Annotated in this window: 53 protein-coding genes (2 of these 53 only partly in view); 28 read left to right on the top strand and 25 right to left on the bottom strand. The window is 40.0% G+C overall.

What is annotated here, in order from left to right:
- The 3 genes in view from KZZ04_RS01360 to KZZ04_RS01370 are tightly spaced (at most 52 nt apart) and all read right to left on the bottom strand, a layout consistent with a single transcriptional unit that may run on beyond the window.
- Nucleotides 1-542, bottom strand: partial view of a VWA domain-containing protein gene (locus KZZ04_RS01360; protein ID WP_219421530.1) — the beginning only. 646 nt of this gene lie to the left of the window's left edge; only the first 542 of its 1188 coding nucleotides appear in the window; its start codon is at nt 540-542; the stop codon falls past the left edge of the window.
- A 1-nt stretch (nt 543) separates the two neighbouring features.
- Nucleotides 544-1392, bottom strand: a complete 849-nt coding sequence (locus tag KZZ04_RS01365; protein WP_219421532.1) for a MoxR family ATPase — start codon at nt 1390-1392, stop codon at nt 544-546.
- A 52-nt stretch (nt 1393-1444) separates the two neighbouring features.
- The gene (locus KZZ04_RS01370; RefSeq protein ID WP_138528875.1) at nt 1445-1684 is read right to left on the bottom strand and encodes a DUF1653 domain-containing protein; all 240 of its coding nucleotides are present in this window, start codon (nt 1682-1684) and stop codon (nt 1445-1447) included.
- 60 nt (nt 1685-1744) lie between these two features.
- Between KZZ04_RS01370 and KZZ04_RS01375 the strand changes: the two genes are divergently transcribed.
- From KZZ04_RS01375 to rpoS, 11 genes are all read left to right on the top strand, one after another.
- On the top strand, nt 1745-2224 hold the full coding sequence (locus tag KZZ04_RS01375; protein ID WP_219421534.1) for a DUF2947 domain-containing protein: 480 nt from the start codon (nt 1745-1747) through the stop codon (nt 2222-2224).
- 74 nt (nt 2225-2298) lie between these two features.
- Entirely contained in the window at nt 2299-2931 is a 633-nt protein-coding gene (locus KZZ04_RS01380; RefSeq protein ID WP_219421536.1) for a hypothetical protein, read from the top strand.
- Between the two features lie 40 nt (nt 2932-2971).
- Nucleotides 2972-3259: a cell division protein FtsB gene (gene ftsB, locus KZZ04_RS01385; RefSeq protein ID WP_006791955.1), complete on the top strand. Its 288-nt coding sequence runs from the start codon at nt 2972-2974 to the stop codon at nt 3257-3259.
- Nucleotides 3249-3950: a 2-C-methyl-D-erythritol 4-phosphate cytidylyltransferase gene (gene ispD, locus KZZ04_RS01390; protein ID WP_058403029.1), complete on the top strand. Its 702-nt coding sequence runs from the start codon at nt 3249-3251 to the stop codon at nt 3948-3950. Before ftsB ends, ispD begins: the two co-directional genes overlap by 11 nt.
- The gene (gene ispF, locus KZZ04_RS01395; protein ID WP_138528871.1) at nt 3947-4444 is read left to right on the top strand and encodes a 2-C-methyl-D-erythritol 2,4-cyclodiphosphate synthase; all 498 of its coding nucleotides are present in this window, start codon (nt 3947-3949) and stop codon (nt 4442-4444) included. The genes ispD and ispF overlap by 4 nt, the downstream gene beginning before the upstream one ends.
- Nucleotides 4441-5493, top strand: coding sequence for a tRNA pseudouridine(13) synthase TruD (gene truD / locus KZZ04_RS01400; RefSeq protein WP_058403027.1), 1053 nt, complete (start codon nt 4441-4443; stop codon nt 5491-5493). The genes ispF and truD overlap by 4 nt, the downstream gene beginning before the upstream one ends.
- The gene (surE, locus tag KZZ04_RS01405) at nt 5474-6238 is read left to right on the top strand and encodes a 5'/3'-nucleotidase SurE (protein WP_058403026.1); all 765 of its coding nucleotides are present in this window, start codon (nt 5474-5476) and stop codon (nt 6236-6238) included. Before truD ends, surE begins: the two co-directional genes overlap by 20 nt.
- On the top strand, nt 6228-6866 hold the full coding sequence (locus tag KZZ04_RS01410) for a protein-L-isoaspartate(D-aspartate) O-methyltransferase (protein WP_058403025.1): 639 nt from the start codon (nt 6228-6230) through the stop codon (nt 6864-6866). The genes surE and KZZ04_RS01410 overlap by 11 nt, the downstream gene beginning before the upstream one ends.
- 9 nt (nt 6867-6875) lie before the next feature.
- A complete protein-coding gene (locus tag KZZ04_RS01415; protein WP_058403024.1) occupies nt 6876-7454 on the top strand; it encodes a YqaA family protein in 579 nt (192 codons plus the stop codon).
- Between the two features lie 41 nt (nt 7455-7495).
- Entirely contained in the window at nt 7496-8320 is an 825-nt protein-coding gene (locus KZZ04_RS01420; protein ID WP_058403023.1) for a peptidoglycan DD-metalloendopeptidase family protein, read from the top strand.
- 35 nt (nt 8321-8355) lie between these two features.
- A complete protein-coding gene (gene rpoS / locus KZZ04_RS01425) occupies nt 8356-9330 on the top strand; it encodes an RNA polymerase sigma factor RpoS (protein ID WP_058403022.1) in 975 nt (324 codons plus the stop codon).
- Between the two features lie 85 nt (nt 9331-9415).
- On the opposite strand, the gene mutS is transcribed toward rpoS, so the two are convergent.
- Nucleotides 9416-11998, bottom strand: coding sequence for a DNA mismatch repair protein MutS (mutS, locus tag KZZ04_RS01430; protein ID WP_219421540.1), 2583 nt, complete (start codon nt 11996-11998; stop codon nt 9416-9418).
- Between the two features lie 21 nt (nt 11999-12019).
- Here mutS and KZZ04_RS01435 point away from each other — a divergent pair, with 21 nt between their 5' ends.
- Both KZZ04_RS01435 and recA read left to right on the top strand, forming a co-directional pair.
- Nucleotides 12020-12511 (top strand): CinA family protein, encoded by a 492-nt coding sequence (locus KZZ04_RS01435; RefSeq protein ID WP_219421545.1) that lies wholly within the window; start codon nt 12020-12022, stop codon nt 12509-12511.
- A 65-nt stretch (nt 12512-12576) separates the two neighbouring features.
- Nucleotides 12577-13620, top strand: a complete 1044-nt coding sequence (gene recA / locus KZZ04_RS01440) for a recombinase RecA (RefSeq protein ID WP_058403019.1) — start codon at nt 12577-12579, stop codon at nt 13618-13620.
- Nucleotides 13621-13885: 265 nt separating this feature from the next.
- Here the strand turns inward: recA and KZZ04_RS01445 are convergent, their stop codons facing one another.
- Nucleotides 13886-16009 carry a TonB-dependent siderophore receptor gene (locus KZZ04_RS01445; RefSeq protein WP_219421547.1) on the bottom strand — a complete coding sequence of 708 codons (2124 nt, stop codon included), beginning with the start codon at nt 16007-16009 and terminating at the stop codon, nt 13886-13888.
- Between the two features lie 529 nt (nt 16010-16538).
- The gene (locus KZZ04_RS01450; protein ID WP_219421549.1) at nt 16539-17708 is read right to left on the bottom strand and encodes a DcaP family trimeric outer membrane transporter; all 1170 of its coding nucleotides are present in this window, start codon (nt 17706-17708) and stop codon (nt 16539-16541) included.
- A gap of 435 nt (nt 17709-18143) precedes the next feature.
- On the opposite strand from KZZ04_RS01450, the gene acs reads away from it, so the two are divergent.
- The 3 genes from acs (at nt 18144) to KZZ04_RS01465 (ending at nt 22739) form a co-directional block, all read left to right on the top strand.
- Entirely contained in the window at nt 18144-20084 is a 1941-nt protein-coding gene (acs, locus tag KZZ04_RS01455; RefSeq protein ID WP_058403016.1) for an acetate--CoA ligase, read from the top strand.
- A gap of 95 nt (nt 20085-20179) precedes the next feature.
- Nucleotides 20180-20833 carry a response regulator transcription factor gene (locus KZZ04_RS01460; protein WP_219421551.1) on the top strand — a complete coding sequence of 218 codons (654 nt, stop codon included), beginning with the start codon at nt 20180-20182 and terminating at the stop codon, nt 20831-20833.
- 316 nt (nt 20834-21149) lie between these two features.
- Nucleotides 21150-22739 (top strand): AbgT family transporter, encoded by a 1590-nt coding sequence (locus KZZ04_RS01465; RefSeq protein WP_219421553.1) that lies wholly within the window; start codon nt 21150-21152, stop codon nt 22737-22739.
- Nucleotides 22740-22827: 88 nt separating this feature from the next.
- Here KZZ04_RS01465 and purU read toward each other — a convergent pair whose 3' ends face one another.
- Together purU and KZZ04_RS01475 are read right to left on the bottom strand one after the other, a co-directional pair.
- A complete protein-coding gene (gene purU / locus KZZ04_RS01470; RefSeq protein WP_058403013.1) occupies nt 22828-23658 on the bottom strand; it encodes a formyltetrahydrofolate deformylase in 831 nt (276 codons plus the stop codon).
- Between the two features lie 197 nt (nt 23659-23855).
- On the bottom strand, nt 23856-25742 hold the full coding sequence (locus KZZ04_RS01475) for a hypothetical protein (protein ID WP_219421555.1): 1887 nt from the start codon (nt 25740-25742) through the stop codon (nt 23856-23858).
- 187 nt (nt 25743-25929) lie between these two features.
- Here KZZ04_RS01475 and KZZ04_RS01480 point away from each other — a divergent pair, with 187 nt between their 5' ends.
- The 3 genes from KZZ04_RS01480 to KZZ04_RS01490 all read left to right on the top strand — a co-directional run bounded on the left by KZZ04_RS01480 (nt 25930) and on the right by KZZ04_RS01490 (nt 29451).
- Nucleotides 25930-26907: a DNA topoisomerase IB gene (locus KZZ04_RS01480; RefSeq protein ID WP_219421557.1), complete on the top strand. Its 978-nt coding sequence runs from the start codon at nt 25930-25932 to the stop codon at nt 26905-26907.
- A 277-nt stretch (nt 26908-27184) separates the two neighbouring features.
- Entirely contained in the window at nt 27185-28441 is a 1257-nt protein-coding gene (locus tag KZZ04_RS01485) for a murein L,D-transpeptidase (RefSeq protein WP_368735881.1), read from the top strand.
- An 11-nt stretch (nt 28442-28452) separates the two neighbouring features.
- Complete coding sequence (locus tag KZZ04_RS01490; RefSeq protein WP_219421559.1) at nt 28453-29451, top strand: D-Ala-D-Ala carboxypeptidase family metallohydrolase; 999 nt, start codon at nt 28453-28455, stop codon at nt 29449-29451.
- A 58-nt stretch (nt 29452-29509) separates the two neighbouring features.
- Here the strand turns inward: KZZ04_RS01490 and pelG are convergent, their stop codons facing one another.
- The 14 genes from pelG to KZZ04_RS01560 form a co-directional block, all read right to left on the bottom strand.
- Nucleotides 29510-30874 carry an exopolysaccharide Pel transporter PelG gene (pelG, locus tag KZZ04_RS01495; RefSeq protein ID WP_219421561.1) on the bottom strand — a complete coding sequence of 455 codons (1365 nt, stop codon included), beginning with the start codon at nt 30872-30874 and terminating at the stop codon, nt 29510-29512.
- Entirely contained in the window at nt 30862-32379 is a 1518-nt protein-coding gene (gene pelF / locus KZZ04_RS01500) for a GT4 family glycosyltransferase PelF (protein ID WP_058403008.1), read from the bottom strand. Before pelF ends, pelG begins: the two co-directional genes overlap by 13 nt.
- On the bottom strand, nt 32372-33355 hold the full coding sequence (locus tag KZZ04_RS01505; RefSeq protein ID WP_219421563.1) for a lipopolysaccharide assembly protein LapB: 984 nt from the start codon (nt 33353-33355) through the stop codon (nt 32372-32374). The genes pelF and KZZ04_RS01505 overlap by 8 nt, the downstream gene beginning before the upstream one ends.
- The gene (locus KZZ04_RS21360; RefSeq protein WP_138528844.1) at nt 33348-34649 is read right to left on the bottom strand and encodes a PelD GGDEF domain-containing protein; all 1302 of its coding nucleotides are present in this window, start codon (nt 34647-34649) and stop codon (nt 33348-33350) included. The genes KZZ04_RS01505 and KZZ04_RS21360 overlap by 8 nt, the downstream gene beginning before the upstream one ends.
- The gene (locus KZZ04_RS01515; protein ID WP_058403005.1) at nt 34646-35161 is read right to left on the bottom strand and encodes a hypothetical protein; all 516 of its coding nucleotides are present in this window, start codon (nt 35159-35161) and stop codon (nt 34646-34648) included. Before KZZ04_RS01515 ends, KZZ04_RS21360 begins: the two co-directional genes overlap by 4 nt.
- Before the next feature lie 14 nt (nt 35162-35175).
- Nucleotides 35176-38457, bottom strand: coding sequence for a tetratricopeptide repeat protein (locus tag KZZ04_RS01520; protein ID WP_219421565.1), 3282 nt, complete (start codon nt 38455-38457; stop codon nt 35176-35178).
- Nucleotides 38457-41168, bottom strand: coding sequence for an endo alpha-1,4 polygalactosaminidase (locus KZZ04_RS01525; protein WP_219421567.1), 2712 nt, complete (start codon nt 41166-41168; stop codon nt 38457-38459). The genes KZZ04_RS01520 and KZZ04_RS01525 overlap by 1 nt, the downstream gene beginning before the upstream one ends.
- Before the next feature lie 337 nt (nt 41169-41505).
- Entirely contained in the window at nt 41506-42495 is a 990-nt protein-coding gene (locus KZZ04_RS01530) for a sensor domain-containing diguanylate cyclase (protein ID WP_219421569.1), read from the bottom strand.
- Nucleotides 42496-42735: 240 nt separating this feature from the next.
- Nucleotides 42736-43119 carry a DP-EP family protein gene (locus tag KZZ04_RS01535; RefSeq protein WP_219421571.1) on the bottom strand — a complete coding sequence of 128 codons (384 nt, stop codon included), beginning with the start codon at nt 43117-43119 and terminating at the stop codon, nt 42736-42738.
- Between the two features lie 16 nt (nt 43120-43135).
- Nucleotides 43136-46387 carry a winged helix-turn-helix domain-containing protein gene (locus tag KZZ04_RS01540; protein ID WP_219421572.1) on the bottom strand — a complete coding sequence of 1084 codons (3252 nt, stop codon included), beginning with the start codon at nt 46385-46387 and terminating at the stop codon, nt 43136-43138.
- Between the two features lie 157 nt (nt 46388-46544).
- Nucleotides 46545-47375 (bottom strand): mechanosensitive ion channel family protein, encoded by an 831-nt coding sequence (locus KZZ04_RS01545; protein ID WP_058403000.1) that lies wholly within the window; start codon nt 47373-47375, stop codon nt 46545-46547.
- Nucleotides 47376-47412: 37 nt separating this feature from the next.
- Nucleotides 47413-48132, bottom strand: a complete 720-nt coding sequence (locus KZZ04_RS01550) for an LrgB family protein (protein WP_219421574.1) — start codon at nt 48130-48132, stop codon at nt 47413-47415.
- Nucleotides 48125-48478, bottom strand: a complete 354-nt coding sequence (locus KZZ04_RS01555; RefSeq protein WP_219421737.1) for a CidA/LrgA family protein — start codon at nt 48476-48478, stop codon at nt 48125-48127. The genes KZZ04_RS01550 and KZZ04_RS01555 overlap by 8 nt, the downstream gene beginning before the upstream one ends.
- Before the next feature lie 103 nt (nt 48479-48581).
- A complete protein-coding gene (locus KZZ04_RS01560; RefSeq protein ID WP_219421576.1) occupies nt 48582-49373 on the bottom strand; it encodes a crotonase/enoyl-CoA hydratase family protein in 792 nt (263 codons plus the stop codon).
- A gap of 243 nt (nt 49374-49616) precedes the next feature.
- Between KZZ04_RS01560 and KZZ04_RS01565 the strand changes: the two genes are divergently transcribed.
- From KZZ04_RS01565 to KZZ04_RS01575, 3 genes are read left to right on the top strand one after another with little or no spacing between them, the layout of a single operon-like run.
- On the top strand, nt 49617-49937 hold the full coding sequence (locus KZZ04_RS01565; RefSeq protein ID WP_006794135.1) for an HI1450 family dsDNA-mimic protein: 321 nt from the start codon (nt 49617-49619) through the stop codon (nt 49935-49937).
- A gap of 44 nt (nt 49938-49981) precedes the next feature.
- Nucleotides 49982-50794 (top strand): DUF481 domain-containing protein, encoded by an 813-nt coding sequence (locus KZZ04_RS01570; RefSeq protein WP_058403321.1) that lies wholly within the window; start codon nt 49982-49984, stop codon nt 50792-50794.
- 25 nt (nt 50795-50819) lie between these two features.
- On the top strand, nt 50820-51308 hold the full coding sequence (locus KZZ04_RS01575; protein ID WP_058550905.1) for a hypothetical protein: 489 nt from the start codon (nt 50820-50822) through the stop codon (nt 51306-51308).
- A gap of 38 nt (nt 51309-51346) precedes the next feature.
- Here the strand turns inward: KZZ04_RS01575 and KZZ04_RS01580 are convergent, their stop codons facing one another.
- A complete protein-coding gene (locus tag KZZ04_RS01580) occupies nt 51347-51832 on the bottom strand; it encodes a peptidylprolyl isomerase (protein ID WP_008132774.1) in 486 nt (161 codons plus the stop codon).
- Between the two features lie 12 nt (nt 51833-51844).
- The gene (gene ygfZ / locus KZZ04_RS01585) at nt 51845-52756 is read right to left on the bottom strand and encodes a tRNA-modifying protein YgfZ (RefSeq protein ID WP_219421578.1); all 912 of its coding nucleotides are present in this window, start codon (nt 52754-52756) and stop codon (nt 51845-51847) included.
- Between the two features lie 161 nt (nt 52757-52917).
- Here ygfZ and KZZ04_RS01590 point away from each other — a divergent pair, with 161 nt between their 5' ends.
- Both KZZ04_RS01590 and KZZ04_RS01595 read left to right on the top strand, forming a co-directional pair.
- Nucleotides 52918-53169: a succinate dehydrogenase assembly factor 2 gene (locus KZZ04_RS01590; protein WP_006794140.1), complete on the top strand. Its 252-nt coding sequence runs from the start codon at nt 52918-52920 to the stop codon at nt 53167-53169.
- 55 nt (nt 53170-53224) lie between these two features.
- The gene (locus tag KZZ04_RS01595) at nt 53225-53581 is read left to right on the top strand and encodes a hypothetical protein (protein ID WP_058403320.1); all 357 of its coding nucleotides are present in this window, start codon (nt 53225-53227) and stop codon (nt 53579-53581) included.
- Here KZZ04_RS01595 and nadB read toward each other — a convergent pair.
- Nucleotides 53556-55166: an L-aspartate oxidase gene (nadB, locus tag KZZ04_RS01600; protein WP_058402992.1), complete on the bottom strand. Its 1611-nt coding sequence runs from the start codon at nt 55164-55166 to the stop codon at nt 53556-53558. The genes KZZ04_RS01595 and nadB overlap by 26 nt on opposite strands.
- 246 nt (nt 55167-55412) lie before the next feature.
- Between nadB and rpoE the strand changes: the two genes are divergently transcribed.
- The 4 genes in view from rpoE to KZZ04_RS01620 are tightly spaced (at most 19 nt apart) and all read left to right on the top strand, a layout consistent with a single transcriptional unit that may run on beyond the window.
- Nucleotides 55413-55994 (top strand): RNA polymerase sigma factor RpoE, encoded by a 582-nt coding sequence (gene rpoE, locus KZZ04_RS01605; RefSeq protein WP_219421738.1) that lies wholly within the window; start codon nt 55413-55415, stop codon nt 55992-55994.
- 1 nt (nt 55995) lies between these two features.
- Nucleotides 55996-56607 (top strand): sigma-E factor negative regulatory protein, encoded by a 612-nt coding sequence (locus tag KZZ04_RS01610; RefSeq protein ID WP_219421580.1) that lies wholly within the window; start codon nt 55996-55998, stop codon nt 56605-56607.
- Between the two features lie 4 nt (nt 56608-56611).
- Complete coding sequence (locus KZZ04_RS01615; protein ID WP_058402990.1) at nt 56612-57562, top strand: MucB/RseB C-terminal domain-containing protein; 951 nt, start codon at nt 56612-56614, stop codon at nt 57560-57562.
- A gap of 19 nt (nt 57563-57581) precedes the next feature.
- Nucleotides 57582-57671, top strand: the beginning of a protein-coding gene (locus KZZ04_RS01620) for a SoxR reducing system RseC family protein (protein ID WP_138528820.1). It continues 360 nt past the right edge of the window; the window shows 90 of its 450 coding nt (coding positions 1-90); its start codon is at nt 57582-57584; the stop codon falls past the right edge of the window.

Here is a 57671-nt window from a genome sequence, read left to right on the forward strand (position 1 = left end):
TCGGTATCGAGGTTACGGTATTCGCGTTTATCCCACACTTTTACTGCTTGACGGTTGCGGTTACCGTCTTGCCCTATACGCACGCCTTCTGGGTTATAGCCGTAGGCACCAAAAGGCGATGTGCCGCCAGTGCCGACCCACTTATTGCCGCCAGCATGGCGTTTTTGTTGCTCTTGTAAACGCTCTTTTAGGGTTTTCATTAGCTCGTCGAGCCCGCCCATGGCTTTTAGCTGGGCTTTTTCTTCATCGCTTAGGTGTTTTTCAAATTCTTTGCGTAGCCAATCTTCAGGTAGGTTGTGCTTTTGCTTTAAGCTCTCGAGTAGGTCTAAGTCGGCAATGCCGCTAAAATAGTCGCTAAAGGCTTTATCGAACCTGTCAAAATGGGTTTCGTCTTTTACCATTATGGTACGGGCTAAATGGTAAAAGGCGTCTACGTCAGCAAATATAACGCCTTTTTTTAAGGCGTTAATTAAATCGAGTAGTTCGCGCAGGCTTACCGGTAAGCGGTATTCTCGTAGTTTGAAGAAAAACGCAATCAACATCTTAGCGACGACTCATAAACGCGAGTTTTTCGATTAGGCTTATGTCTTGCTCGTTTTTAAGTAGCGCGCCAAACATTGGCATTAAACCGCCTTTTTGGGTTTTGTCGTGCAGTGTTTTTGCATCTATGTCTTCTGCCAGTAAAAGCTTTAACCAATCGAGTAATTCGCTGGTGGAGGGCTTCTTTTTAAGGCCATTGGCTTCACGTAAGTTAAAAAATACCTCTAGCGCTTGACGTACTAAATCTTGCTTAACGTTGGGGTAGTGTACGTCAATAATTTGCTGCATTTCGTCACTACTTGGAAAATCAATATAATGAAAAAAGCAGCGGCGTAAAAAGGCATCTGGCAATTCTTTTTCATTGTTTGAAGTGATGATCACAATAGGGCGCTCTTTGGCTACAATGCGCTCGTTGGTTTCGTAAACATGAAACTCCATTTTATCGAGTTCGAGTAGTAAATCGTTTGGAAACTCAATATCGGCTTTATCTATTTCATCAATTAAAAGTACAGGGCGTTTACCGTTAAGCTCGGCATAGTTAAACGCTTGCCACAGTTTACCTTTAACAATGTAGTTGCCAATGTTATGTACGCGTTCGTCACCGAGTTGGCTGTCGCGTAGGCGCGATACGGCATCGTATTCGTACAAACCTTGCTGCGCTTTGGTGGTCGATTTAATGTGCCACTGGATAAGCTCGGTATCTAAACTTTTTGCAAGCTCTTCGGCCAGCATGGTTTTACCCGTGCCTGGTTCACCTTTAATAAGTAATGGTTTTTCGAGCATAATGGCGGCATTTACAGCCTGTTTTAGCGAGCTGCTTGCGATGTAATTGTCAGTAGAATTAAATTGCACGGTTTACCCTTGTCTGGTCTGAGCAGTATTGAATGGGCTTATAATGCCACAGTTAATCTGCAGGTCCAAGGTAGGCAAAACGAGGTATAGTTTTACCCTCTTTTTCAACGGTTTCTAAAAACATACTAAGTGGCCGTGCCCAAATACCAAATTCACCGTACAAGGCCTGGTAAATAACTAGCTGCTCGTCTGTTTCGCTATGGGTTGCTTGATATAAAACTTTGTACTGCGGGCCTTTGTAGTGTTGATATAAACCTGATTTGAGTGAAAGTGGTTTTATTGCTGTAGTCATGTTTTGATCTCTTGTATAATTTACGTTTGCACTTTGAATGCTAACTAATTTGCCAATATTATGAACTATATTTCGTTAGATGATTACAGAAAAGCGTGGGTTTTTCGCCATAAAGACATTCCGGTATCAAGCGATGACGCAGTTAAAATAAAACCAATGAGTGACGAGCGCGCAGCGGTGCTTTGGAGCACAATGGTAAGCCGTGAGTTTGACCACCCCGATTTTTTTGATGACAGTATGTGGTGCGGTCAAGATAAAAGCTTTAGTGGTGAAGTTAACTGGGAAGCTGCTTGGGAAAATGGCGATGCTTTACCACCTCAAGAAATTTTAGAGTTTTTAGGATGGGAAGCAAATACCACCGTTTATTTTTGTATGGCACGCGACAATATTATTGAGACGTCGTTTGATGTATTTAAACGTAATTGGCAAAATTTTATGTTTTTAGCCGATGGCAGTTTACTAATTGGTAAAAAACGCAACAGTGTTGTGCAATTTTTAGAGTCGGGTAAAGCTAAGTTAGGTGAAAAGCCAAGCGCTTAATTTATTATGCATGCTTAAAAACTATTCAGTACTGTGTTATAAAACAGTTATCTGAATGTTTTTGAGTAGAACAATTGGTCGCGAAAAATCAGTCACTTGGTGAACAGCAGCAAGTTGAAATTTGGCAAACTGATGCGCAAAAAGCGCTTTATGCGCAGTTGTGCAATGCATTTTATCAGCGAGAAGTTCAGCGGTTAGTTGCTGAGCCTAATGCCGATAAGCTGCGTAGGCAGTTAAAAAGTTTGCCTTATTACATTGAACGAGCTGCATCGCTTGTAGTAAACGGGCATTCACCTTTTACGCTTGATGCACAAAATGGCTCGTGGCTCGAAAAACAAAAAGCAACACCGCCCGATGTAAATGAACAAGCCAATGAACTTTTTTTTCATGCACATGCCAAAGTGGGGCTGATTGTTCCTGTTGTGGTAAACCAGTATGACAAGTTGCACCTTAGAATAGACAGCATTGATCAGGTGTCTGAAAATAAGTTGCATTGCAACGAACTAGGGTGGTTTGATTTTTTAGGCGAGAGCCTTGAAGAACAAAATGCGCAATTAATTAAACCGAGTAAAATAAGTTTAGCAGCAGCATGTTGTGGCCACCAATGGCAGTTTTCAAAGCGCAGTATTCCGCGTGTTTTATCATTACGTGAAATGCTACTGGCAGGGAATATTAATTGGCGCAATATAAAACGCCCATTAGCTTAGTTAAGCTAAAACTTTTAAATAATGAAATAAGGAGTGTTAAATGCGTGTTTTTCAAGTTTGCTTACTGTGCTTAGCACTGTTTGTTCAATACAGGTTATGGTTTGGTCAAAATGGTGTGCAAGACTACTCGCGCTTAAAAGGCGCGGTGGCAACCCACCAAGACACGAACGAAAAGCTAATAAAACGTAATAAAGTGCTTAAAGCCGATATAGAAGATTTAAAACTTGGCCTTGAAGGCATTGAAGAACGTGCTCGCAACGAATTAGGAATGATTAAACCGGACGAAACATTTATTCGTGTTTTACCGGGTAACCAATATGAGAAATAAACAAACCATAGTCGCGATTGTACCCGCAGCGGGTGTAGGCAGCAGAATGCAGCACAATGCACCTAAACAATATATACAATTAGCGGGTAAAACAATTTTAGAACACACCCTAACTAAACTATCTCAATTACCACAACTACAAGCTATTGTTGTTGCCCTCAGTGATACAGATCCATACTTTGACGACTTACCACTAACAGATGCTCGTATTGTCCGAGCTACTGGTGGAAAAGAGCGAGCTGACTCAGTGCTAAATAGTTTGTTATTTTTAGCACCTAACCCACCAGATTGGGTATTAGTGCACGATGCAGCGCGCCCGCTGGTAGATATAACAGATATAGAGCGCCTGATTAATGAGTGCCTTAGTGCAAATGAAGGCGGGATTTTAGCCAGTAAAGTAAAAGATACCATTAAACGTGGCGGTACACACTCAAAGCAAACCGTACCAAGAGATGACTTATGGCAAGCGCTCACGCCTCAATTTTTTAAGTACAATGATCTTAAAGATGCGCTACAAAATGCGTTACAAAATGGCGCAACTATTACTGACGAAGCCAGTGCTATTGAGTGGGTAAACAAACCAGTAAAACTGATAGCGGGTCGTAGCGATAATATTAAAATAACCACGCCAGAAGACTTAGCTTTGGCGGGGTTTTTATTAAATAAACAACAAAACGAGAGCGCAGTATGATACGAATTGGCCATGGTTTTGACGTTCATAAATTTGGCGGCGAAGGCCCGTTAACTATCTGTGGTGAAAAAATTGATTACCCGCAAGGCTTTTTAGCACACTCTGACGGCGATGTAGCTATTCATGCATTATGTGATGCTATTTTAGGTTCACTTGCTATGGGGGATATTGGTAAGCACTTTCCTGATACAGCGAGCGAATATGAAAATATAGACAGCCGTATTTTGCTTCGTCATGTTGTTAAATTAGCTAAAGACCAAGGTTATGTTTTAGGTAATGGCGATGTAACTATTGTGGCACAAGCACCAAAAATGCTACCGCACATACAGGCTATGCGCGTAAATTTAGCCAGCGATTTAAACTGCGATCTTAGCCAAATAAATGTTAAAGCTACCACAACCGAAAAGCTCGGTTTTGAAGGGCGCAAAGAGGGTATTTCTAGTCATGCAGTGGTTATTATGAGTAAAGAACCTACGAGTACAACAAACGCATGAGCGACTTAAATTATTTATACGGTGCGCCACTTTCTAAAGCTGATTTTAAAACCATTGCTGAAGACTTTATGGTGGATGAAGAGCTGGGTATTGAGTTTACTGGTAGTGGTGAGCATGTATGCTTACAGGTGGTTAAAAAGGGCGAAAATACACAATACGTGGCTAAAATTATCGCTCAAAAGGCCGGGGTATCGCCCCGTGAAGTAAGTTATGCAGGCATGAAAGATCGCCATGGTGTGTGTAGCCAATGGTTTAGTGTAAAAGTGCCAATTAAAAAGCACATAGATTTTACAGAGCTGAACAGCGAGAGTATTTTTGTAGTATCTCAGCAGCGCCATGAGCGAAAGCTACGAACGGGTTGCCACAAAGGCAATAAATTTACCATTACCCTTCGTAATGTAACCGAGCCGCTTGATATATTATGCCGCATAAACGCGGTTCGCGCAGGTGTACCTAATTATTTTGGCGAGCAGCGTTTTGGTCGCGATGGTCATAATTTAGTGATGGCCGAAAAAATGTTTGCTGGCGAGCGTATTCGCGATAAAAAGTTACGCGGTATTATTATTTCAGCTGCGCGTTCACATATTTTTAATCAGCTTGTAAGTTTACGTGTAAAAGAGCACGGTCTGGCTAAAACGATGCATCGCGAAGTGTTTATGCTCAGTGGTAGTAATGCGTTTTTTGAAGATGCGATTAATGACGAAAACATAGAACGTTTAGCTTCTGGCGATATAGTTATGTCGGCACCAATGGCTGGTAAAAGTGATAAAGGGTTAACTGAGCAAGAAAAAATATGGCTTAAACCGTATCAAGCATGGTGCGATGGCTTAGGTGAGTTAGGGCTTAAAAATGAGCGCAGAATGTTGCGTTTGATTCCTGATAGTTTAGCTGTAGAAACGCTAGATGACACGACTCTTAAGCTCAGTTTTGGTTTACCCAAAGGGTGTTTTGCCACCGCGTTATTACGTGAGCTGGTGGACTATAAAGATGCAAGTCCCAAAGAGCGAAAAGAAAAGGATGATGGCATAAATGAAAATACTGTTAAGTAACGATGATGGCGTTAATGCTAAAGGCATAGCGGTTTTATATAACGCACTTACGCAAATTGCAGACGTCACTTTGGTGGCACCAGACCGTAATTGCAGTGGTGCGAGTAACTCGCTAACATTAATGAACCCATTGCGGGCAACACCGCTAGAAAACGGATTCATATCGGTCAATGGCACACCTACCGATTGTGTGCATTTAGGTGTTAATCAATTGGTTTCAGAAAAACCAGATTTAGTAGTGGCAGGTATTAACCATGGTGCCAACTTAGGTGACGATACGCTTTACTCTGGCACCGTTGCCGCTGCTACTGAGGGGCGTCATTTAGGGTTGCCTGCAATTGCGGTTTCCCTTTGCTCACACCATGGCGAGCACTTCGAAACAGCTGCAGCGGTCACAGTCAATATTATTAAAGAGCTTGCATCGCACCCATTACCAAAAGATCAAATCATTAATATTAACGTGCCTGATGTTCCGCTAAGCGAGTTAAAAGGTGTGCAGGTTACGCGTTTAGGTGCTCGGCATAAAGCCGAAACCATGACCAAGCAAACCGATCCATGGGGACGAAGTATCTATTGGTATGGCTCGCTTGGCACAGAGAGTGATGCAGGCGAAGGAACAGACTTTTATGCCATTAATAATGGCTTTGCATCTGTAACACCTTTAAGCGTTGATATGACAGCGCACGACAGCATAAATGCCCTTGGAAACTGGTTATCTGATTTGGAAATAAACCGTGCTTGCTAATTACACACGCAGCGCGAAAGTATTATCAGATTTACTTAAACGTGAAGGCGTTGAGGATCAAGGTGTACTTGATGCTATTGCAAATATACCGCGTCATTTATTTATTGATGATGTGTTGCAACATAAAGCTTATGAAAATACTGCGCTACCTATAGGGCAAGGACAAACTATTTCACAGCCCTATATTGTTGCCCGTATGACTGAGCTACTAAGACTTGCGGGTGTGCGCGATAAAGTATTAGAAATTGGCACGGGCTCTGGCTATCAAACAGCGGTGCTTGCTAAAACGTTTACTAAGGTTTACTCGGTAGAGCGTATAAAAGCACTGCAATGGCAAGCAAAACGTCGCTTGCAGCAGCTTGATTTATACAATGTAACAATGAAACATGGAGATGGCTGGCAAGGTTGGCAATCTCAAGCACCATTTAACGGTATTATTGTTACGGCTGCGGCTGCTACCTTACCTCAGGACTTGTTAAGTCAATTAGCCGATGGCGGTGTATTATTAGCGCCGATTGGTGAAGTTGAGCAAAAGTTAACAATGGTTATTCGAAAGGGCGAAAGCTTTACAGAACATGTTATTGCACCAGTAAGATTTGTACCTTTGGTACCTGGTGATATTGAATAGGAATTCACTTTGAAGTTGTTTACTAAGTTGTACGATATGGCCCTAGTATGGGCAAAGCACCGTCATGCGGAGCGTTATTTAGCAGGAATGAGTTTTGCTGAGTCTGTTTTTTTTCCAATCCCACCAGATGTAATGTTAGCGCCAATGTCGCTGGCACAACCTAGCAAGGCGTGGCGTTTTGCAAGCTTTACCACCATTGCTTCTGTCTTGGGCGGTGTAATTGGTTATTTACTTGGGTTTTGGCTTTTTGAACCTGTTGTAGAGCCGCTAATTGCACAAATGCATTGGCAAGAAAAGTTTGATGTAGCGTTAAATTGGTTTAAAGAGTATGGCGTTTGGGTGGTATTTTTAGCTGGCTTTTCACCCATACCTTATAAAGTATTTACAATTGGTGCTGGCGTTTTACAGATGGCATTTTTCCCCTTTTTAATCGCTTCAGCAATTGGGCGCGGCGCCCGATTTTTTCTGGTTGCAGCGCTTATGAAATGGGGTGGAGCGCAAATGGAGAAAAAATTACGTCAATATATTGAAGTGCTTGGCTGGGCATTAGTGGTATTAATTGCTGTTGCGTACTTTTTATTGCGTTAAGCTACATAAAATAGCGTTATTTAAACATGGAGAAAAGTACGATGAATAAACAATTTATACTTTATGTTGCTTTGTTCATTAGTGTTTTTCTCTTTGGTTGTTCATCTCGCCACGTTCCGGCTCCTGTTAGTAGTTTAAATAATAATGTTAATGGCTCAAATCATTTAATTAACATTGCGGGTGGCAAATACACAGTACAAAAAGGCGATACGCTTTATTCTATCGCGTTTAGCGCAGGGAAGGATTTTAGAGAAATTGCTGAAAATAATTTAATTTCAAGCCCTTATGTTATATACCCCGGCCAGTCAATATCCCTGATATCCACGAGCAAAAAAATAAAAGGCTCAAAAAATTATACGAATTTGAGTAAAAAGTCTAGAAAAAACACACAAAATAATAACAAAAAATTAAAGAAAGGACTTGATCAGCCAAAAAAACGAGAGTATGTTCAAAAACAAGCCAGTAATAAAGTTAGTAACCAAAAGCAGTTATCGAGCGGTAAATTAGCGTGGTTTTGGCCAGCAAAGGGCAAAATTACCAAACGCTTTTCTAATAAGGAAAACGGCTATAAAGGCTTACAAATTACTAATAAAATGGGGGCTTCAGTTTTAGCCGCTGCACAAGGAACGGTGGTGTATGCGGGTAACGCGCTTCGAGGGTACGGTAATTTAATCATTTTGAAACATAATGATGATTATCTAAGTGCTTATGCACATAACTCGAAATTACTTGTAAAAGAAAAGCAAAAAGTTAAGGCAGGACAAAAAATAGCAGAAATTGGAAATTCAGAGTCTTCGGTTACCGCGCTTCGCTTTGAAATTCGTTACCGGGGGAAAGCTGTCAACCCTGCTAAATACCTTCCTTAGATTTTAGGTATTGATAATTGCTCTGGAGAAGGCTTATGGCTAATGCAGCAAAAATTGAAAAAAATATTAGCAATGACGACAAGTTTGATGAAAACACCGTTGAAGAAGCAACACCGTTACTTGAAAAAGTAGATGACGAAGACATATTTGCAAAAGAAGAAGTTACTAAAAACCTTGATGCCACACAACTTTACTTAGGTGAAATAGGTTTCTCTCCATTATTAAGCGCAGAAGAAGAAGTATTTTTTGCTCGCAAATCTTTAAAAGGCTGCGAAGCCTCTCGTAAACGCATGATTGAAAGCAATTTACGTTTAGTTGTTAAAATTGCCCGTAGATACAATAACCGTGGACTTGCACTACTCGATTTAATTGAAGAAGGTAACTTAGGGTTAATTCGCGCTGTTGAAAAGTTTGACCCTGAGCGCGGCTTTAGATTTTCAACTTATGCAACATGGTGGATACGTCAAACAATTGAACGTGCCATTATGAACCAAACACGCACCATTCGTTTGCCTATCCATGTAGTGAAAGAGCTTAATGTTTACTTACGTACAGCACGAGAGCTAACCCAAAAGCTCGACCATGAACCAACTGCTGAAGAAATAGCTGAGTGCTTAGATAAGCCAGTTGAAGACGTAACCAAAATGCTACGTTTAAACGAAAAAATAGCCTCGGTTGATATGCCTATTGGTGGCGAAAACGATAGCGTTCTGCTAGATATTTTACCTGACGAAAAAGGCAATGGTCCAGAAGGTGAAGTACAAGACAACGAAATTAATAAGCACATTGTTGATTGGTTAGGAGAGTTAAACCTCAAGCAACGTGAAGTGCTCGCTCGCAGGTTTGGGTTACTCGGCTACGAGCCATCTACACTTGAAGATGTAGGCCGGGAAATAGGCCTAACACGAGAGCGAGTAAGACAAATACAAGTCGAAGCACTACGTCGTTTAAAAGATATTTTGCAACAAGAAGGGTTAAGCACTGATAGCTTATTTAACCAATTTTCTTAATAGTAAATGTAAGGCCTTACTGGGCTGGAATAAAAAAGCCGAAGAAATTAATCTTCGGCTTTTTTATGTTTTTTACAAGGCAAACTTAAAGCAATGTTTTTAATTTATAAAGCAATTCGTGAGCTTGTCTGGGTGTTAAGTTATCTGGATCAATTGACTTTAACTGTTCTTCCACTTGTGAAGGCTCAATAATCGCTTCGTTATTAAATGAAAATGTTTGTTGTTCTGTATTAGGCGCCGTTACACTTTGATGGTTTTCGAGTAGCTTAAGTTTTTGTTTAGCTTGCGCAATTACAGCTTTAGGTACGCCTGCAAGAGCGGCGACTTGTAGACCAAAGCTTTTGCTTGCTGCACCGTCTAGCACGGTATGCATAAATGCGATTGTGTCATTATGCTCTATTGCATCTAGGTGAACGTTTACAAGGCCTTGAGTTTGCTCTGCAAGCTCTGTAAGTTCAAAGTAGTGTGTTGCAAATAGTGTTTTAGCTGAAATTTTTGATGCTAAATGATCGGCCGTGGCATACGCAAGCGAAAGCCCGTCGTAGGTGCTTGTTCCTCGCCCAATTTCATCCATTAACACTAACGACTGCGCTGTCGCATTATTTAAAATAGTGGCGGTTTCGGTCATTTCAACCATGAAGGTTGAGCGGCCAGAGGCTAAATCATCACTTGCACCGATACGCGTAAATATACGGTCTATATTACCTATTTTCGCGCTATCAGCAGGCACATAACTGCCAATGTGCGCCATGAGTGCAATAAGCGCTGTTTGGCGCATATAGGTTGATTTACCACCCATATTTGGACCTGTAATAATCAACATTTTGCGCTGGCTATTAAGCTCTACAGGATTTGCAATGAAGGGTTCTTTCATTACTTGCTCTACAACGGGGTGACGGCCTTGTGTAATGCTAATGTTGTCATTGTCGCATAACTCTGGTTTAGCATAATTAAGCGCAAAGGCGCGCTCTGCTAAGTTGTTTAGCACATCTAAGTCAGCAAGCGATGCGGCCATTATTTGAAGCTGTTCAATGTGAGGTGCTATAAATTCAAATAACTCCTCGTATAGTTGTTTTTCAAGCGCGAGTGCTTTTGATTGGCTGCCAAGTACTTTGTCTTCATGCTCTTTAAGCTCAGGAATAATATAGCGCTCATTATTTTTAAGCGTCTGGCGACGAATGTAATCAGCTGGTACTAAATGAGAATTAGCACGGCTTACTTCTATGAAAAAGCCGTGCACTCGGTTATAGCCAATTTTTAATGTGCTAATACCTGTGCGTTCACGTTCGCGTTGTTCAAGCTGCTCAAGTACGTCCGTAGCACCTTTACTTAGGTTACGCCACTCATCTAATTCACTATTATAACCAGGTGCAATTACGCCCCCATCACGAATAAGTACTGGTGGATTATCAATAACAGCACGCTCTAGTAATACTTGTAATTCAGGTAGCTCTGGCGAGTGTTTGATAATACTCGCTATGCGCGGGTCGCTCGCATCATTTAATAAGTTATGTAGTGGTGCAAGTGCCTGTAGTGCACTGCGCAAGCGTGTTAAATCTCTTGGGCGTGCAGTGCATAATGCTAAACGCGCTATTACACGCTCTATATCACCAATATCTTTTAATGATTCATGTAATTCGCCGCAAAGCTGTACGTCTAAAATTGCGCTAATGGCATTTAAGCGAGAATTAAGCTCATTTTTATTACGAACTGGCGTATGGATTCGGCGTTTTAATAAGCGCGATCCCATTGCTGTAGCGGTTTTATCAAGTACTTGGGCAAGCGTATTTTCAAACCCGCCAGATAGGTTAACAGTAAGCTCTAAGTTTTTACGGGTTGCGGCATCTAAAATAACAGCATGCTCGTTATGTTCAAGCGTAATGGCGCGAATGTGAGGTAAAGCAATTCGTTGTGTATCTTTTACGTATTGCATTAAACAGCCGGCGGCTACGAGTGCAGTATGTGCTTTATCTACACCAAAGCCGACTAAATCTTTTGTACCAAATTGATCGCATAATAAGTGCTGGGCCGTATCTAAGTCGAACTCCCATTCAGGGCGGCGACGAGCGCCTTTGATATGCTCAATCAAATGGGTGTTTTCAAAGCTTTCGCTATATAAAAGTTCTGCTGGTGACAAACGCTGTAGAGTTGAACAAAATGCCTCATCGGTACTTACCTCTACAATGTTAAAACGACCAGAATTTATATCAAGGTAAGCGATTCCGTATTGGCCCTTTTTATTTTGCCAAACACTGGTCAGTAGATTGTCTTGTCGCTCTTGTAGCAGCGCTTCATCCGAAATGGTGCCCGGTGTTACAATACGCACTACTTTTCGCTCAACAGGACCTTTACTGGTTGCGGGGTCGCCAACTTGTTCACAAATAGCAACAGATTCGCCCATTTGTACTAAACGAGCTAGGTAGTTTTCTACGGCATGATAAGGCACACCTGCCATAGGAATTGGGTCGCCACCGGCTTTGCCGCGCTGGGTTTGCGAAATATCGAGTAATTGCGCTGCACGTTTTGCGTCGTCAAAGAAAAGCTCATAAAAATCACCCATACGATAAAACAATAAAATATCGCGATGCTCTGATTTTATTTTTAGATACTGCTGCATCATAGGGGTTTGTTGTTTTATAGTGTGTGGTGCAAAAAGATCAAACGACATGTATTTACCCAAAGGCTGAATATGGAATTACATCAAGAGATTAAAACACTTGCTGCGCAATTAGGTGCTATTTTAACGGATAAATGCTTATGGATCACTACTGCTGAATCATGTACGGGGGGAGGGGTCAGTTATGCCCTCACAGATACCCCCGGTAGCTCTGGATATTTAGGGCGCGCATTTGTCACATATAGTAATGAAGCGAAGCACGAATTACTCAATGTAGCGACGAATACGTTAGAGCAATATGGTGCTGTGAGCGAGCAAACAGTAAAAGAAATGGCGCTGGGTGCAAAAAATATCGCTAATGCTGACGTTGCTATTGCTATATCGGGTATAGCTGGGCCGGGTGGAGCAACACAAGATAAACCTGTAGGTTTTGTATGGTTTTGCCTACAAATTGCAGATAAACAATTTACATTTAAGCATATATTTAGTGGCGACAGGGCAAGTATAAGAGCTCAAGCTATTGAATTTTCATTAAAAATTGCGATTGAAAAGATAAAGTTATAAATTTTGCTTGATACTGTGATTTCATACAGTATACTTGTTCGCATTAGCCGGATTTGGAGAACAAAATGAACGATAATAAACAAAAAGCGTTAGATGCAGCCCTATCACAAATTGAGCGTCAATTTGGTAAAGGATCAATCATGAAGTTGGGTGACAACAAAGCCCTAAATATTGACGCCGTATCTACAGGTTCACTAGGGATCGACATTGCTTTAGGCATAGGCGGTTTACCAATGGGTCGTATTGTAGAAGTGTATGGTCCTGAATCATCAGGTAAAACTACGCTGACTTTGCAAGTTATCGCACAGGCTCAAAAAGAAGGCAAAACATGTGCCTTTGTTGATGCTGAGCATGCTCTAGATCCAGTATATGCACAAAAACTAGGTGTTAACATTGATGAGCTTTTAGTATCTCAACCAGATACGGGTGAGCAAGCGCTAGAAATTTGTGACATGTTAGTACGTTCAAGTGCGGTTGACGTGGTTATTGTCGATTCTGTTGCTGCACTTACACCAAAAGCTGAAATTGAAGGCGACATGGGCGACTCGCACATGGGCTTACAAGCACGTTTAATGTCGCAAGCATTACGTAAGCTTACGGGTAACATTAAACGTTCTAATACGTTATGTATTTTCATCAACCAAATTCGTATGAAAATTGGTGTAATGTTCGGTAACCCTGAAACAACAACCGGTGGTAACGCACTTAAGTTTTACGCGTCAGTTCGTATTGATATACGCAGAATTGGTTCTGTAAAGGAAGGCGATGAAGTTGTTGGTAATGAAACGCGTGTTAAAATTGTTAAAAATAAGGTAGCGCCTCCGTTTAAACAAGCCGAATTTATCATCATGTATGGTGAAGGTATTTCTAAGCAAGGTGAACTAATTGATTTAGGTGTTAAGCACAAAATTGTTGAAAAAGCAGGTGCTTGGTACAGTTACAATGGCAACAAGGTAGGCCAAGGTAAAAATAATTCGATCAAATTCCTAAAAGAAAATGTAGAAATTGCGAACGAAATTGAAGGCAAACTACGCGATATGTTATTGCTTAAAGCGACAATTGAGCCAGAAGACGGTGAAGATGTGCTAGGTGATGAAGGCGACCTTTAAGCTTTACAATGTTCTCTAAGCTTGATTTGACCCGAGCTTTATAAAAACGCTAACCAGTAATGGTTAGCGTTTTTTTATGTTTAAACATCTATTAAATGAATAATAACGATTCGTTTAACTAGCTGAGCTATGTTTGTGAAAGGAAGTCCAAATAGCATCAGGTTGATTTCTTAAATTATTATTGCGGGTGCTATTACAAATTAAAAAAAAACGACACAGAGTATGTGTCGTTTAAATTAAGTTATAAAAAGACGTTTAATTTGCTTTATAACTGCCAATTAACCGATAGGGCGTAGTTGCGTGGCGCGCCATAGTAACCTTGCGCCCAATATAGGCTATGTAAGTATTTTTCGTCAGTGGTGTTATTAATGTTAAAAGTAATCCCTACGTTTTGAGTGATTTTGTAGTTAGCCATTAAATCAAGAATACCGTAAGCACCTTGGTTTGTTGTTACAAGCGCTGCCCCCGTTGGATCTGATACTTGCACTCGGCTAACGGAATCTTGCCAGCGGTAGTTTGCGCCAAATGTTAAACCCTCAACAAGCGGTACTTGGTAAGTAGCGGCCACCTTTAATTGGTTCTCTGGGGTGTAGTCTTTTACTAGATCATCACCTTCAATACTCAGGTTACTAAAGCTTATGCTTGCACTTAAGTCTTCGGTAAGTTTCCCACTTAGTTCTATTTCAAAGCCGTCGCTGTTAATACCTTCGGCACCGTAGTAGCGTGTATCACTTGGTAGTGAATCAGGAAGTGCGACTGCAAGCCCTTCTTGCTTAGCATCAAAATATGCTAAAGTTAAAAACACTTGATCGTCTAAAAGCTGTGCTTTTAAACCTATTTCACTACTTTTACCTGTAATTGGCGCAAGTTGTTCTGCGTTTATATCAAGTTCGTTTTGTGGCACGAACGTTTCGGTGTAGCTTGCATAAGCCGAAAGTGATTCAGTAAAGTCGTAAACAGCACCAAAATAGGGGATTACTTCGCTGTCATCACGTGTTTGCACTACACCATATGCTGTGCCTTTTGTTTCCCAGTCTGTATAACGAACGCCCGCAAGTATACTTAGTGGTGCACTTAGTTTTATACGAGTTGAGACATAAGCTGATTGTTGTTTGTTTTCAATGTCACTACCGTTTAAACCGTCTGCAAGTGTTGCCTCTGGGGCTACTCCATCCCATGAATCAAGTGACGGCATGGCAGGAAAGCCATTGCCTGTAGTATAATCGTAGAGTGACTGTTCGGTATAATCCATATTGGCTTGGCTTACCCCAAACGATAGGTCGTGCTCTAAGCCAAATAAATCAAACTTACCACTGGCGTATAAATCAAACAGATCGTGTTTATCTTCGTAATCATAACGACTAGCGTAACCCGTTAAGCCAAGTCCTGTTTCTTTATCTGGTGTACCGTATACATAAAAAAGCTCTGAGTCCTGCTCGTTTTTAATGTGTGCATAACGAGCCGTTGCAACCCATGTAGTCGACAAATTTTGTTCAAGGGTTACATAAACTTGCTCAGCGCTATTGTCCCAGTATGACCAGTCAGAAGCGGTGCTGGTAGATGAATCGTAATCTGTGGCTGAGCCATCAGTATAATAAAGTGGTAATGCTCCCCAAAGTGGGCTGTCGGCATCTTTTTGTTGATTAACGTAGTTAAGGCTAAGCGTTGTGTCATTTGTTATTTTGCCTTCGTAGGCTAAATAACCAATTGTTTTATCTGTTTCGTAACGATCTAAGTATGACTCGGCTTGTTGCTTAGTAAATACAGCGCGTACAGCGTGCTCATCGTTTATAGGTGTTGAAACATCAAGCTCTAAACGCTTGTTATTCCAAGAACCATAAGATGCAGATGCATGAGCTTGTGTTATGTAAGTTGGCTTTTTAAGTACCATATTAACGGTTGCGGACGGGTTTCCTGCTCCCGTCATTAAGCCGTTGGCACCACGAACTATTTCTACACGGTCGTATATAGACGTATCTAAAGTCCCTTGAATTGAACCTGAGCTTTGTGGAATACCTAAACCATCTACCTGAAAGTTAGTTATTTCAAAACCACGAGCTTTGAAGTAAGTTCGGTCTGTTTCTATTTGTTCTACTGTGACACCCGGTGTACTTTCAAGCACAGCGTTAATGTTGTCTAGTGAAAAGTCGTCCATTAATGCACGTGATACAACAGATATGCTTTGTGGTGTTTCTTTGATTGAAAGGCCTAATTTTGTTGCAGACTGTGCTTCTTCGGTAATGTAATTTTTATGATGTTGACCGTATACAGCTATCTTTTCTAGCGGGTCACCTTTTGTATTTTCTTCATCAGCAAATGTATAACCAGACAAAATTAAAGAGGTAACAAGGCTTAATTTTGACAAACGTAAAATAGTAGGGGACGACATAGTGGTTCCAGTGAGTTTAAATTGGAATTCATGTTAATCTAAATGATATTGATTTGCAATTACGTTAATTGCTATTTTTTATTGATACTAATTTACTTAATTTAGTGGCTATTTTGAGCGAGGGGGAGAGATATGCTAGATAGCTAGGCAAAAAACTCTCTATTTAGTTGTTCTCGGTAATTGCTCCTGTATTGCTCTACCTTCTGCATTCATGCAGTCGTAAATGAAAATTTATTAATCTAGGTAGCGACACGTTTAGCCCTTTAAAGTGATTAACTCGTATTGCGGGTTGGTACAAGTTCAATTTTATTTAACCAGGCGGGGGGCTTATGCTTTGAGGTTTAATTTACAGCAGCCTGTTTGGTATATGAGTAAATAAGGATGCTAATCCTTAAAAATAAATAGGCTGTAATCGCTTTAACCCTTTATAAATCACTTAAACTGTTATGTAGACGCTTGCTATAAAGACGTAGGTTAAATACATAAAAAAGCGGCCTAGGCCGCTTAATTTATTGAATAAACTTTAAAGTTAAAAAGCGTATTTAACAGAGAATTGCAGGCGGTCTAAATCACCATCAACACCACTTTGGGTTTCTCGTTCAGCATGTTTTAACTCTGCACCAAACGTTAGGCGTTTAACTGGCGAGTATAAGATATTAGCGCTGTAACTTTGAGTCGATTCGGTTGGATCCCCAGAAACACTTAGCAAGTCGGTGTTATTATCTGCAGAAAAGAACGAGTAAAGGAATGTTGAGCGCCATTGGCTGTTCCATTTATGCTGATAAGCCACAAAGCCTGATGTTGAGTCAATGGCGTCTAGTTCATCCCCATTAAGTACGGCACCATGAGCAACATTTAAACCCACATACCGACCTAACCCTTTACCTTGTGTAAGCATAAATTTAATGTTGTCGTCGCTTACTTTAAACATACCCGATGCACTAATACCAAATGACGTTTCATCGGCATCAATACTACCTACTTTATATGTTAATTGGCGAGCTAGCGCGGTAACGACAAGATTACCCCAATCCGCTTTGTGGGTATATCGTGCAGTAAAGTCAGGAAGTGACGCATCATCTGTTGCAACACGTGATCCACCTGCTGTTGTAATCGTGCTTTCAGGGTTTTCTAATGAAAAAGACCATGCGCCAGTTGTGTATTTAATTTGAGCTTGGCGAACGAATACAGTTCCTTCAGCAGGGCCTACAAAGTCTAGCGTTTCAGGAAGGGCACCCACGTTTTGAAAGTTTGACCATGTTTGACCAAATAACCATCCGTCATAGGTGATAAAAGCATGGCGAATACGTGGTGCGAAGGAGTTTGATACGCGTTCATTACCACCCGCTGCTGATGCAAGAAAATCGATTTCAATTTTGCTATTAATTTTTTTGCCGTTATCGAGTAAAGTCGACGTACCAAAATTAAAACGCGATTGACGTGCATGCATATCAAATACTGCATCCGAGCTGTCATCATCACCTACTGTTAGTGTGCTTGGCACATAAAAATCACGACCAACACTTGTACCAGCAGAGGCACCCGCTGAATAATCACTCCACATTGTGTCGAGTTTAATATATCCGCCGTAAGTGAACTCAGTGTCACCGATTTTTGCAGCCGTCGCTGCATAAGAAGTGCTTGATAGTGCACATAAAACAGCGCTTGCTGCGAGTGTTTTTAATGGAGTAAATTTCATACTGGTATCCCTTGTTTAGGCTACTTGTTGTTTATTATTTTTCACTCGTTTTTGCTCAATATTTGCTACAGGTACAAATTACGAATAAAAATAAATGTTGTCAGTGTGTTTAGTGTTTATAAATATTTTTGTAATTTTTAAACAATGCATGCAATAGGTTTGTTTGCTTAATTGTTCACCACAAATACTTTAGTTATGTGTAGTGTTTACTCAATTACCTATTGGTCTATAAGACTAAGGTTTAACAATTAGGTAGCTTCTTGTTACCTTTATTTAACACCCTGTATTGTTTACGTAAAAATATTTAAGTTTATTAATTATATAGTACAAACACGCAATAAGTAGGTGAGTACAACTAAGGTCTAATACTTAATAAAGCACTGCTGAGTAATCCTTGTTAAGAGCCCAAGGCAAGTAATTAAAACGGAGACTAAGATGTCACAAAGTATCTATCCAGTTCCTAAGCATATAAAAGACACAACACTTGTTGATAAAAATAAATATAATTCGATGTACCAGCAGTCAATTAACGACCCTGAAAGCTTTTGGAAAGAGCATGGGCAACGCCTCGACTGGTCTACTCCTTATTCAATTGTAAAAAATACATCGTTCGATAAGGGCCACATCAGTATAAAATGGTATGAAGATGGTTATTTAAATGCATCTTACAACTGTATCGATCGCCATTTAAAAACCAAAGCCGATAAAGTCGCGCTTATTTGGGAAGGGGATGATCCGTCACAAAGTGAAAACATCACATACCAACAATTACATGACGAAGTTGCCAAATTTGCTAATGGTTTAAAAAAGCTAGGCGTGAAAAAAGGTGACCGAGTTGCTATTTATATGCCTATGACTCCACAGGCTATTTATGCCATGCAGGCGTGTGCACGAATTGGTGCCATTCACTCGGTTGTTTTTGGTGGTTTCTCACCATCAGCAATTGCAGATCGCATAAAAGATTCAGGCGCAAAAGTGGTAATAACGTCAGACGAAGGTCGACGTGCAGGTAACTGCGTGCCATTAAAAGCGAATGTTGATGAAGCTGTGTTACAAGATTCTGTAACCACTATTGAGCATGTGATTGTCCACCAGCTGACCAAAGGTGAAGTTGATTGGCATGATCACGATATTTGGTGGCACGAATTAGTTGCTGACTTACCAGCACAGTGTGAACCGGAGCCAATGAATGCAGAAGATCCGCTATTTATTTTGTATACATCAGGTTCAACAGGCCAACCTAAGGGTGTTGTTCATACAACTGGCGGTTATTTAGTTTATGCGTCAATGACCCATGAGTACGTGTTTGATTTGCAAGACGACGATGTATATTGGTGTAGCGCCGATGTAGGTTGGATCACAGGGCACAGTTATATTGCATATGGACCGCTAGTCAACGGTTGTACACAAGTTGTATTTGAAGGCGTACCAACATACCCAACGGCAGGAAGAATGGGTGAAGTGGTCGATAAACATGGTGTCACTATTTTATATACCGCGCCGACAGCGATTCGCGCATTAATGGCTAAAGGTGATGAACCCACAGCAACTTCAAACCGCGATAGTTTACGCATTTTGGGTTCTGTAGGAGAACCAATTAACCCAGAGGCATGGAACTGGTATTACGAAAGCATAGGAAAGTCTAATTGCCCAATTGTCGATACTTGGTGGCAAACAGAAACTGGCGGTATTATGATCACGCCATTACCGGGTGCAACAGATACAAAACCTGGTTCTGCAACACATCCGTTTTTTGGAATTGCACCGGCACTTTATGATGCTGAAGGAAATACACTAGAAGGTGCGGTTGACGGTAATTTGGTTATTTTAGATAGCTGGCCATCACAAGCGCGAACTGTTTATGGCGATCATGAGCGTTTTGAGCAAACTTACTTTAGCGCATACCCTGGTGTCTACTTTACAGGTGATGGCTGTCGTCGTGATGAAGATGACTATTACTGGATCACAGGGCGTGTTGATGATGTGCTCAATGTATCTGGGCATCGCTTGGGTACTGCCGAAATTGAAAGCGCCTTAGTTGCGCACGAAGCTGTAGCCGAAGCCGCCGTAGTCGGTTATCCACATAATATTAAAGGCCAGGGTATTTATGTTTACATTACGCCTAACGAAGGGGTCACGGTGAGTGACGAGCTTACAAAAGAGGTTCGTAATTGGGTTCGTAAAGAACTTAGCCCAATAGCCTCACCAGATATGATTCAATGGTCGCCGGGTTTGCCTAAAACACGCTCAGGTAAAATAATGCGTCGTATATTGCGTAAAATTGCTGCTAATGAGCACCAGCAGCTAGGTGATACGTCAACACTTGCCGATCCGTCAGTTGTGGATGAGCTTATTGAAAATCGATTAAATCGTTAAATACGCGTTAAAAGCTTGATTACAAGTTAATTCTAAACGTAGTATATCGGCTGTTACTTAGGAATAAGTATCAGCCGAATATTTAGGAGTGAACCATGAGTCAGTTTTTAATAGCGGACGATCATCCGTTATTTCGTGAAGCACTAAAGGGGGCATTGAGCTCTAAATTTGAAGGGCTTGAAGTTTTCGAGTCGTCAGATTTTGACAGTACATTGCAGGTGTTAAGCGAACAAGAAGATCTTGATATATTACTGCTAGACCTTCATATGCCAGGAAATGGTGATTTGTATGGTCTTATTCGTATCCGAGAAGAGCACCCAAGTTTACCCATTGCTGTGGTTTCAGGCAGTGAAGACGTTAATATTGTTTCTAAAGTAATGGGTTATGGCGCTATGGGATTTATTCCCAAATCATCACCATCTGACGATATTGCCAGTGCTATAAACCAAATACTTGAAGGCGATACGTGGCTGCCGAAAGAGCTTAAAAATAAAGTAGCCGAGATTGAAGGTGAAGACAGAGAAATTGCAGCGCAAGTTGCTTCGCTTACACCTCAGCAATACCGCGTTTTACAGTATTTACATGAAGGACTACTCAATAAACAAATTGCTTATGAGTTGCATATTTCAGAAGCAACAGTAAAAGCACACATTACCGCAATTTTTAGAAAACTCGGTGTCTATAACCGCACTCAAGCCGTACTTATCGCTGCTAAATTACAACTAGAGCCTATTGAGCCAGTTCAATAGTAGTTTTAAGGGTTTTGAAGCGATTTATTACCGTTATATTTTATCCGCTATCTTGAGTTGGTATTTTAGCGCAAGCGCATATTGACGGCTATGTTTTGAAACTCGCTAAATTTAGAGCAGGCGCAGGTTAACTCCTCTAGGCAGCGTCTGCTTAGCATTTATGCTTTTTTATCTTTTACTGATGAAAAAACACGCTTAATACCTATTCCTCCTTTTGTGTTATTTGACTTTACTCATAAACCATTCACCTTTTAAACATGATCTAAATTACAAATAATGCTAGGTTACGGCAATTTTATAACTTTAAGAGCAGGGTATGACAGACTCCACACACTCACCTAGCAACAACCCAAATAAGGGATTATTTAATCGGTTTTTAGCCACCGTCGAATTTTTAGGCAACATGCTGCCTCATCCAATTACACTATTTGCAATATTTGCAGTGGCGATTGTTGTGTTTAGCGGCATTGCAGATTGGTTTGGATTAAGTGCAATAGACCCTCGCCCAGTAGGCGCTCCAGGGCGCGACGCTGACGGCGTTATTGAAGTCGTAAGCTTATTAAGCGCTGAAGGTTTACAACGCATTATGGCTGGGCTTGTTACCAATTTCACAGGATTTGCTCCCCTAGGTACCGTGTTGGTTGCATTATTGGGTGTGAGCGTTGCTGAGCACTCGGGTTTGCTCTCTGCGGCTATGCGAGGCATGGTAATGGGCGCCTCTAAACGTTTAGTTACGTTTATGGTCGTGTTTGCCGCTATTATGTCAAATACGGCTTCAGAGCTTGGCTATGTGGTTTTAATTCCGCTCGCAGCGATGATTTTTCATAGCTTAGGGCGTCACCCATTAGCTGGCCTTGCCGCTGCATTTGCAGGTGTGTCGGGGGGCTATAGTGCTAACTTATTATTAGGTACTATTGATCCGCTCCTTGCAGGTATTACAACTCCTGCAGCTCAAATGATCGATCCAACCTATGTTGTTGGCGCAGAGGCAAACTGGTATTTCATGATGATATCGGTGCTTTTAATTTCAGTGCTGGGTACTTTAGTAACTGAAAAAATAGTTGAGCCACGCCTAGGCAAATATAATCCAGATGAAGCCAGTATTGACCTGTCGCAAAATAGCATCGATACCCTTACTCAAAAAGAAAAGTCAGGTTTAAAGTGGGCTGGCATTTCTTTACTCGCAGTTTCTTTATTACTTGCATGGACCATAGTTCCTGACGATGGCATTTTACGAAATCCTGCAACGGGTGAAGTCGCGGGCTCTCCTTTTTTAAAAGGGATTGTGGTTATTATTTTTGTGACATTTAGTATTCCTGGTTTTGTATATGGTCGTGTTGTTGGCACTATGAAAAACGATAAAGATGTTATTAACGCCATGAGTAAAAGTATGAGCTCAATGGGGTTATATATTGTTTTGGTATTTTTTGCGGCTCAGTTTGTAGCATTCTTCAAGTGGACTAATTTAGGCACTATTTTAGCTATAAATGGTGCGGCGCTTTTACAAGCTTTAAACCTGACAGGCCCTGAAGTATTTGTATTGTTTATTTTAATGTGTGCACTAGTAAACCTAAGCTTAGGCTCGTCGTCAGCGCAATGGGCGATTACAGCGCCTATTTTTGTTCCTATGCTTATGCTAATCGGGTACGCGCCAGAAACTATTCAAGCGGCTTACCGTATTGGTGACTCGGTAACAAACTTAATAACTCCAATGATGAGTTATTTTGGTTTAATCCTTGCTGTGGCTGTTAAGTACAAAAAAGATATGGGGATAGGTACTCTAGTTGCCACCATGCTACCATACAGCATTATATTTTTTATTGGCTGGGTCATTTTGTTTTATGTGTGGGTATTTTTACTTGGCATGCCGGTAGGGCCTGAGTCTCCAACATATTACACGCCATAATTACTTATTATATGCGAACAATAAAAAGCCAGCTAAGCTGGCTTTTTTTATAAAATTAACGCGGGGTAACTACAAAGGCTTATACGCGTTAGCTAAACACCACGGTTTTATTACCATTTATAAATAGCTTGTGCTCTGAAGCAAGTTGCAACGCTTTACAAAAAACTGTTTTTTCAACGTCTTTACCCATTTTTGCCATCATTTCAGCTGTGTTAGCGTGAGTCACACTTGTCACGTCTTGTAAAATAATTGGGCCTTCATCTAATTCATTATTTACGAAGTGAGCCGTTGCACCAATAATTTTTACGCCGCGCTCAAATGCCTGGTGGTACGGCTTTGCACCAATAAATGCAGGTAAAAAAGAGTGGTGTATATTAATGATTTTACCGTCAAACCGGCCTACAAATTCAGGGCTTAAAATACGCATATATTTGGCTAAACCAATTATATCTGGGTTATAACTAGCAATTAAATCACCTACTTGTTGGTCATGTTCACTTCGGCTTAGCCCAACATGCGATACCACATGAAATGGCACACCAAATCCTTTCGCAAGTGGTTCTAAATCAGGGTAGTTAGCAATAACAGCTAGCACTTCAATATTAAGTGTTTGTTCAAACTGTTTTAATAGCATACCACCTAAGCAGTGTGCTTCTTTGGTGGCAAGCAACACTACTTTAGTTTTTGCTTCGTCGTGCAGTGCAAGCTTGGCGCCTTCAGGTAATAAAGCGCGTAGCTGCTCTAAAAAGTCACTTTGTGGTTGCCCCGTCAGTTCAGTGCGCATAAAAAAACGTTTCGCGTCTTTATCTACAAATTCGTTATTACGTGTAATGTTCAAGTTATTTTTATGACAAAGCCCGGTAATTTTAGCAATTAAGCCCACATCATCGGCACATTGGGTGGTTAGTATGTAACTCATTTTCCTCATTCTTACCCTGTGATTAATGTTCCATTATTTGTGTTTTAGCACATAAAGCAAGGGCTTTGTGGGCTAATCAAATATTAATCATGTTATTACAAGCTTTTAGTTTAATTTAGACGTTACATAGCGGTGGGGCATATTGAGGTAAATAAAAAATGCCACCCAAATACACAGGTGGCACTTATTTGAAAATGCTAGGTTTTTGGCTTAGATGCCAAGTCGTCCTCTTGGCGTAAAAAGCCAGCGGCTTCTTCATCGTCTTTAGTTAAAGCAGGTTGCATAGGCATTGCGCGAGTTTGCTGATTTAGCTGATGCAGTTGAGAGGCATTACCTAAATCGCGTTCACTCGTTATTGACGCAATTGATTCGCGGTCTTTCAAAAAGGCGATTACATCTTTTTTGATTGCTTGTAATTGACCTTCATCTTTGTGCATTTCCATAATATGGCGAGGATGTTCAAGGTTTTTCATACCTGTTGCGGCAAAGGTTGTCGAAACAATACGTGAAACAATAACCCAAGGCGTTATGCTGCTGCGTACTAGGGTGTTTTCTGAGCGTGTGCTGTCGTGAATCCCAGTACCTGTTGATATTTTGGACTCTGTAAATGTGCCTTCACATTTAAAATACACCAGTAAAGATTCAAATTGCATTTCGGCAAAAAACAAATGGGCACTGTTACTTAACAGCTGTGCAAAGGCTTTAATTAATACACCAATCAGTAATAAGTGAACACTTGCCATTAATAGCTCACTAAACTCTATAATATTTTGATTATTAAACGCTTGTTCAATGGTGTTTATATTTGCAGCTTCAATATAGTGGTAAATATTAATAAATGAATAAGCAAGTAATACGGTAAAGCTAAGCGCTGCAATGTAGAGCAAGTTACCGCTAATTAACGCAATTAAACGTGAAAGGCTAAACTGTCTACCTAAATCCATAGTGTGCAGTTTAGGTTGAATTTCTTGAATCATTTCACCTTTAAATCCGCCTTTACCTTCAATTTGCTCTTGTAGCTTAGGGTCTAATTCACGGTAAACCCTATTCGGTACTTCTTTGTAACGACGGTTTGCCATCACTAAATTATCAAGGTTTATAAAAATTTCGTCTGGGTGAACAGACTCTTGCCAGTTTTCTCGAAGTTCTGACACCTCTGCACTAGGGGTCACTACGTTTAAACGTGCTTTAATCATTATAAATACAAGGGCACAACTCAGTGCGGCTAGTATAATAATGGCTGTTAAATACAGTCCTGCATTAAGGCTGGGTAATTGTTCTAGCCAGTTGTCTATTTGTTGTTTACTAATGCGTTGCTCCTGCATTAGCCACGACATAGAAAGGCCTATAGCAATGGGTAATATAAACGATAAAGAAATGATTTTAGCAAGCGCACCCGTGCCCAATGCTTCAATGTTTTTTTCTGCATTACGAGAAATAGGTTTGCCAGACGAGCGCCAAGAAAACAGCACATAAAACATCAAAATAGCGCTATATATTGGAAAAGCGAGTTCTCCTGCTTCGCCTGTAAAGCCTGATAATGACACAAACGCAACTAATGCATAGGCAATAAGTGCAACCAGCGTACTAACCCATGAGCCAAATAAACGTTGTGCAACATTACGTATTGGATAGGGCAAAAATAATAGTTTTGGTATTAAGCTGTGCAGTAAGCGAGATAAAAAGCCATTTGGCTCTTTGAACGTACTGTTTTTGCGCCCAACAAGTATTTCTTCTAATGTTTGTGCCGTGTAGGCTACTTCGTTTTTTTCTTCTTGTGCAGTCGATGTCTGCGATTTGCTAAAGTTAAATGCCAGCGATGTAGGGTGGTTCCTGCCTACAAAGTACTTAAGTGTGGCGTAAATGCCGCCCGATAAGGTACGAATACCGAGTGCGAGTATCAGCATGCCAAATATCATTAAAATCCAACCTGCGGTTGCATCTTCTTTTACTGAGCCAGATGCGGTGACCAAAAGGCCGACACCAACAATAGACTCAATAAGTCCTCTTACGGCCTTTACTTTTCCCTCCAGTTTAAAAGGGTTCTTTAGTCCAAGATCGATTGATCCGTAATCAAAAGCCATTAAATGCTCCTTATAAATAGCATACCCTAAAAAGGGAATATCAGCAGAGTTACAATAACGTATGCACTTTAAACATTATTGCTTAATTTTTGATTGTATATCAATAATATTGTTCAGTTTAAGGTTATTTGAATATGTTAGTTTAAATCTTTTATGGTTGTCATGATCAAATCGGAGTGCAGTGCTTATGAAGTTAATCTATGTGGATGATAATTTACCTGGTATCACTCGAAAGCTTAAAAATAAGCAATGGCAGTATTTCGATCCTATTGGCAAATTAATAAAAGATGAAGCGGCTATTGAGCGTTTGAATGGCTTAGCATTTCCGCCTGCTTACAAAAGCGCATGGTTTTGCCCCGAAGAAAACGGACATATTTTAGCCACAGGGTTTGATAGTAAAGGTAGAAAACAATACCGATACCACCCAGAGTTTAGAGCACAGCAAGAGGCTAAAAAATACCAAGCTTGTGGTGTGTTTGGCCACAAACTTCCTTTATTGAGGGCCCGTTTAGAATCAGATTTACAAGGTAGCGAGTTAAATATAGAGCGAACATTAGCTGCGGTAGTTAGGCTTATGGATTTAGGAGCGCTAAGAGTTGGCAATGAGCGAAACGTAAAACAAAATAAAAGCTTTGGCGCTACAACATTACGCACACGACACGCAAAACTGACAGGTAAAAATATTCAGTTAAAATACCGGGCTAAATCGGGAAAAGAACGTGAGGTTAATATTACTGACAGAGTACTAAGCCATGTAATTAAAGACTTACAAGATTTGCCTGGGCAGCATTTATTTCAGTACATAAGTGAAGGTGAGCGTACTAATGTAACATCGAGCGAAATAAACCAATACATACAGCGAATAATGGGAGAGGAGTTTAGTGCAAAACATTTTAGAACTTGGCGAGCAAGCGTAATTGCATTTAAGCAGCTCGCTAAGGCCAAAGGCGCACTTACCTTAAAAAGCATGCTCGATTGTGTGTCTCAACAATTAGGCAATACCCCAGCAATAGCGCGCAAATCTTATGTTCATCCGGATTTAATTACCCTATGTAAAAAAGATGAATCAGCACAAAATGCGTGGCGTGAGTCACTTACTTTACCTCGAAAGACAAAATATTTAAGCCGTTACGAACGTGGTTTTTTAGCATTTTTAAATGATTAATCGGGATAGCAACTTTACACACTTGAGTATATTAATTACACAAACAGGTTGTATTATAACTTAGATTAATTAAATTTTATTTTTAAAATTAAGTAATATCAGCGGTTTACTGCGTTTTTTGTTATTGGCACTGACGTTGCACCCTTAGTTGATAAATTAACGGCAAGTACAAATTTATTTATCAACACTATTTAGCGAGGGGTACAACGTGAAGGGACTATCTATAAAAAAATGTTTTACTAAAACAAACAAAGCTACTTTGAAGGGGGTTTTGTTTGTGAGTTTAGTAAGTATGTTTGCTTCACCCATACTAGCGAGTGATGATCTAGACGGTGCTTTACTTGCCAGCACTTCACTGAACACATACAGCTCGCAGCACTACACGCAAACAAGTGATAGCTATTACTTTGATCAATATTCAGCCCAATTAATAAAGCGTACTGAAAAAGCGATTAATTGGTACCAAGAAATAGTGAATCGTGGTGGGTTTATTCCTTTACCAGCCAGCGAGTTGCTAGAACTAGGCAGTAACAGTAGAGCTGTGAGTTTATTAGCAATGCGTTTATTTCAAGAACAAGATTTACACACTAACGTATGCGGTGAATCGCCATGCCTTTTTGATAAACATATTGAGCGCGCCGTAAAACAGTTTCAATATCGTCATGGCTTAAACGTTGATGGGCGAGTAGGCCAGAACACATTTGCCAAGCTTAATATTTCAGCTGAGCAAAAGCTCAATAAATTAAAGTTAAACTTTTATAGAATTACTAACTTTGCCGGTTCGAGCGATGAGCACTACGTGTTTGTAAACATTCCTGAGTATCAACTGCGTTATGTAAAGGTAGGCGATGTAAAGCTTCAAAACAACGTGATTGTTGGTAAACCTAGTTGGGAAACACCGTCGTTTAGTGACGAAATAGAAAAATTTGTAGTTAACCCTGAGTGGCGCATACCTATTTCAATTGCTACTAGAGAAATAGCTCCTAAAGTAGCAGAAGATCCTGATTACCTTGTTAAAAACAATATTGAAATCAGAAAAAACAGCTACATAGACTCACAAACAGTCAACCCCAGTAATATTGATTGGGATTCAATTAAGCCTTATCAGTTTGATCATTTTTTAGTGAAACGTGCGGGTGAAAAAAATCCCCTTGGTGAAGTAAAATATTTGTTCCCCAACCCTGAGGCAATTTATGTACATGATACACCTGCAAAGCAGCGCTTTAGCCAAACAAGACGTGCGCTATCGCATGGCTGTATAAGAATTGAAGACCCTTTTTCACTTGCACAAGAAATAATTAAACACCAAGGTGAAGAACATGCATTGGCACAAGTTAACGATGCACGAAATGAAAACAGCACACAAACATTTTATTTGGACGAGCCATTACCCATTCATTTAGTTTATTGGACTGCGTGGGTAGATGAAAATAAGCTCGTTAACTTTAGAGATGATATTTACAATCGCGATCAAAAAGCACGCCTTAAAAATGATAACCAGTCAGTTATTGCGGCATTATTAGAAAGTAAATAATGAGAGGTAATATGAAATTAATCGGTTTTTTATTAATCAGTATGTTGGCTACTCTGCTTAGTACGCATTTATCTGCCTCTCAGCCTGATAAAACGGCTCATCAGGTTGTTGATATACAAAACAGGCCTGCTTTTGAGGACGCAGAATTTAGTTTAAAAATTAACGATATTGTCATGCCATACTCGCTTTTTTCGGTGTTTGTAATGCCCAATGAGCAGGTTGAATTTGAAGTGCTCTATGCACAATCAACTGACGCCTACACATTAATTAGCGATGAAAAGTCCATGCTAACTGATACTAATCGTTGGCAATGGCAGGCCCCGGATACTCCCGGTTTAACATCGGTAAAAATTGAATCGCCAAATAAAAAACAACGTATGACCATAAATGTGTTTGTAAAAGTACCTGCCGATAAAGTAGAGGGGGGTAAGTTAAAATATTACCAAATAGGGCACTACCCGAAGCCATCGCAAATTAAAGATTCAAAACATTATATTGTGCCTGATGGGTTTGTTGAAGTGACACCTGAGAATGAAAGTACCAAATTATCGCCTCACTTTTCTTTAAAAGAATTTGTGAGTAAGCAAAAAAGTAATCATCCCAAGTATCTCTTTTTGCAAAGCAAACTGCTGCTTAAGCTAGAAATAATTCGTAAGGAACTAATTTTAGAAGGTATTCCAGTTAGTAACATGGTGGTGATGAGTGGTTACCGAACACCTTATTACAATAGAGCCATTGGGAATGTGAAACTAAGCCGTCATGTGTTTGGAGACGCTGCGGATATTTTTATCGATAACGACGGAAATTATCGTATGGATGATATAAATAAAGATGCCAAATATACTATTGAAGACGCGAAAATGATGGCCAACGTCGTAGAGTCGTTAGCCAGACGTGAATCATTCAAAGGTTTATTGGGCGGGTTAGGAGTTTATGGCCCTAAAGCGCACCGAGGGGCATTTATTCATGTAGATACACGTGGCTTTAAAGCCCGCTGGGTAAGTAAATAAAGTTTACACCTGATGAATAAGGAATATATTGACGCCTTTTTATCAGGTGTAAGTGTCTTTATTGCAACATAAACGTTTCGTATTCTAGGTCTTCAAACTGCTTTGATAGCCAAAACAAGCCAACTACAGAGGTAATTATTGTAGAGAGAGCAAACCCGTAGCCATAAAACTGTGGCCCAAGTGCAATAGATAAATACGTAAGCACAATGTTTAATGCTAAAAATAGGCCCGAGAGCACTAACACAGTAAAGCGCTTATCAAGATAGAACAATATATTGAGAATAGATAAAAATATTACCTGCACGCCTACGCCCACTACATCAATAAAAAGGAGTGTTCTATAGTTAGGATCAATGCCAATATAGGTAAGGATTTGCTCGCCCCATAATAATAAACACGCAACGGTAATGCCTTGAATTTTAAATATGTCGTACAAGCCGCCTCGCGCTGTCGTGATCATGTTATCTTTTAAAAAGTATATCTCTTCGAGTGAGGAGCCCCCCCTAATTGCAGAATAAAAATGGTCATATTGCTCTACAAAGTCGGTTTCCATTCTTACTAAAAATACAGCCATCCCGGGGATAATCGATAAATAAGCCAGAAATATGGGAAGATCGTAAATTGGGCTAGCCCTCAGGGGACCTATGATATGAATAGATGTGCTTGGTGAAAACCAAAACAAAATTTTGTCAGCCCACACGCCAATATTGTAAAATAACCCGCAAAAAAACAGCATGTAATAGACTTTTTTTCGACTAAGAAAGTCAAAGCTGATTAGCTTATTGCCTGGATAGCGGCGAATAATCATGAATAAAAAACTAAAAAACAGCAGCGCTTCACCAGCAAAAAAAGCAAAAAATAGTCCATCTAGCTGCCAATCTCGTAGTAAAAATGCGAGTAGTACCATGAACGCGTAGCCGCTGAGCATGGTAATTAATATAAGGCGGTACTCCTTCATACCCGATAAAAATATAGCACCTAGCCATTGATTACATAGGCTAACAAAACCACCTAAAATAATAATTTTAGTTACAACGGGTAAAGGCAAAAATGGCCACACAGCAAACCCAACCAGTAATGCACCTATCGTCGTAATAAGTTGCGCACCAAGTAAATTGGGTAATACCGAGTCATCATCTTTTGTAAAAAATAAATCAGCAACAAACCGCGTAAGCATTAGCTGTAAGCCGCCAGTTAATATTAACGAGGCCGCCATCATGTAAGTGATAAGCGTTAAAAACTGAATAATCAGTAATTTAGGTAGTACAATCCCAAGGCTTAAAATACCAATCAGCATCAGTGCAATAATTGATAATAACCAAGGGCCCGAGCCAATGAGACCTGCGTAGCTATAGGCTTCAAAAACAGAGAGGAGGGTATTTTTTTTGAGAATTTTCCGTATCTCAAAACCTATTCCGGCCATGACATTGTATCCTTATACAGCTTGTTGTATCGGGCAAACATGTGGCTTTCGTCATAAAACGTTTTTACACGTTTTAAACCACTGGTTTGATACTCATGCCATTTTTCATTGTTCTTTAGTATGTTTGCTATTTGTAATGCAGTTTCGCTAGGAGATGCAATTGAGACGACTTCACCAGCTTTACCCAGTGCTTTGTCTTGCTCTGTTGAACCTTCAATAATTTCTCGGCATGAACCCACATCACTGGCCAGTGCAGGAACGCCTGCTGCCATTGCTTCTAGTAATACTAAGGGTTGCGCTTCAGAAATAGATGTTAAAGCAACAAGGCCTAATTTAGGGAGTATTTCGGCAATATTTTGCATACCTAAAAATTTAACATGGTGTTCTAAATCAAGGCTTCCCACCAATAATTGACACTCCTTGTAGTATTTAGGGTCTTCTTCAAAAGGGCCTATGATCCACCCCTCTATTGTGGGCATGCTTGATTGCACTTCTTTGATGGCACGAATAAAGGTTTTAATATCTTTTATTGGTACTACGCGGCCAATTAATCCGACGGTTAATGGAATAGTTTTAGAACGTGCAGCTAGTGCTTTGGCATAATGAGCGGTTTTAATACCGTTAGGTACGACTAACGCACGCTCCTCACAGGCTCCATCTTTAATTTGGCGTTGCCTATTGCCTTCGTAAAGTGAAATGATTTTATCGGCTTGGTGATAACTTGTGCGGCCTACTTGTTCAAAGAAAGTGATCCACATTCGGCGAATAAAGCCCATTTCGGTATTTAAATTTTTACCTAAAATTGCTTCAGACTCTTTTATCCAATCGGCTTGAATTAAGTCTATTTTTCGCTCTTTTGTATAAATACCATGCTCAGTTAAGAGGTAAGGCGTGTTATTAATTACACTTGCACCAGCACCTAAAAAACCGGCATAACCTGTCGAAATAGAGTGTATGAGTTTAACTTTTGGTAATTGGCGGGCAATATCTGCAATTTTAAATAAAGGTTTATACAAGTTACGATACGACCAAAAAAAATCAATAAAAGATGATTCGTCGCAAAATGTTAAATAGTAATCTGCTAATACTTGCCAAGATGACTCACTATATAAAAAATCAGCCTCGTTTATGCCATTTTTTTGCCCAAGTTGTTCAAATGCAAATTTAAGTAATTCAGTAGGAATAGGCTCTTTTGAGTCCCTAAAGTAACGTTGTAGTTGCTGCCAAAATTCAAATAACTCTTTTTTATATTTAACGCCGTGCTTTGCTTTTATATCAGTATTATTTTGCTCTACTAAATAGTGAACATGCAATTTTGTGACATTTTTTGGAAGTGTATATTTAATGTCGCCATAATGCTCAGAAGCACCGCCTAAAAAAATAAGCTCAAAGTTATAATGAGGTAGCCCTTCAATAATTTGATGAACCCAACTTGATACGCCCCCACGCACATAGGGATAAGTACCTTCTAACAATAATAATATATCAGCATTGGGTTTAGGCATTCCAATACTCCTGTAATTGGCGAAGCTCACTTCCTTTAGGTTGTTCAGGTAGCTCACTTAAGTAGCGTTTACAGTCATCATATTTATTCATACAAAAGGCAACTTCGGCTTTGTAGGGTAAAACATGGCGACGCGCCATACCTAATTCAGTTGCTTGTACAAGAAAATCAAGCGCATGTTCGTAATGACCCAGCGCTAAATAAACACGCCCTAAAAATACATAATTAGCTGGTTTTTGCGCGTACTCAATACTTTGTAAACTGAGCGCTTCAGCTTTTTCTAATACATATGTTTTTAGAGCGCCTTGTGCAAGCCCTAAATAACTAAGCTCCCAATACACTTGGGCTAATTGTTGCTGTAAATTACTCAGCTCAGGTTGTTTTGTGGTGCTGGCTATTTGTTGCTGATAAACACTAATTTTTTCGTTTAATTTTGTTTCTTTAGCGTCAAGTGTTGAGTAAGCCAGTAAGCGTATATCGTCTTCTAAATCTTTGAGGGCTAGTTTTAAAATTGGGATTGCTTGGCTGTCGCGCATGTGCCGAGCAGCCATTACCGCGGTTAAGCGTTTATTGGGCTCTGTTGCATACTTTAAAATAGCTTTTACGCCACCAATTGAATAAGTAGGGTTTATTGAAATATCGCGAACTTCAAAGGGGAGCTCTGGAATTTCATGTTCTATTATTTCAGTATCGTCATTTTTAAGTGGCTTACATAGCGCGAACGTAAGCGCCAGCACGACACCTAAAAGACCAAAAACAGGTAGGCTAAACAGTAACAAGAAGAATAATAGCGAGCCATTTATAAGCGTTGTTTTATATTTTTTAGGAATAAAAACGTAGCTTACAAAGGTAAAAAGTATGCTTGCAATGCAATGCAGTAAAATAACAATAAGCCAGTTTGGTGTGTCTAGAATCTCTCGCAGTGCAAAATATTCACATAAAAATGCAACTAAGGCGGCTATCACTACTTTAATCATGCAGGGTTACCAGTTTAGATAATTCATCCTTATTGACCGGAAATGCGACTTCTTTCTCAATAATAATATCGAGTTCTGTTAAGGTTTTACCGGTACGCTCTTTACACCAGCTGTTCATTCGCATTACAAAACCGTCTTTTTCAAGTTCATCGGCAAGCGGCATCAGGATTAATAAAACTTGTTTTTCATTATCGTATAAATAAATGTCTAACCCTCGGCGAGCCTCGGTTAAATACTCCATTAGCCTTCGAGATTCATCGTTAATACTTAGCGCGTTTACCTTTAAAAAGTATGAAGGTATTTTATAACGCTTTGCTTCCTTGTTTGCGTGTTTAACTTGGCGCTTAAAGTAGGGCGACTCTTCACGTGTCATTATTGGGTTAGTGATTTCGTGACGCAATAAATCACCAATGTGTCCGGCCATGACTGCAAGTAAAGTAAGGGTGTTTTCTTTGAGAGCAAAAAACTTCACTTTTTCAACTAAAATAGCCCCATAAATTGTGTCGTTAACATCAATCAATGGAATGGCAATATGATACTTGCTATCACCCGATGAAGCTTTTGGGTTTTTAAGTGACACCAGTTCTTTTTCGTCAAACATGGCAGCTATTAACGGGTCTGAATTAGATGGCTCGCTCATTTTACCTATAGAAGCTAGTGCAGGCTCTCGTATTTTATTGTTTTCTACTTTATACAAGCCTGCTTTTTCAATCGAACCATATTCTATAAATAAATTTAAAATAACCTCTGCGGCACTGTCTAAGCGCCTTTCTTTTAACTTTCCAATTGATTCGCGTACGGCTTGTAATGACTCACGTAAACTAAGCGTATGTCCAGCAAGCATTTGTTCAATGCGGTCATGTGATGAGCTAATTAAATGATATTGGCGCGTAAATTTTTCAAGTCGATCAGATACATATGCAAGTTGAATACTTTGCTGTTGATTAGTGCGCTCCCATACATCTCTAAATTCACCTGCCACCATAACCACAATAATGTAGCCAATCATAGCGTTAATATTAAACTCACTTTGAGGGTCTAATATAGTGCTTTGTATTAGCAATAATTGCCCTACGAGTAAGGTTAAAATACTAATAAAACCTTTTGAGAACCCATAGCGAAGAGCCACAAGTAGCGGTCCTAATACCGGCCAAGAAAACCCTCCTTGCGTCCAATAGGGATCCTCAGCGTTAAATAGAACAGGCAGCCCTAAAGCTAAAGCGGTAAAAAAACATACCTCAGCCCATATCTGTAGCTCAGGAACGTCTCTTGGGCGTAAGAAATGTGTTTTCACTCACTAACCTCAATGTAAGACACTAAATCGGCAATGACATCTTGCGCCGTTGCTGCAATGCTATCGCGTCCCCAACCGCTCTTTGCAATGGTGCCGGTCCAAATTGGTGTTGTTTCCCCGTTTTTTGTAAGCGATAAAGTAAGTGCAACCACAGGCTCTCCATCAAGACCTGCTTTATAACGCCATTCTTCAATACTGCCACTAAGTACATAGTCAGCTTGTTGAGTATTGAGCCATTGCATTGCATTGTTTAAACGGTATTGATCGTCTAAAGGTGGGAGGTCTTTACTGCTATTTCTTGGCGCACGAAGTAACTTAGGTAGCTTATTTTGTTGCCAAATACTCGCTAAAATATCTTCAGCGCGTTCACCTGCCAGTGGTGTTTGTGCATGATTAACAAGCGGTAATAAAGCCACGGTTGTTGATGGGCTAATTTCGATGTCATCAGCAATTCGGCTTGTTGTACAAGCTGATAAGAGCAAAACTAAACTAAGTAAAACTAAGCGAAACATATTCTCTCCTAACATTAAAAATGTATGTAATATCCTAATTGTAACTGTGTATCTGAGTTACCGACTTTATTGCTACTTTGGTAACCGAGCTGTAATTTAAATAAATCATCACCAAGGACAGACCACCCGGCGCCACTAGAAGCAGACACATCTATTGTATCGTTTAGTGTTTGATAGCCTGTACTTATGTCAAATAGCCAAGACGGGCTGGCACCCAAGTATGGGGGCGTTAATGAGCCTGTTGATGCAAATGAAGTACCTAGGGCAAAGCGCCTAAACGGCTCAATAACTATTCGTCTGGGTCTTCTGTCTGTATTAATCGCAGTATTTACTCGTTCAAAGTCTTGCCATTGCGCACTAAAGTAGGCGTTCCAAATAGGGCGATCTTTTAAAATACTGTATTGGTAGCGTGCGTTATACTCTTGTCCATTAACGAGTGTGCTGTTGTTGTCTCTACGCGTGAACGACATAGCAGCTGCTGATAGCTGCACGCTTTGTCTGTTATCAATATTATAATTTATATAAGCCGTGGCTTTATTAAGTTGCGCATAGCTGAGTAACACTTCAGATTGGCGGTTTTCGGCGTTGTAGTGCAAGTTTACGCCAACTTGAGTACGCGCATCCCACTGATAACGAGAATCTAAACTCAAGCCTTGTCGGCTAACAATATCGCCCTGATGCGTATCAACTTTTGCATTTAAAGCCCACCTGCCAAACGTCATGGTATTTTCTATTGCGAATAGCAGTCCGTTATTCCCAAGGTTTTGCTGATCGCTAAGGCTAAGTTTCCACTGGCCTTTTGCATAAGGGAAATACACATTTATGTCGTATTGCGTACTATTGAGCCCAGCTTGCGGTGATAGGTTTACTTCAAATGCGCGAAAATAAGCTGTCCGCGCGTTTCTTAAAAAGCCTAGTTGAGCTTCGTTTGGTTCGTTAATTAGCTCTTCATACCAACGTTGCATAGTTGCATAAGGTTGATTTAGGTATAAAAGCGCGCTTAATTGATCGTTTTCGCTAAGCGTATTTGTGTCAACTAATTGTTTAATTTTACTAAATTCACCTTGGGTCATGTACAACTGGAGTGTTTGCCAAGGCTCAAGTTTTTGCGCCGCACGGCGCGATAACCACCAATTTGCTTGTGCCGTGCCTATGGTTTCAGGGGCTAACTCATCGAGTGTGTTTAGCTGCATTAAATGAGGCATAGCCATAGCGCCAGCCCAGCGAAACATGAGTCCTCGGTATGCGTATTTATCTTTCGGTAAATGCTGAAGAAGATAATGATTAAGCTCTGTGGCGTTAGCGTAATAGCCAAGTTGTCTCATTACATCGGCTAAATTTACTAATGTGGTTAAGTCACTGGGCTCAGCTATCGCTAGTTTTCGTAGGTAAAAATAAGCACTGTTATATGACTTTTCATAAATTGATAAACTCGCCAAAAGCTGACCCCACGCATACGTTGGGTCGTTGTCTGCATAGTTATTTAAAATGCGTGAAATCATAATACTGTCATGCATTTGCAGTGCTAACCAGCCTTGTGTAAGCACCACATCGGGGCTGTATTCGCTCAGTTTTGCGGCGCGGTTAAGTGTTGTATAAGCTGAATTCAAATCGCTTTGATTTTGATACCAGTTAGAAATAATTAACCAAGCAGGGTAGAGCGCCTTGTTGTAGCGTTGCTTGTTTAGTTCATTGTGGATTCGTTCAACGGCGTTTGAATCGTTTATTTGCGTACTTAAGCTAGCAATGTCAATTAGCTGACTTTCGCTTAGTGAAGGTTGCTGCCACAAATACGTCAATAATTCATGTGGGTTGCCTTCAAATCTAAGTTGCTGGTACTGCAATAAATCGCCTTCGCCTAATTTACCCAGTGCTTTGAGTTGCTCAAGGGCATAAAGCTGTTCTTTTTTATTTTTTACCCTGAGCGCCATGTCAACACGGGCACTCCAAAACTCGTCATCGGTACTTTGCTGCTTTTGCTTTAAAATAGTTAGTGCCGTGTTAAAGTCATTTTTTAACCAAAACGCGCGAGCTAGCCACATTAAATCTTCTTCGTTTTTGGGACCCTGATAAATAGGCCACAAATTACGTAAACCGTTTAAGTTACCTGTGTCATGTAATACTTTTGCTTTCCAATATTGCGATAAAACGCTTTTACCGTTTATGCTTTCAAAACGCTCTATGTGTCTGAGCTCTTGTTTGGCATCGCCAATAAATTCGTTGGTTTGCATCCATTTAGTAAAGCCATTGCCTATTAGTTGCCTATTTTTAGCTTTATAAGCGTAAATGTCGTTAGCGTCTTGGTACAAGTATAAAGCCGTTGCATCGTTAATACTGTCTGTAAGCATTGATGCGGTAACAGCTTTATTTATCATTAACCATTTAAATTCTTTAAGTGCTTCTTTTGGCTTATTAAGCCAGCGCTTTACTTTCCAGTTAAGTAAATGAAGCTCTTTATCGTTAGGCTTTTGTTTTAGTAGTTTTGAAAGCAATATTTCAGCGCCATTAGCATCGCCATTAGCTAAGTGAAGCTGCATTGACTGTGTTAAGTATTTAATATTATTAGGTTCTTCGCGCAGCACTTTTGTAGCTGCAATAATTGCATCTTCTTTATTGCTTGCTAAGTCAGCGAGATAAAGTGTGCGCTTTATATTTGATTGATCCCCATATTGCTTCCACCACGCATAAGCTTGCACCGCTTCGTTTGCCCCGAGAGCGGTTTCAATGGCTTTTTCAGCTATTGTTGCGCTCATGTTATTTTTGTAAAGCAGCAGCGCTTTTGCAGGCTCGCCTGCGGTTAGCCAATAATCAGCGGCAATTAACGGCTTTTTGTGTGTTTGATAATAATGTGCAAGCTTAACATTCAAACCGAGTGCCTTAGCGATGCTAAGAACGTCTTCGTTCCATGGTTTATAGGCACTAACCTTTAATGAAAGCTCTTCAAATCGATCATCTTCATTGGCACCACTTGCAAGCCATAATGAGTAAAGTAACTTTATTTCAAGTTCTGTTTTACGCCGACTTTTTGTTAGTCTTTCTAGCTCATTAGTTGCGTTTGAATATTCACTCAATGCAATATGCAGTTCAACTAATTTAGCGCGCAGTTTTTCATTGTTTGGGTCAGTATTAAGTGCAGCGTGTAAGTATGACTTTTCGAATGTGTAGTCTTGTGAAAGTGCATCGTCTTCAAAAAATAAGGTGTGCGGAAATAGCGCATACAACGAAAAACAGCTAACAGCGAGTATTGTTAAAATTGTTTTTATAGAAACTAAATGAGGGCGCTTTTTGGTATTCATTACTTAGCAACCCCTGTGCAGTTTAAATAACCAAAAAAATCACCTGCAGGCAGTTTAAAGTGGGTTATTTTTCCACGAGTGATACCTTTATACCTTTTTCCCATGTGAGATATAAATTGGCATGAGCGGGCATTCACTAAATCAAGTGTTGCAGGTATCCACGCTTTAAAACTAACCGCGCCATTTACTTGCCATGTATCTATTACTACATTGGCAGAAGCTAAATAAGGGGCATTATCTTTTTGGCTGTGGTCAAAACTAATACGCGAGATACCCTCAATAGTGTGTACGTAGTTGCCTTGTTGCGTTACTCCTAGCAGCCCATCGCTTTGTGATATGTTTGCAATATCAAAGTCGCTGGGTATGCGAAGGGTGCGAATATTTTTAGAACTAAACAACCAGTCGCCTTTACTATTTTTAGCTAAAGCAGAAAAGTAAAAATCTTTCGCAATTTTTGCATAGTGGCTTAAGTACACCGGTGTATTAGGTCTTTGTAATACATAGTCAATATTATGCTTTAGGGCGTCAAGCCCTGCAGGAACTTCGCCAGAATAAAAATGATAGTAAATAGTATAGGGCTTTAACCTGTATGGCTTTTCGGTTATTTCAAAGGTTTCTGTTAGTCGCTTAAATCCGTAATACGGACCATGCCATAAATTAGTGTATACATTTTCGTTCAGTATTGGCGCGTAAATTTGATACAGTAAATCACCCTCAGGGCGCGCAATCGGCGATATATGTGAAAGGCTAGGGTTATCACTATTTACATCAGTATTGCCGCCATTTACGTTTAGTACACCAGCATTACGCGCTATTTTTAATGCGTCTGGACCAGGTGTAGCATCGCCCGACCACAACATAAGTACTGTTTTTTTTCCTTTAGGTACTAGCCTTTCGTTAATGTAATTAATGGTGCCGGTAATTTCTTTTTCTAAGCTAATTGTGTCATAGCCAGGTACATCTAAATGAAACCCATAGTCTGTATCTTCTTCGTCAATCTCTTTTCGGCCCGAAAGCGCGGTCCAAAAGTAAGGGTGGCTATAAGTATGCGAAGCCACTTCTACATAGGGAAGTTCAAAAATACTGCGCGCAATTTTTTCTAGTTTATTACTGTGTTTAGCATGAATTCCTCCAGGCTCAATATCAGCCTGAATAATGGAAGATGTTATGGGAAGTTTATAAGGTTTAATAATGTCATCGCGAATGACCTCTGCGGCATAAGGACTTCCTTCAAAGTGTGCAATGCTGGTAAAGCCATCACCATCTATATGCATAGTAAGCATTCGTCTGCCACTTTCGGTCGTTGTATCGGGTGCTAGTATAGCGGGTAATCCCATTGCTTTTGTAAGCAGTGTAAGTGGGTCAACAACCCAGTTACTGCCTTCCATTGGTAGCGTATCAATTAACCATGGGGCGACAATAACTGCACCATATTTGGTTTTGGCACTTTGTACAATTGTGCTGCCATCAGTTGCTGTTATATCAATAAGGGTGGTGGCTTCTGGCGCTAATTTTAATAAATAAGGTTTGGTAATGGCAGGCGAAGAACCTGACTCACCTTCTAACCATGGTACTAAATAGTTAAGTTTATAAGGGCTAGGGGGGGAGCTGTTCAGCGTTTGCACGCCTAATGCTGCTAATAATTTAGCTGATTGTGGTAGCTCACCAACAATTAATTGAGGCACAACGCCTAAGTTGCTCTCAAGCCAGTTTATAACCGTCGCAGAGTAGAAGCCGGCCATGTTGGTCCACGAAATAATTCCAGCATGTAAACTTGGGTCAACTAATGGCAGATCTCGCTTGGCCATATCAATATAGTCAGGAATATAACCTAGATACTCAATAAGAGTAGCCAGCTTTAAGTGAACCGTTGAATAAATAAGAGGTTTTAAGTCACTATTGTACGGAATAAGCACACGCCTAGGTACGGGGCTAATAGCTGATGTTCCCCAGGTTTGTAAATGCCCATCGGTGACCCAAGCATTAAACCCTGAAGCAATAATTTTTTCAGCCATTACAAGACGTTTATCAGGTTTTGCATAATCAATAACTTGAACGTTAAAACCTAAACTTTGCGCTTTTTTAAGTTGGGCAGTTAACCAAGCTTGATCGCTCTCGGTGGTAAATTTGTAGCTATTATCAAGCGGATTAAAATGGCTAAATAACCCCTCAGCGACTAAATCGGTTGCAAGGTTTTGTAGGCTAGGAAGTAACTCAAAGCCACGATTGAGCACTAATTGCTTGTTAAATACTAAAGAAAGATCTTTTATTATTGAAACTAATCCAGCCTGCTGCGCTGATTTAACGTAGCGTGCGTTGTCTAATAATTGATAGCTATCAAGGGTGTCTAAAAACAACCCACTAAAGCCACGTTTTTTTAACGTAACAGCCGAGCTATTTAATTGTTGTTGCCATTGCGTTGAAGTTAAATCGGAAATATAGCTATTCCAATTTGGGTTTGTGGTGAGTGAATAATCACTTTCATTATATGATTCGCCAATGCTCAAATAAGCATAAACTGAAATGTTACGTTCTTTAAACCAATTTAATTCGTGCTCAGTCACTAACTCAGGTTGCACAACAACGCGCGAGTAAAAAGTCATTTCGGCTAGGGGCATTGGGGCTGAGTAGTAAAATGCGATGCTGTTATTAACGGGTTTTGCTAGTAACTGCGCTGATACTAAAAGCAAAAGCCATAAAATATATTTCATTAATGATTCGTTATATTAATTTTAAACTATTGCTCAAAGGAAGGCGTTCCGAGGCTGTTCTAGTTATTTTGTATTAATTATTAAGTATTATTATATGTTAACAAAAATAAAAGGTCTATCATGTTGTTTTAAATTCATACTAACTTAACTTGTTATTTAGGCTGTCTTATTATTGCAAGTTTATGAATTTAAATAAATAAAACCGTTAATAAAGGCTTGGGTTTTAAACGGAATTTGTAAAGAAATGTAAATATTTATTGTCGGTTATGGATAAATTTAAAAGCCACTTCACTTATAAAATGGCTTTTATAAAGTTCATTGTTTTAAATAGTAATCATTACCTGATACAAATCATGTTTCTTCCTTCCGACTTAGCTCTATACAAAGCGGTATCGGCCGCACACATTAATGCTTCAGATGTTCTATATTGGTTATTGTATTCACACGCTAAGCCTTGGCTAACGCTAATTTTAACGTTGTCAGGTAGGCCTATTTCTCTAAAATTTAAATTTAAAATTCTATCTTGGATACGCTTGGCTATCATTTCAGCGTTCGAAATATGAGAGCGTGGTAATATCACGGCAAACTCTTCTCCACCGTATCGGGCAACTAAGCTGTCTTTTGACGGTAGGCATTCTTCAATTGTTTTTGCTACTTTTTGTAAACACTTGTCACCTTTTACATGCCCAAAGTTATCGTTAAATAGTTTAAAATAATCAATATCAATCAATATAAAACTTAATGGCTGCTTGTTCATTAGGCATGTTTGCCAATCTTTGTGGATTGTTTTTTCTAGCGTGCCACGATTTGCAATACCCGTTAGGTGATCGAGCTTTGAAAGTGTTTCGAGTACTTTATACTTTTTTATATGTTTAGAAATGTCATGCATGATGCAAATAAATAAAGGAGTATTATTGGTTGTGGCTGGTGGAATGCACGAAACCGAAAGTTCTACATCTAAAAAGTTACCATTGGCTTTAATTATTTTTACTTCTTTGGGGCCATGATTAAGGGGGGTTTGATAATTGCTTTTCCAACTTTCAAACATGTATTCATAATCGTCACGGTATTGCTCTTGTAAAAAATGCTGCCACTTTTTACCAATTAGTATATCTGAAGGAACATTAAAAAACCGTGCAGCTACCGGGTTTACCGATTCAAACACACCGTGTGCATTTACAATAAAAATAGCATCGGCCATCACATTAGTAACATTAATAATCGCGCTTATTTTTTCATTGTTAACGGTATTAGAAATGCTGCTCATTAATGCAGATACAGCGTTGTCGGTGTTATTTGCTCTGCTGTTTTCATTATTGTTAGACATGGTGTTGCTCATTTTTATTGTTAATGAAACTTGATGTCTAGCAGTTTATTCAATTTATGGTTTTTAAACCTTTCGGTAACCTTCTGGTTTAACTTATTGATTTTTATTTGCTTGTTTTCTTTTTTAGGTGCTAATAGTTTGGCTTCTTAGTTTTCAGAGTAGTTGGGAAGGTGCCTAAAGTATCAAATGTTGCACAGGAATAAACCAGCCCTGTGCAATTTAGTAATTAAACGTTGTTAATTACTTTTCTTCTTTATTTTCAATTTGTGGATCGGCACTTTTATACGCTTTGCCATTGCACTCAACGTTAAATACTAAACAGGCAGTACCTGGGTTTTCATCGGTATCGATAATAGTAATTGTGCGGCCGTTATCGCTTACTTTAAAGCTAAAGTCTTGGGCGCAAGGCGTTTCTTTATCTACATCAGTAATAGTAGCGCCGGTGAATAAAAAGCCTTTAGCAAGTGTGGCTTCATCTAAACTATAAATGCCCGCGGTTTCGGTTCTTACAACTCCGCCGCCTGTCACTTCTTTACCATCTATAGAGTATGTAAAGTTAGCCTCGTCGTCACTGCCCAGTACAATGTTAACTGTAAAGTGAATTTGTTCTTGAGTGTTATTCATATTATTTCCTTTGTATTCATAGTTTAAAGTCAGTAATACCAAGCTTTACTAGGCTTGCTTTTATTTTTGGGATTTCGTTAGCTCGGTTTAAGCAGGTGTAAGCCTGTACTAGCGGGTACGTAATGCGAACACTTTGATTTGTTTCTGCTGTTTTAGCAATGGCTTGAAGCGCATTTAAGCAAAATTGTTCTCGCTGCTTGCTGGTTGAAGTTAACTTAGCTTTAAGTAAATTTATTCGTGTGGGCGCTAAATTATCGCCACTTGCTATTAGATTGCCTCTATGCTGTTTATAGTTTTTATCACTTTCAAGTGCCGTCAATAACTCCTGTGCTTTAAGCGGTGACTGTTTATCAATAAAGTACTGTATAAGGCTCAATTGTGTATTAACAGTAAGGTTATTTATAAAGCCTTGATCTTTCATAAATTTGATAATTTTGGTAATTCGCTTATCAACTTTTTTATTAGGTGAAAGCACTAACTGGTGGGCCAAAAAACGATAATAAGAATGTTGAATTTCTTTACTTTTTGGATCTTGCAATCGTGCGCTATTAACTGTTTTTGTAGCTTGCTGTGCTTTTTTGTAGGCTAGCTTTTTATTAGATAAATAGCTTAATAGATAGCTTTGTTGAATATAAGTATAAGCTAAACTGCTTGCTAAACTTGCATCATCTGGGTATTCAATTAATAAACTTTTTAACTCATTAGAAGCATTTGTATACATGGTTAATGCTGCGTTAAAATCACCCAATCTTTCTTCTGTTTTAGCAAGCCAGCTGATGGTGTCGGCTTTATCGCGTAATAGGTTTTTATTATTGGGTTTAAGCTCAAGCGCTTCATTTTTAAGGGCGAGCGACTCTGCAAAGCGCTGTTTAGCGCCAGTGTAGTTAAATCGCTGTAAATATAAAGACCCCAGCGAATTGTGTGAATATGATAACTCCATAATGGCATTAAAATCATTCGGTGCTAATGAATACATTTTTTTACTGTAGATATGATATTTTTTTAAGAAAGGCTCAGTGGCTGCGTAATCGCTTTTATCGTAATGAAGCTGGCCGAGCCAAAAAGCATTGACACCGGCAAGCGCTAGTAACTCTAAGTTGCTTGGCTGAATTTTTAATAATGCTTCAAGGCGAATGCGGGCGTTTTCAAAGGCGGTGAAGGCCTCAATGGTTTTCCCGCGGGAATAGGCCACTTCCCCCATGGCTTCCAGAGTTTGTGCGAACTGAAAGCGACTTTTAAACTCGGCTTGTTGACTGCTAAAGTTAAATAGCGAGCTTGGCTCCTCGACTTGATTGGTAAAATACTCAAGTGCTTTATTACTAATGCCATCAAGTAAGTCCATACGCTTTACGCTGCGTAATTTATCGGCAAAATCACCTACCATAAACCCTAGTAAGCTTTCGGCCTCTTGGCGTTTCTGCTGTGCAAGTTGCAGCGCTTGGAAGCTGGTAACACTCATAAATAAGGCAACACAGGTAAGTAAACAAAGCAGAGCGACGGTGCCACGTTTCAGGGTGGCTTTTGTCTTACTATGCTTAAGAGAGCTGGTTATAAGGGCGTGTTCGTCATCGCCTAGTTCGAATGTGTTGTCGTTTAATAAGGTAACGGCCTCTTGCAGCGGTTTTCCTGTCGCAAGGAGGTAAGCATTACTTTTGCCTTCATCTATCCAATTTTGTGCTTGGTGTTGTAAACGGCTTTTTATTGCTAATGCATCTTTGTGATCGCTTATCCACTGTTTTGCGCGCGGCCATTGACGCAATAATGCTTCGTGCGCAAGGCTAAAACAGGCTTCGCCATTTTGTAAGTGCGATACAAATAAGCGGCTATCGACCATGGCTTGTACAAGTTCTATTTGGCTGGTGTTGGTTAACGCTTGCAAGCGGGCTGCGCGGCTAGTAATAGTTTTACCATCAGGGTTTAGCGTTATTAATTGTGATAACACGCTTTTTAGTTGCAGTTGTTGTTTGTTGCTAAGGCCAATAAATACATCTTCTGCCTTTTTGCCTATGGCGCCCTCAATACCGCCAAGTTTTTTATACACACTGTGTAACAACTCATTATTATCACTGCGCTGTAAATACAGCTCTTGCAGTGTGTATTGCAGCATGGGCAGTGCATCTGGATTATTGGCGGTATCGGCGCAAAGTATTTCATCAAGAGGTGTTTGGGTTTGCGGGTCATGTGAAAACGTTAAATTAGCGGTTAACGCTGGCAAGCGAATAATTTGTTGCAGTTCATGGCGATTTGGCGGGGTTAAATCGTAATGCGCGCCATGAGCCTTGCCCACCATAAGACTTGGTTGCTCAACCACTAAAGGGTAAAAATCGTTTCTGCACGCACTAAATACAATCACCGCTTTAGACGTTGCTAAGCGCTCAATAACTGATAAAAATTGGCTACGTGTTTCATCATCAAACAAAGGTGATGAAAGAAGTACTTCTAAGCGATCTATGAACAAAAATAATTGCGGTTTGTTAAGTGTTGGTACTGATTGATTTAGTGCATTAGTTAAAGTATGGATAACATTATTGGTGTTCTGCGTTAATTGCTGGGCAAGTGTCTCGGCACTCAAACCATCAAAGACAGGCTGGTTATTTATATCCCAATCAAGCATGGCTGACGCTAAATCTAAATAAAGCCGACTGTGGTCAATATCTGCGAAATCTAGTTGAGTATACGAAACCACACCAATCCCATTGTAGCCGCGTTTATCAAGCAATTTAGGCAAAATGCCCGCGTTCACTAAGGATGATTTACCTGTACCACTTGGGCCTAAAATTAAGCAAAAAGCGCGACCAAAATGCACTTGGCTAGCCACTCTTTCCAATAAAGTGGCAATAGCCTGATTTCGGCCAAAAAACAGGTGGTTATCGGTTGTATTATAAGCGCTTAATCCTAAAAAGGGCGATCCACCTTGCCAGCTTGTTACTTTGGGGGCTTCTTCACTTAAAGGAAAGTCTAACTTTGCAATAATACGGTAGCCACGTTTTCTTATTGTTTCTATGTATTGTGGTGCACTTGCTTTATCGCCAAGAGCTTTGCGCAACTGTGTAATTATTTTATGTAGCGGGTTATCGCCTACTTCAATATTTTTCCAACAGTGGTTAAGTAGTTCGTCACTGCTAACAAGCTCCCCTTTTTTTAAGCATAAATAGATTAAAACATCCATGGCTTTTGGTTCTAGCTGCTTGTTTTTACCAGCATGTTGAATGCTGTTTGATAGGGGGCTTACCTGCCAATCGCCTAAATAAAATGGGCTGAGGTTCATAGTGACTCATTATTGTTTTTGTGGTTCTAAAAATGTATCGGCTTTTTAAGCTGTAACTTAATAGTACAGAAAAAATAACAAACCAATATGACTTTTAGTCAGTGGTGTTGAGTTATTTTAACGCCAGCCCTTGGCTAGACCAGCGTTATATTTAAATTTATGAGTCGTTTTTATTTATAGTAACAACACGTTGCGGGAAAGGTATTTCGATATTAGCGTCGTTAATGGCTTTGTATACACCGCCGTTTATAGCTAACTTTGTTTCTATAATTTTCGTAGTAGGTACCCAGTATCGGTAACTAATGGTAACGCCGCTATCGGCAAATTGCTCAATACCTATTTGCGATGTGGGGTTTTTAGCAACGCCTTCGTGTGCATTTAAAACACCTTCTATTAGGCTAATAGCGGTATTTGAACAGGCGCTATAGGCAATATCAATCTCACCTTTTACTAAAGAATAACTAAATGAGTTATGAATAATTTCACCCACAATGTGTTTGTTTGGGATTGTTATTTCAACTTTCTCTTCGTTGATGAGTATGGTGTAACCAAGCTCTATTGTTTTTACTTGCCCGCTGACGCCTTTTACTTCAATGGTGTCACCAACCACAAATGGGCGAGTGGCTATAATTGCAAGGCCAGCCCCGTAGTTTGATAGCATGCCTTGTAGTGCTAAGCCCGCGCCCAAAGAGGCAGCACCAATGGCGGCAACAAATGGCGTTACACTAATGCCTATTTTGCCGAGCACAATAACAATTACCATCACAATAAGCAGTACTTTTACAACGCTGCTGACAAAGTTTGTTAGTGTTATGTCTATGTTGTGGCGTGTCATTATGTTGGCGACTATTTTAGATAGCTTTTGTGCTACCCACAGGCCTACCAACAATATAAAAACAGCTCCTACAATTTGCATGCTGTAGGTAACTAAATACTCAGTGAGCATGGTGTAATATTTTTCAAATTGTTCGATTTCAGAACTGATCATTATGGGCTCTTAGCTCGTGTAATTAAATTTTTGTAAACTATAGCAAACTGTTTACTAAAAAAGGATAGAGAAGTGGGACTATTATGGCAGTTAATAACGCACTGAGTGCCATAGCGACCGATGAAAATGCGCCTACTTTAGCGTGTTCAGCAAGCGCCGCTGCTGTACCAATAGCGTGACAGGCCGTACCCATTGCAACACCTTGGGATTCATGACTGCCTATTTTTACCAGTCTAAACAGCATGAAACCAAATAATGCCCCTAGTAAGCCAATAAAAATAACCATAGCGGCGGCTAAAGAGCTGATCCCTCCCAGTGAATCTGTAACAATTAACGAAATAGGCGTGGTAACGCTAAGCGCTGCTACTGAGGCGCTAAGCTCTGGAGGGACCTTAAAAAATACACTTAATAAAAAAGCCACAAAGGTGGCATTTACTATACCTAAACTGCAAGTGCCTACTATGAGTAATAGATTTTTACGAACATGAATAAATTGCTGATATAAAGGCAGTGCTAAAGCCACTATGGCGGGTTCTAAAAGCCAGCTTAGTATTTGGCTATGATGGGCAAACTCAGAATAAGGTAGGTTAAAGTTAATCAATAGCAAAGCAATAACGGCAATACTTAAAAAAACAGGGTTTGTAATTGACTTTATAGCACTGTTTTCCACTCGTGTATTAAACGCCCTAAGTAGTAAAAACAAAGCAATAATGATAGGCACACACAACCACCAAAGGTCAGGTTTTAATTCAGTCATTGTTTTTTCTACTTTTGAAAAAAACCATTACTGAGCTAACTAACAATAATGTACTTGCTGGCACAATAAAAATAACAGACATTAAAAAAGGCCAGTTAGATTTTATAAGGTTTAGATGTTCAATAAAGCCAACGCCAGCGGGAATAAAAAAAATAGGCATCACATTTAAAATTGGAGAGGCGCAGGGTTTTATATGTTCCTCTTTTACTATACTTGCTAGCAGTAACACTAATAAAATAACCATAGCGAGTAAAGGGGCAGGGAAGCTGCCTCCTGTAAAATGCATAATAAGTTTAGCACAGGCTAAACACAGCAAAATGATTGCGCTACTTAACAGGTATTTCATCATTATTACTCAATTTTATAGAGGGCTTTTAGTTTAACAACCAATAACAATGTGTACATTGTCCCTTAGTATTAACGTCGTTTTAGTATTAACGCCGATTTAATTACCACCGCTTAGCGTTGTTGTATTCTATATCGTATTTACCCTTTGCTTTTGCGATGGCTTTTTTTGTATTTGGGTTTGTTAGTAAACGAATTTGACTCCAAGTTTCTTTTGCGAGTATTTTTCGTTGCTGTGACTGATAGCTTAATTGAGTAATACGCTTAATAGCAGCTAGGGTATCGGGTGAGCGCTCAAGTAATGTACTTAGCAGTGTTTGGGTAGCAAGTTCTGTGTTGTTTGTTAGCTGTGTGACGAGCCCTAGCTCGTTTGCTTGCTCTGCGGTTATAGGGGTTGCATGGCTTGCAAGAAAAAGTGCTTGGTCGCGTTTAACAAGTCCGCCCATCATTACATTTGCCCCCATGTCAGGGCAAAGCCCCCAGCGAGCTTCCATGATGGCTAGCTTGGCGTCATTGTGTACAATTCTGTAATCTGCTCCTAACGCTATTTGTAACCCACCCCCTAAGCAGTTGCCATTGATTTGTGCAATAACAGGTACGCTTAACGATTGCCACCCTAGTACAACTTTTTGCGCTAAGTTTTGGTTGCCGGGTAACCATTTAAACAGTAATTTTATTATATTTACAGGTGAGGCCATAACCGCGGTAATATCAAGCCCTGAACAAAAATGTTCGCCATCACCTTTTATAATTACTGCACGAATAGTACGATCCTTTTTTATGTTTTTAATCGTGTTATTTAACGACACAAACATGGCAAAGTTTAATGCGTTTTGTTTGTCGGCACGACTCAAGGTAACCGTTGCAATACCGTCTTGTTTTTCTAGTTTTATCATTATCAACTCCTCTGACCTGTTGTTTGAGCTTATGCGGTTACAAAAGGGAAGTAAAGTGATGTGGTTTTTAAAATAGATTGAATTTATTTGCAAATGGGCAGTCTGAATTACTTGGTTTTATTTTGATAATACATAAAGTGTGGTTTGAGGTTAAAAAAGTCAGGTTTTTAAACGCTTTTTTATCAAATAGGTAATCAGATTTGATAACATAGCGCCAATTATTAAGGTTAAGGTTACGCAGATATGTCGGGTCCACGTTTATTTACAATCGAAGAAGCAACACATCAAGCTTATGATATTTTTTTAGAGTTAGCACCGAGTAACTTAAGTGATGATGACGTTGAAAACTTTAATGAGTACCGAGAAGATCTTGGCTTTATTGAAGAAGATGAACCGGACGACCAGTGGCAAGATTTTGTTGCGCTTGAAATTGAGCCAGAACACTTTATTCAAGTGCTAGTGGGTTTAGAGTTTGATAATGAAGATGTGCTATTTGCAAAAATTTTAATTAGCCGTGATAAAGACGCCCCGTTTTGCCATATTTTATGGAAAGAAAGTGAATAAGCCCTGCTGTTTGTTTATTTTTGATTAAGTGGCGAGATAGAATTTTGCGTAAGTATTTATTTTTAATTTTTATTTTAATTAGTGGCTCTTGCTGGGCTGTTGATCCATTTGAAGATTTTCATGAGTATGGGCAGCTTTCTGACGAAGAAATTCATGATTTACACAAAGGCGAAATGCTTTACGGCGATACTGAGTTTGGGTTTATTTTGTCCCGGGGTAATATCAATTCAACCAGCTTTAAGCTCAAAGGTAACCTTTACCAAGATTTTGAAAAGTGGCGAAACCAATTCAAAATTGACTCCCTTTATAAGCGCGACGAAAATGACGACACTGGAGACAGCGACGTAACTGCAAACCGTGTGTTTGTATCTGCACAAGGTAACTACAAAGTAGGCGTTAAAAATTCATCGTTTTTTATTTATGGCGATTACGAGGAAGATCAGTTTAGTGGCCTTAAATTTAAAAGCACCATTGCAACAGGGTATGGTGCGCGTGTTTATCAGGGCACCAAGAACAAAGTAGATATTGATATCGGGCCTGGTTTGTACCGTTCGGTAGCTGATGAAGACTCAACGGTAAGTGAAAGCGAAGAAAATAAAACCGGTTACTTACTGCGTGTTGCTATGCAATGGGAGCGACTGGTTTCAAAACGAACACGTTTTAATCAAGATGTGAGTATAGAGCAGTCATTGTCAGGGTTAAATTCACGATTAAAATCTGAAACTGCGCTGATTAGCCAGGTTATAGGGGCGGTGTCTCTTAAGTTTGCTTATATGTATCGTTATAATTCAAAACCAGAAGATGATAAACTTAAGTTTGATTCTGAGCTCAGTGCTACTTTGGTGTATAGCTTTTAAGTATTTTATTTAATTAGAGAATAATATGTATCAGCATAAACAGTATGCGGTGTTTATCTTTTTTGTTTTGACTTGGATTGGTGGCTTTGTTGCTTTAGCGTGGAATTTAATTGGGGCAGATTGGCCGTTAATTATTTTTGCAGGTGTATTGGTACTGGTGGGCTTTTTGTTTCATGGCTTAACAGTTAAAGTAAACGATAAAACAATTAGCTGGGGATTTGGCCCTGGTGTGGCAGGCCAGCAAATTACGCTTAGCGATATTTCTGAGGCGAAAGCAGTTCAAAACTCTTACAGGCATGGTATTGGTATTCGTATAACTCACGATGGGTGGGTTTATACTGTGTCTGGATTTAGTGCTGTTCAGCTAACGCTTAACGATGGCACCTTGTATAGAGTGGGTACAAACGACCAACAAGGGTTACTAGACGCACTAAAAAAACAGAACGTACCAGTGGCACAGCCTAAAAAGCAACAAAGTGACCCCAAGGTGGTTAAACGTAATAATATGATATAAAAAAAGCGCCTTAGGCGCTTTTTTTATAAAAGGTTTTATTAGTGGTCGTGACCACAACCACCTTCGCCATGCACATGGCCATGGGTAAGCTCATCAGCTGTTGCATCTCGTACTTCAAGTATTTCAACATCGAAGTTTAGTGTAATACCTGCAAGCGGGTTATTGCCATCAACAATGACCTCTTCATCTTGGATATCAATAATCATTACTGATTGGTCGCCATCATCTGTTGATGCACGAAATTGCATACCCACTTCAATTTCCATACCATCGAACATCGACTTTGGTACAGCTTGCATTAGGTTGTCATGGCGTTCACCGTAACCATCTTCAGGTTCTACTTTTACGCTTAGCGTGTCACCAGGTTGCTTACCTAGTAGTGCGTTTTCAAGGCCTGAAATTAGATAACCAGTACCCACAATAAAATGTAGCGGCTCACCACCGAACGAGTTATCAATGCTGTTACCATCATTATCCATCACTGAATAATGCATTTTTACCACTTTGTTTGCCGCAACGATCATAGTCATTCCTATTTATTCATCATCTAAAGAGTAGGGCAGAGGCAGAATGTTTAGCTCTACCTGAGGCGCGTGTTTTGCACGAAGTACTTGCGTTGTTTCAGTATCGTTTGGCAACACAACAAGGCCAGTTAAGATCTTTGTTTTTTCATCAAAGCTTTGCGCAATAAACTTACCAGCACGACGCCAGTTTTCACCCAGTTGTACTTCAAGTTCGGGTTCGTCCAGCATACTTTCACTTTGGCCTGATACGATATACATGGCTCGCTTATTTTTACCAAGGTATTTCATACGGGCTACAGTTTCTTGCCCTGTATAGCAGCCTTTTTTAAAGCTGATTCCACCAATGGCTTGTAAGTTAACCATTTGCGGCACATATTCACCAATTGCATCACTGTTAAGTTGTGGCTCGCCAGCTAAAATTGCTGCTTGTTGCCATGGGGTATCATTATCGAGCGTAGAAACAGTGTCAGGTACTGCAAACTGGTTATCGACCATAAGCAGAACTCGGTTATTAGCCAGTTTTAATGCCTTACCGCTTGCAAAATCGCATGCTGAAGTGTTTTCGTTAAAGGTAATATTTAGCTCATCTAATGTAGCGGATAAGTCATCACCAATAAGACCAATGAGGCGCTTTGAAGAGGCGCTTATGTCTACTTTTGCAAATACAGCGTATTTTTTTAGCTCAACTAATGATTGCTCTACCTCGGCACTGCTGCCAGATAAGTAATAACTGTCTTGGTGAGAAAAGAGCTTAAATACACCCCAAAGTTTTCCTTTGGCACTACAATGACCGGTCCATAAAAAATTGCTGGTGGTTAATTTATTTAGATCTTGAGTAATTTGCCCGTGCAGATAAGATAATTTATCAGTACCCGTAAGGCTAATAAGTTGGTGAGATAACGGACATGCGTAAACGCTAGACATAAAAACCTTCTTTGCAATACAAATGAAGTGACATAATAACGCAGTTGTTACGTATGGTACAGACAAGCACCCGCAGGGGGGTATTTATTTTATAGTTGATTAATAGCTGCTAAACCGGCTTGTGTTTGTTAAACTCGAGTCAATTCAGTATGAGGTTTAAAATGGTTGAAATTCATAGTAAAGCACGTATTCGTTGGGCTTGTCGTCGTGGCATGTTAGAGCTAGATGTTTTGTTTATGCCGTTTGTAGAAGAAGCATACGATTCTTTAAATGCAGAGCAACAAGCTATATTTCAGCGCTTGTTAACACAAGAAGACCCTGATTTATTTGCATGGTTTATGGGGCATGAAAAATGTAAAGACGAGCAACTAAATAGCATGGTTCAACTTATATTAAACAGAGTTCGTGTATAGGTTCACAGTAAAAAATAATAAAGCAGACCACAAACCCATTGTGGTCTTTTTTTGTGTGCTTACATTAATAATGTGCTTATTTTTAAGTTCTGTCCTGTCTATTATAATTTGTGTTATTGCCAATCTAATCGCTGGGGTTTTAGTAGGGCGTAAAATAACTGTATGCCAACCGCTCATGGGCGTGATTATTTTGGAGCCCAACTTGTTTAGATTCGAAAATCACGCTTATAAAGTAGAAGGGCAAATAAGTACCAAAAGCAGAGTGTTCACGGGCAGTGTGTGGCTATTCATAAAAGGATTTAGTAACAACCATTGGCTTATTATTTCAGCCAATGGTGTTGATAAGCAAAGCTATGCCCGATTAAAACGAGCTGTTTTGAGCGCTGTTAATGGCGCTCAGGAGTCAAAATAGTGGGAGTTGGGTTTTCGTTTTGATCAGGGTAATCAATTGTGTAATGAAGCCCTCTACTTTCTTTTCTTTGCATGGCACTTCTAATTATTAACTCTGCCACTTGTACTAAATTACGTAGTTCTAGCAAGTTGTTACTTACTCTAAAGTTAGCATAATAATCGTGTATTTCTTGTTGCAGCAGCTCAACGCGATGCAATGCGCGCTCTAAGCGTTTAGTTGAACGAACAATACCAACATAATCCCACATAAACAGACGTAGCTCATGCCAATTATGAGTGATGACAATTTCTTCGTCAGAGTTAGTTACGCGGCTTTCATCCCATTGTGGCAAGGTCATTGGCTCTGGCGCATGTTCAATTTTGCTTAAAATATCTTTTGCTGCGGCGTGGGCAAACACTATGCATTCTAACAATGAGTTGCTTGCCATTCGGTTTGCACCGTGTAAACCGGTGTAGGCAACTTCACCCACGGCATAAAGATTATCTAAATCTGTTTTACCGTTGAAGTCGGTCATTACACCACCGCAAGTATAGTGTGCGGCAGGGACAACCGGAATCGCTTCTTTTGTAATATCTAACCCAACACTTAAGCATTTTGCATAAATGGTAGGGAAGTGCTCAATAATAAACTCTTTATCTTTGTGGCTAATATCTAAATAAACACAATTTGCACCTAAGCGTTTCATTTCAAAATCAATTGCACGAGCCACTATGTCACGAGGAGCTAACTCTTCGCGCTCGTCAAAGTCTTTCATAAAGCGGGTGCCGTCGGGGCGTTTTAAATAAGCGCCTTCACCGCGCATTGCTTCGGTAATTAAAAAGTTTTGTAATTCTGGATGATATAAGCTGGTGGGGTGAAATTGGTTAAACTCCATATTAGCCACTTTACAGCCAGCTCGCCAAGCCATCGCAATACCGTCACCGCTCGATACATCAGGGTTAGATGTATATAAGTACACCTTACTAGCTCCACCGGTGGCAAGCGCTACAAATTTAGCTGATATAGTTTCGACTTTTTTAGCTTTTTTGTTCCACACATACATACCCTCTACGTGTGTTCCCGTTCGGCCTGTATTTTTATCAGTAATTAAATCAATTGCATTATATTGCTCAAGTAGGGTGATATTTTTATGTAATTTGACTTGGCTTATCAACGTTGTTTGAACGGCTTTACCTGTAGCATCGGCGGCATGTAAAATCCGACGATGGCTATGTCCGCCTTCTCGCGTTAAGTGAAAACGTTCTTTGCCTTTGCTGTCAAACTCCATGTCAAAAGGCACGCCTTGGTCAATTAGCCATTGTAGGCAATCGTGTGCATTACTCGCTGTATAATGAACTGCTTTACGGTCACACAGGCCGCCGCCAGCATCGAGGGTATCTTCAACATGCGATTCAATACTGTCATTTTGTTTATCAAATACTGCGGCTATGCCACCTTGTGCATAAAGTGTAGAGCCTTCGGTAAGCGCACCTTTACTAATAACGGTCACGTTACAATAATTAGCTAAAGATAAGGCAAGAGATAAGCCAGCCGCGCCGCTTCCGATAATAGCGACATCTGCGATGTGATGTTTATTTTGGTTCATGTCAGGGGTACTTTGCGGTTACAATGCTTAAATAAAGCAGTATTTGTTTTTAATATCCGTAGTTGTATCATATTTGCCATACCACTACGTAGTGATTTTAATGGCTTAGCGCCGTTATTTATGAACTATTTTATATAAAAATAATATTAAGCAGAACTTTTTATTCATGTCGGGGTCAGAGTATTTGTGAACAATGGCGATAATATGAATAACAAGCAAAAATCAGACATAGGAGTACCGGCTCGAATGAGCGAGCAGGAATTGGATTTAGTGCTAGTAAGAAGAGTGCAGCAGGGCGATAAAAATGCCTTCAATCTATTAGTAAAGAAGTATCAAAACAAGATTGCAGGTTTGATCTCTCGTTATGTATCAAACCAAGGTGATATTGCTGATGTAGCGCAAGAGGCTTTTATAAAAGCTTACCGTGCACTTCCCAACTTTAGAGGCGATAGCGCTTTCTATACTTGGTTATACCGTATTGCCGTTAATTGTGCTAAAAATTATCTAGTTGCACAGGGGCGTAAGCCGCCAGCCAATGATATTGACGCCGAAGAAGCTGAATTTTATGATTGTGGTGACTCCATGCGTTCAAACGCATCACCTGAGAACCTTTTATTAAGTGAAGAGGTTCGCGCTGTAATTTTTAATGCAATTGATAGTTTGCCTGAAGACCTTAAAACCGCAATAACTCTCAGAGAAATTGAGGGTATGAGCTATGAGGAAATAGCTGTGGTAATGGATTGCCCTGTAGGTACAGTACGTTCGCGTATATTTCGTGCCCGTGAAGCAATTGATAACAAATTAAACCCATTAATAGGCGAGTCTTAGTATGACAAAAGCACACCTTAACAAGTTAGATAACGAATCGTTATCTGCATTACTTGATGGCGAGCAGCACCTAGCTGATGCAAAAATTGCAGAGCAAGATGTTTCTACGTTTGGTCGTTATGCGTTAATTGGTGATGCAATGCGTGCTCAAAAAAATAACCACGACATCCATATTGATATTAGCGAACGCGTTGCATTAGCACTAGAAAGCGAGCCTGTTTACGCTGACTTTACTCAGTCAAAAGGACAATCTCAAGTAGCTGATAAAAAAGAACAAAATAACGTAGTGTCATTTAACTGGCGTAAACCTGTTACGCAGCTTGCAATAGCTGCAAGCGTGGCAATGTTTGCGATTGTGGGAGTGAGTACTTTGCCGCAAAGTGATCCACAGCAAAATGAAATTCCATTACTTCAAACCACACCGTTAACAGGCATGGCGTCACCAGTGAGCTACTCATCAGCGCCAGCCCTTGAAAACGCAGAGCAAGGTTTGCGTGAGTTACAACAACAACGCATTGGTGCGTTAGTGTTAGAGCATCAGCGTCAAGCACGTGTTGCTAACTCTCTTCAAACAGCGCAAAATGAAACAAAAGCGCAAGAGGAAAAAAACTAATTAAATGAAAGTAATTACTTTTGTTCTGTCGTTGGTACTAAGCTTTACTGCCGTTGCCAACGACACAAACCCTGCCAAAACGCTATTATTAGAAATGGCCAATGCTGTCCATAATCGTAACTTTGACGCCTCATTTGTTGTTGTTAAAGGTAAATCAATGGAACCCTACCGATGGGTGCACGCCAAACAAGGTGAAACCGAGCTCGAACACTTAAGTTTGCTCAATGGCGCTGGCCTTGAAATGATTAGAGTTAACGACCAGGTAACTTACTTTGAGCCACAGTCTGAGCCTTACTCGCTTAAAACAGATTCAATTGCAGGCCCTATCCCTGAAGTTCTTTTTAAAGATATACAGCAATTAAGTGAACACTATGATTTTGTATTAGGCGGAAAAGGCCGTATTGCAGGTAGGGCAGCGCAGTTAGTGCGCATAGAGTCAAAAGACGAGCACAAGTATAACTACTGGATTTGGCTTGATATGGAGTCTGCGCTGCTATTAAAAGCTGCGTACGTTAACCATCAGGGTGAAGCACTTGAACAGCTTCAGTTAACCCATATTAGTGTGACTGAGCAACCAGCACCAATGCTACTTGAAGTCTTAAATCGAAACTTTCCTACACCATTACCTGAAAACGAATTGGAAGGAGTTGATAGTTCTTCAACTAATTGGGAGATAAGCTGGTTACCAGCTGGTTTTGAATTACTTAAGTCTGACAGGCATAAACTCGATTTAAACAATGAGTTAACGGATTACTACCTTTATTCAGATGGGTTTGTTGAGATATCTGTGTTTATTCAGCGACCACTACCAGGCAAACGCTTAAGTGGTGCACTCACCTCTGGCGCCACTACGGTTTATGTGCATAATGGCGGTAATTTTGATGTATCGGTTGTTGGTAATGTGCCAAGTTTAACCGCTAAGGCTATAGCCGAATCTGTTACGCGCGCATTATAAACGATTCGCAAGGATTGTTATGATTGAACAAACTCTTACTGTTGTGGCCCTTAGTGGCCACACAGCGCATTTAGAAGCCGAGCAAAAGCAAGCTTGCGCTGGCTGCAAC

Origin of the sequence: Pseudoalteromonas sp. CR1, assembly GCF_019392235.1 — a bacterium.
Lineage (GTDB): Bacteria > Pseudomonadota > Gammaproteobacteria > Enterobacterales > Alteromonadaceae > Pseudoalteromonas.

Excerpts from the sequence above, each read along its gene's own strand:
- KZZ04_RS01610 (WP_219421580.1), top strand. The coding sequence starts at position 55,996 with ATGACAAAAGCACACCTTAACAAGTTAGATAACGAATCGTTATCTGCA.
- KZZ04_RS01540 (WP_219421572.1), bottom strand. The coding sequence starts at position 46,387 with ATGAACCTCAGCCCATTTTATTTAGGCGATTGGCAGGTAAGCCCCCTA.
- KZZ04_RS01560 (WP_219421576.1), bottom strand. The coding sequence starts at position 49,373 with ATGATAAAACTAGAAAAACAAGACGGTATTGCAACGGTTACCTTGAGT.
- surE (WP_058403026.1), top strand. The coding sequence starts at position 5,474 with ATGAAAATACTGTTAAGTAACGATGATGGCGTTAATGCTAAAGGCATA.
- purU (WP_058403013.1), bottom strand. The coding sequence starts at position 23,658 with ATGAGTTACATACTAACCACCCAATGTGCCGATGATGTGGGCTTAATT.
- KZZ04_RS01475 (WP_219421555.1), bottom strand. The coding sequence starts at position 25,742 with ATGGCTTTTGATTACGGATCAATCGATCTTGGACTAAAGAACCCTTTT.
- KZZ04_RS01490 (WP_219421559.1), top strand. The coding sequence starts at position 28,453 with ATGAAATTAATCGGTTTTTTATTAATCAGTATGTTGGCTACTCTGCTT.
- KZZ04_RS01525 (WP_219421567.1), bottom strand. The coding sequence starts at position 41,168 with ATGAAATATATTTTATGGCTTTTGCTTTTAGTATCAGCGCAGTTACTA.
- KZZ04_RS01420 (WP_058403023.1), top strand. The coding sequence starts at position 7,496 with ATGAATAAACAATTTATACTTTATGTTGCTTTGTTCATTAGTGTTTTT.
- KZZ04_RS01445 (WP_219421547.1), bottom strand. The coding sequence starts at position 16,009 with ATGTCGTCCCCTACTATTTTACGTTTGTCAAAATTAAGCCTTGTTACC.
- truD (WP_058403027.1), top strand. The coding sequence starts at position 4,441 with ATGAGCGACTTAAATTATTTATACGGTGCGCCACTTTCTAAAGCTGAT.
- acs (WP_058403016.1), top strand. The coding sequence starts at position 18,144 with ATGTCACAAAGTATCTATCCAGTTCCTAAGCATATAAAAGACACAACA.
- recA (WP_058403019.1), top strand. The coding sequence starts at position 12,577 with ATGAACGATAATAAACAAAAAGCGTTAGATGCAGCCCTATCACAAATT.
- pelF (WP_058403008.1), bottom strand. The coding sequence starts at position 32,379 with ATGCCTAAACCCAATGCTGATATATTATTATTGTTAGAAGGTACTTAT.
- pelG (WP_219421561.1), bottom strand. The coding sequence starts at position 30,874 with ATGGCCGGAATAGGTTTTGAGATACGGAAAATTCTCAAAAAAAATACC.
- ispD (WP_058403029.1), top strand. The coding sequence starts at position 3,249 with ATGAGAAATAAACAAACCATAGTCGCGATTGTACCCGCAGCGGGTGTA.
- KZZ04_RS01520 (WP_219421565.1), bottom strand. The coding sequence starts at position 38,457 with ATGAATACCAAAAAGCGCCCTCATTTAGTTTCTATAAAAACAATTTTA.
- mutS (WP_219421540.1), bottom strand. The coding sequence starts at position 11,998 with ATGTCGTTTGATCTTTTTGCACCACACACTATAAAACAACAAACCCCT.
- KZZ04_RS01515 (WP_058403005.1), bottom strand. The coding sequence starts at position 35,161 with ATGTTTCGCTTAGTTTTACTTAGTTTAGTTTTGCTCTTATCAGCTTGT.
- KZZ04_RS01375 (WP_219421534.1), top strand. The coding sequence starts at position 1,745 with ATGAACTATATTTCGTTAGATGATTACAGAAAAGCGTGGGTTTTTCGC.
- KZZ04_RS01550 (WP_219421574.1), bottom strand. The coding sequence starts at position 48,132 with ATGACTGAATTAAAACCTGACCTTTGGTGGTTGTGTGTGCCTATCATT.
- KZZ04_RS01480 (WP_219421557.1), top strand. The coding sequence starts at position 25,930 with ATGAAGTTAATCTATGTGGATGATAATTTACCTGGTATCACTCGAAAG.
- KZZ04_RS01565 (WP_006794135.1), top strand. The coding sequence starts at position 49,617 with ATGTCGGGTCCACGTTTATTTACAATCGAAGAAGCAACACATCAAGCT.
- KZZ04_RS01465 (WP_219421553.1), top strand. The coding sequence starts at position 21,150 with ATGACAGACTCCACACACTCACCTAGCAACAACCCAAATAAGGGATTA.
- rpoE (WP_219421738.1), top strand. The coding sequence starts at position 55,413 with ATGAGCGAGCAGGAATTGGATTTAGTGCTAGTAAGAAGAGTGCAGCAG.
- KZZ04_RS01555 (WP_219421737.1), bottom strand. The coding sequence starts at position 48,478 with ATGAAATACCTGTTAAGTAGCGCAATCATTTTGCTGTGTTTAGCCTGT.
- ispF (WP_138528871.1), top strand. The coding sequence starts at position 3,947 with ATGATACGAATTGGCCATGGTTTTGACGTTCATAAATTTGGCGGCGAA.
- KZZ04_RS01580 (WP_008132774.1), bottom strand. The coding sequence starts at position 51,832 with ATGATCGTTGCGGCAAACAAAGTGGTAAAAATGCATTATTCAGTGATG.
- KZZ04_RS01615 (WP_058402990.1), top strand. The coding sequence starts at position 56,612 with ATGAAAGTAATTACTTTTGTTCTGTCGTTGGTACTAAGCTTTACTGCC.
- KZZ04_RS01435 (WP_219421545.1), top strand. The coding sequence starts at position 12,020 with ATGGAATTACATCAAGAGATTAAAACACTTGCTGCGCAATTAGGTGCT.
- KZZ04_RS01505 (WP_219421563.1), bottom strand. The coding sequence starts at position 33,355 with ATGATTAAAGTAGTGATAGCCGCCTTAGTTGCATTTTTATGTGAATAT.
- KZZ04_RS01545 (WP_058403000.1), bottom strand. The coding sequence starts at position 47,375 with ATGATCAGTTCTGAAATCGAACAATTTGAAAAATATTACACCATGCTC.
- KZZ04_RS01575 (WP_058550905.1), top strand. The coding sequence starts at position 50,820 with ATGTATCAGCATAAACAGTATGCGGTGTTTATCTTTTTTGTTTTGACT.
- ftsB (WP_006791955.1), top strand. The coding sequence starts at position 2,972 with ATGCGTGTTTTTCAAGTTTGCTTACTGTGCTTAGCACTGTTTGTTCAA.
- KZZ04_RS01590 (WP_006794140.1), top strand. The coding sequence starts at position 52,918 with ATGGTTGAAATTCATAGTAAAGCACGTATTCGTTGGGCTTGTCGTCGT.
- KZZ04_RS01460 (WP_219421551.1), top strand. The coding sequence starts at position 20,180 with ATGAGTCAGTTTTTAATAGCGGACGATCATCCGTTATTTCGTGAAGCA.
- KZZ04_RS01370 (WP_138528875.1), bottom strand. The coding sequence starts at position 1,684 with ATGACTACAGCAATAAAACCACTTTCACTCAAATCAGGTTTATATCAA.
- rpoS (WP_058403022.1), top strand. The coding sequence starts at position 8,356 with ATGGCTAATGCAGCAAAAATTGAAAAAAATATTAGCAATGACGACAAG.
- KZZ04_RS01530 (WP_219421569.1), bottom strand. The coding sequence starts at position 42,495 with ATGTCTAACAATAATGAAAACAGCAGAGCAAATAACACCGACAACGCT.
- KZZ04_RS01450 (WP_219421549.1), bottom strand. The coding sequence starts at position 17,708 with ATGAAATTTACTCCATTAAAAACACTCGCAGCAAGCGCTGTTTTATGT.
- ygfZ (WP_219421578.1), bottom strand. The coding sequence starts at position 52,756 with ATGTCTAGCGTTTACGCATGTCCGTTATCTCACCAACTTATTAGCCTT.
- KZZ04_RS01535 (WP_219421571.1), bottom strand. The coding sequence starts at position 43,119 with ATGAATAACACTCAAGAACAAATTCACTTTACAGTTAACATTGTACTG.
- nadB (WP_058402992.1), bottom strand. The coding sequence starts at position 55,166 with ATGAACCAAAATAAACATCACATCGCAGATGTCGCTATTATCGGAAGC.